This window comes from Streptomyces sp. KL116D (genome assembly GCF_030766975.1).
GTDB lineage: Bacteria > Actinomycetota > Actinomycetes > Streptomycetales > Streptomycetaceae > Streptomyces > Streptomyces longispororuber_A.
In genome coordinates this window covers 1-55,756 of record NZ_JASERH010000108.1, presented here as the reverse complement: position 1 = coordinate 55,756, position 55,756 = coordinate 1, and the positions used below count along the sequence as shown (strand labels likewise).

Here is a 55,756-nt window from a genome sequence, read left to right as displayed (position 1 = left end):
GACCTGGACCACCCAGTCCCAGGTGTCAGGGTCGTACTCGAAGATTGGGGCGACCACGTTGACCGCCGCGTTGTTCACCAGGATGTCGATCGACCCGAAGCGTTCGACCGCGGTGTCCACCGCTCGGTCGATGGCCGCGCGGTCCGCGACGTCCAGCGGGAGTCCGATCACCTGGGCCTGCGGATAGTCCTTGGCGATCGCGGCCGCGACCTCCTCGGTACGCCCGGGATGGCGGTCGGTGACCACCACCGTCGCGCCTCCGTCCGCGAGCCTTCGGCATACCGCCTGGCCGATGCCCTTGCCGGCGGCCGCGGTGACCAGGGCCACCTTGCCCGCGAACTCCACCTCGCCGGCCGCGCTCACTTTGCCTTGTCCTTGTTCGACGCGGCCTTCTTCTTGCTGCGGGCGATGAGCTGCGACACCAGCTCGATGTGCTCGGCGGAGGTCATGCTCTGGCGCTCCGCCAACAGCGAGGGCTCGAGGACGGTCGCCGCGGCCTGCTCCATGTGCAGGTTGACCAGCCTCTTGGTGTCCCGCACTGCCTGCACCGGCAGCTCAGCGAGCCGGTTCCCGAGCTCGCGGGCCTCGGCGAGCAGCTTGTCGGGCGCTACGACACGGTTCGCCAGGCCCAGCCGGACGGCGTCCTCCGGGTTCACCCGCGAACCGAAGAACAGCAGTTCCTTGGCCCGCTGCGGCCCGACCAGCAGCGGGAGCGCGAGCGCGCCCCCGTCCCCGGGGACCAGGCCGACGCCCAGATGCGGATCGGCGAAGTAGGCCTCCTCCGAGACGAGCACAAGGTCGCTCAGGAGCGCGAGGCTCGTCCCGAGGCCGACGGCCGGGCCGTTCACCGCCGCGATGACCGGGACGGGACAGCGCAGCATGCCGGTCACGATCCGGCGGGCCTCCAGCACGTTCTGCTCGCGGAAGCCGGCGTCCCGCTGGACGCGGGTCATCACCTCGAAGTTGCCACCGGCGCTGAAGGCGCGCCCGCGTCCGGTGACGATGACGGCCCGAGCCTCCTCGTCGTCCGCCAGCAGGTCCCAGAGCGCGGCGAGTCCGCTGTGCAGCAGATCGCTCATCGAGTTGAGCTGCTCGGGCCGATTGAGCTCGACGAGCCGGAGCGGTCCCTCGGCCGTCACCAGTAGGTCTGGGGCGAAGTCCTCGTATTTCATCAAGCTTCTCCGTTCGTCTGCTGCTCGTGCTGCTCCGCCATCCAGCGCTGATGGCGGGTGAAGTGGCTACGGTCCCGGGCGACCCAAATGCCGGAGGCCCGGGCGAGCGGGGCGCCGCCGGGCAGGAGGGCCAGCTCGCCTCGGAGGAACCAGCGGGACCCTTCCTGCTTGTCCAGCCACGCCCGCACCTCGAGGGGAGCCCCGACGCTCACCGGTTTGACGTAGCTCACGGTCAATTCGGCGGTGACCGTCGTCGTGCCGCGCAGCAGCGGGAGGTGGCCCAGGCACTCGTCGAGGACCGAAGCGGTCCAGCCGCCGTGCGCCACTCCCGGGCCGCCCTCTTGGTCGGCAGGGCAGACCACGCTGAAGACGGCTGAGCCGTCGTCCTCGAGCCGCTCGCTGAGCACACCCAGGCGGCAGGCGGAGGCAGGTGTACAGGTGCCGCAGAGGGCAACCCCGCAGGCGTTGCGCGGCGGCAGCAGGGACTCGTCCGGAGCTCCGTCGGAGGCCAAGGTGGTCTGGTCGCTGGGCATGGAGACTGCCCTCCTAGAGGTTGAACCAGTGTTCTGGAGACTTTTCGCATCGGGCGCCGAAGGATGGCCCGAGGAGCGGGCGGAGGGGCGCACGGCCAGGCGCGCCCCGTGTCTAGGCCGTGTCCGGGAACTGGTCCTCTTCGGCCCGCTTGCTGTCCTCGGCCTCCGGGTTGTCGGGGCGATAGCACGCGGCCAGTAGTGCGGCCGCGGCGGCGCAGCCCAGACCCGCTGCCGCGACGGCGCTGCGAGTTCCGCCCCGCGTCGACCGTCCAAGCAGGCGGTCGAGCGAGACCCGACCGTTGCCCAGTGCGGCCAGCGCGACGCTCGCGCCCGCCACGACCCCCGTGTACTCCCAGCCGCCCTTGAAGACGAAGAAGCCCTTGCCTCGGTGGTCGGTCCGCGCGGCGACCACCATCAGGCCGACCGCCGCCGCGGCCGGCAGCGGTCCCGCGACCCCGGCGGTAATGGCCGCCCCCGCGCCGATCTCGGTGGCCGCGGCCATCACTGCGTGCGTGCGCGCCGGGCGGAGGCCCAGCGCCTCGAACCAGCCGGTCGTGCCGTCCAGGCCCCCGGCCACCTTGTTGCGGCCGTGGGCGAACAGCATCGGGCCCAGGGTGCCGCGCAGCAGCAAGGCCGCAACGTCCTTGCCGTCCATGTCCTTCCTCATAGCCGTCGTCCCCCGTCCCCTCAGATCTGTCGGACGACGGGTCGGCCGGTCGGGGCCGCGCCGTACATCTGGGGAACGGCCGCCACCAGCTCGTCGGCGGTGAGGATGCCGCCGTCGCTGCTGCGGTGCTGTGCGGCGACGCTCCAGCTCGCCATCCGGTTGAGGGTGTTGCCGTCGACCCGCAACACCTGGCCGGTGACCCACGCGGCCGCATCGGAGGCGAGGTAGGCCACGACACCTGAGGCGTTCGCCGGGTCGCGTGGGTCGAACCCGTCGGCGCCGGTCTGTGATTCGCCCACGGGCAGGCCCTCGGTCATGCGGGTGGTTGCGATGGGGGAGATGGCATTGGCCGTCACCCCGTACTTGCGCATCTCCAGGGCGACGCACTGGGTGAGACCGGCGATCGCGGCCTTGGCCGAACCGTAGTTGGTCTGGCCGACGGTTCCGAAGAGACCGACGCCGGAGGTCGTGCTGATGACGCGGCCGGTGACCTTCTCGCCTCGCTTGTGCGCGGCACGCCAGTACGCGCAGGCGTGTCGGGTAAGGGCGAAGGTGCCCTTGAGGTGGACGGCGAGCACCGCGTCGAAGTCCGCCTCCTCCATCGAGAAGATCATGCGGTCGCGGACGATGCCCGCGTTGTTGACCACGATGTCCAGTCGACCGAACTCCCTTACGGTGTCGCCGACCAAGGCGGCCATGGCGTCCCAATCGCTCACCGAGGCGCCGTTGGCTACGGCGCGGCCGCCGGCCTTGGTGATCTCCGCGACGACCTGGTCGGCCGGTGAGTCACCGGTCGTCTCACCGTGGAGGCCACCGCCAAGGTCGTTGACCACCACTGCCGCACCGGCCTCCGCGAGGGCCAGGCAGTGTGCGCGCCCCAATCCACGACCACCGCCGGTGACGATGGCGACTTTCCCGTCCAATATGCCCATGGGTTTTCCTCCGCTTCCTTAAAAAAGCTTATTTATCTAACTGATACTAGCGTGTGCCGGTGGAGGGCGGAAGCTGCGGGGCTGATGAGGCGGGACGACGTCGTCCTCGGATCAGCAGGCCGGACCCGTGGAGGAGATCAGGTCGATCTCCGCGGCCGTGTAACCCAGTTCACCGAGGACCTCGGCGGTGTGCTCGCCCAGTCCGGGCAGCCGGCCGGGCTGCCCGCGCTCACCGTCCACCTGGTACTGACGGGCGACGATCGGGATCCGTGTCTCACCGTTTTCGGTCTGCGTCTCCGTGAGAATGCCCAACTCGCGTGCCTGCTCGTCGGTTACGACGGCGTCGATGGACTGGATGGGCGCGCACAGCACATCGGCCCGGTCGAAGCTGTCCACCCAGTGGGCGGACGGTCGACGCCGGGTGATCCCCTCCATCAGACGAATCAGCTCGCCCTGGTTTGCCACGCGCTCCGGCTGCGTCGCGAATTTCGGATCGTCAGCCAGCTCCGGAGCATCCAGGGCCGCAGCCGCCCTCCGCCACATGGCGTCGTTGACAGCCGAGACGACGACGTAGCCGTCCGCTGTGGGGAAGGCCTGGTTGGGCTGGGCGAATCTGTTCCGGGATCCCAGGCGCCCGACTGCCTCCCCGGTGGCGAGGTAGTCGGTCAAGTAATGGCCCATCATGCCCATCACCGACTCGTACAGCGAGGTACTGATCGTCGCGCCGGTCCCTGAGCGCTCCCGTCCCAGGAGCGCGCCGAGGATCCCTACGACCGCGTTGTACCCGGCGTTGAGATCCCCGACCGGCGCCACGCACCGCACCGGAGGGCGACCGGGCTCGCCGAGCATGCCCATCAGCCCGCCGTACGCCTGTGCGATCACGTCATTGCCTGGCCTGCGGGCGAGTGGCCCGGTCTCCCCGAAGCCGGAAATCCCGCAGTAGACCAGGCGCGGATTGCGGGCGCGCAGTGTGTCCGCGTCGATGCCGAGCTGCTCGACCACGCCCGGACGGAAGTTGTGGATGAAGACGTCCGCCGACTCGGCCAGGCGGACCAGCGCGTCCCGGGCTGGGATGTGCTTGAGGTTGAGCGCGATGCTCTTCTTGCCCGGGTTGAACGTCGCGAAGGCCGGACTGGTCGGCTCGCCGGCGATGTCCCCTCTGATCCAAGCCCGTGTCTCGTCGCCGCTGCCGGGCTGCTCGACCTTGATCACTTCGGCGCCGAGGTCCGCGAGTATGCGGGTGGCGAACGGGCCGGCGATCACGCGGCTCACGTCGACGACCCGAATTCCATCGAGCATGGCTGCTGCCTTTCTGCCGGTGGTCAGCGCTGTGCTCGCCCGCTGGTGCCGTGTGCCACGGCGACGAGCTTGTCGCGGACGTCGAATATCTCGGTCCGTACTGCGCAGACCCGCCGTCCGCGTCGCGAGAATTCCGAGCGCAGCAGCAGGCGACCCTCGCCCGAGGCGGGCCGGAGATAGGTCGTCGACAGCTGCAGTCGGCGCCGTCCCGGGTCCGGGCCGAGGAAGAGTTCCTGCGCCTCGCCGGCCAGGCCCATGAGTACACCGCCGTGGACGGTTCCGCGCCGGTTCAGCATGCCGGGGGAGACGTCCACGCACGCCGTTCCGTCGGCCTGCGCAACCGGCACGATCCTTGTCGCGTCGAACGGATGGACTGGCACGGAGACGACGCCAGGGTCATAGGCCGAGTCGGGTCTGTCGATGGCCAGCAGGCCGACGGCGTGGGCCACGAGATTGCCGAGGTCGTCACGGACCTCTGCCCGCCCGGTACCCGTCTCGCTTCCGAGTCCGAGCGAGCGTCCCCTGATCTCCAGATGACGCGCCGTGGGTGCCAGGGCGGCGACGTGATCCAGCCGGAGTTCGACGGTGACACCGCTCGGAGACTCGGACACCGGAGCGAACGCGGGAACGCCGACGGAGACGTCCGCCACGATCGCCGAGACGACCGGAGCGATCCTGCCGTCCGCCGACACGTACCCGGGCCTCAGAGGGAGCCGCAGATCGACCTGGCCGGGGAGCATGTCCACCACGTCGAGGCCGATACCGACCTCGACGGACGTATTCCTCAGGCGATGTGTCAGCGAGGACAACGCTTCGTCAGCGGTCAAGCTCTTCGATACCATAGCTTAAGTATATAGATAATTACGCTATATGGGGGGCGAGTGGTTGCGGTGTCAGCGTCCCTGTTCCCGCCATTCGGTCAGTACGTCCCTGGCTTCGGTCTCGTGTGGCTCGGGCGGCAGTTGAGCGGGCGTGCGCGAGAAGCGTGGCGCGGGTGCGGCCTGCGTGATGCCGTTGCGGGTAACCACAGTCGAACGCTCGGCGATGTGCGGGTGCTCCTGCACCTCGCTGAGTGTGAGTACCGGTGTGACACAGGCGTCGACGCCTGTGAAGACCTCGACCCATTCGTCGCGCGGCTTTGTCGCGAACGCGCCCGCGATCCGGGCCTTCACGATCGGCCATCCGCTCGAGTCGTACTGCCCCGGCAACCCCTCCTCCGAGATGCCGAGTCCGGCAAGCAGTGCGCGGTAGAACTGCGCCTCCACGGCGCCGACGGCGACATACTTGCCGTCCGAGCAGGTGTACGTGTCGTAGAACGGCGCGCCACCGTCCAGGAGGTTGCTCTCGCGTTCGTCCGTCCACATCTTGCAAGCCCGCATGAACCAGGTCATCTGCATCAGCAGCGAACTTCCGTCCACCATCGCCGCGTCGACCACCTGGCCCTCGCCCGAGCGGTCCGCTTCCCGCAGCGCGGCCAGGATGCCGATGACGACGAGCATCGACCCGCCGCCGAAGTCACCCACCAGATTGAGCGGGACGACTGGTTGCCCGCCGGCGCGACCGATGGTGTGCAGGGCGCCGGTGAGCGAGATGTAGTTGATGTCGTGCCCGGCGCGTGCGGCAAGCGGGCCGTCCTGGCCGTAGCCGGTCATCCGTGCGTACACGAGCCGGGCGTTGCGCGCGTGACATTCCTGCGGACCCACGCCCAGGCGCTCCGCGACGCCGGGGCGGAATCCTTCCAGGAGTACGTCCGCGTTCGAGATGAGGTGCAGTACGGTCGCACGCTCGTCGTCGTCCTTGAGGTCCGCGGTCACGATACGGCGTCCACGCAGGGCCGGATCCGTCACCTGCTCGCCCAGGGAAAGGCCTTCGGTGCGGCTCTCCACCCGTACGACATCCGCACCGAGATCGGCGAGCACCATGGCCGCGTGCGGGCCGGGGCCGATGCCCGCGAGCTCGACGACTCGTACGCCAGTGAGTGGCCCCTGGAGCTTTGTCGGGCTCATGGTCCGGTTCCTTTCGATGCGGAGGGGGGGCTTGGGCTCTCCAGCGGCTCGCGAGCCGCCGGTTCGGCGGCGTGTGCGCCTGCCCGAGGCCTTTCCAATCATGACAGCTACAGTATAATAAGTTAAATAAAACAAGTAGTGTCCGATCGTGCCGGTGCCGGACTTCGCCCGAGCGGCGATCCCCTTCGGTATCAGCCAGATCCAGTGCAATGCGTCGGCGTACAGCGTGAGTCTGCACGCCGACTGCCTCCTGAGCCCGGGAAAGGACGATGACGTCGATGAAGCGAGCGATCTTCGAGCCGGAGCACGAGCAGTTCCGGGAGACCGCGCGCACCTTCTTCGAGAAGGAGTGCGTGCCTCACGTCGATGAGTGGGAGAAGAAGGGCAACACCGGCAAGGAGGTGTGGCGCAAGGCCGGTCGGCAGGGTCTGCTGGGCTGGGAGGTGCCCGAGGAGTTCGGCGGGCAGGGAGTCCGCGACTTCCGGTTCAACACCATCCTGAACGAGGAGTATTGGCTCACCGGCTCGGTCGGTGTGGGCTTCGGCGTCCAAAACGACATCCTCGCGCCGTACTTCGTCGACCTCACCACCCATGAGCAGAAGCAGCGATGGTTGCCGGGCTTCGTGTCGGGCGAGCTCATTACGGCGATCGCGATGTCCGAGCCGGGAGCGGGCTCCGATGTCCGCAACATCCGCACCACGGCCAAGCGTGACGGTGACCACTACGTCATCAACGGCTCGAAGACCTTCATCTCCAACGGTCTGTTGTCTGACCTGGTCCTGGTGGCGTGCAAGACCGACCCGTCGGCCGGTCACAAGGGCATCAGCCTGATCGTCGTCGAGGAGGGCATGCCGGGGTTCACCAAGGGGCGCAAGCTGGACAAGATCGGCCAGCACTCGGCCGACACGTCGGAGCTGCATTTCGAGGACGTCCGTGTGCCGGTCGAGAACCTGGTGGGCGAGGAGAACAGGGGCTTCTACCACCTGATGCGGAACCTGCCCAAGGAGCGCCTGGGTATCGCCGTGCACGCGGTCGCAGGTTCGCGGCGCGCCTTCAACCTGACACTGGAGTACGCCCGCGAGCGCGAGGCGTTCGGGCAGCCGATCGGCAACTTCCAGGTCAACCGGCATGCGCTCGCCGAGATGCAGACCAAGATCGAGGTCATGCAGACGTACCTGGACCAGTGCATCGTCAAGGTGAACGCCGGTGAACTGACCTCGGAGGAGGCCGCCGGGGCGAAGTGGTGGACCACCGAGACGCAGTGGGAGATTCTGGACCGATGCCTCCAACTGCACGGCGGCTACGGCTACATGAACGAATACGAGATCGCCCGCATGTGGCGCGACGCCCGAGTGCAGAGGGTGTACGGCGGGACCAACGAGATCATGAAGGATCTCATCGGCCGTTCGATGGGATTCTAGGAGCGCTCTCATGTCTGAACTGCTTGCTGGAATCCGCGTTGTCGAGTCCGCGGCGCTGCTGAACGGCGACAGTCTCGGCGGGCATCTCGCCGACCTCGGCGCCGAGGTGATCAAGATCGAGTCGCCCGGCGCGGGTGACTACCTGCGTCACATGCTCGGTCAGGTCACGCCGGGCCGCAGCCCGGCGCACATGCAGGTCAACCGGGGTAAGCGCAGCGTCACCGTCAACCTGCGGTCGGAGGCCGGACGCGAAGTCTTCTGGAAGCTGGTCCGTTCCGCGGACGTCTTCGTCGACGGGTACGTCTCGGGGACGATGGACAAGCTAGGTGTGGGCTACGCAGAGCAGCAGAAGCAGAAGCCCGACATCGTCTATTGCCAGTACACCGGCTATGGCAGCGACGGCCCTTACGCACACATCCCCACCCACGGCCAGATGATGGATGCGTTGGCCGCCGCGTTCCCGCGCGAGCTCGGTGAGGACGGCTTCATGCGGCCGCAGCGCGTCGTGTCTTCGTTCGGCGGGATGAGTCAGGGCGGCGAGAGCACGGCGGCCGGCGCGATCCACGCCGCCTACCACGTGGCCGCCGCGCTCGTGCAGCGCGAGCGCACCGGTTTGGGCGCGTTCATCGACGTCGCCGGCACCGACGGTGTCATCGCGCAGGCCTGGACGTCGGCGGTCTATGCGCTAAACGACCACCGCATCGGGGCCCGAGAGCAGCTGCCGCCCATGGACGAGGGCGGCATGTCCGGCGCGCGCTATCAGTTCTACGAGACGGAGGACGGACAGGTCCTGCTGTTCTGCGCGATTGAGCCGAAGTTCTGGCGCAAGTTCTGCGTGGCGATCGACCGGCCCGACATGGCGGAGGGGAAGGCCGGTGAGGAGGCCATCGTCGACTACGGCACGGGCGAGGACGAGCTGCGGCACCAGTTGCAGGCAATCTTCCACAAGCGGTCGCTCGCCGACTGGATGGCGCTGGCGATCGAGCACAACGTGCCGATGGGCCCCGCCTACCGCTCGATCGTCGAGGCACAGAAGGATGTACACCTCGCGACCCGTGGTGTCATTCACACCCAGGAGTTCCCGGATGTCGGGGAGTTCACGTACGTCGGTGAGGCCGGGCGTGTAGCCGGGCAGCCGTACTCCGTGCGGCGGCCCGCGCCGGACCTGGGTCAGCATACTCGGGAGGTCCTGGCGGAGCTGGGGTACTCCGGTGCCGAAATCGACCAGCTGTCAGAAGGTGGCCACGTCTGACGGACCCTGCGGGGGATGGGGGAGCCGGGAAACTTCCCGGCTCCCCCACGCGTGTTTGCGGGCGCGGCGGGGCTCCCCTTCCAGTCGTTATCTCTATCCGTTCAAAAAGTTAGCTGTATACGTTGTTGACCGTGACAGAGGCTGTCATTAGTGTCGACGTGTGACAGTTGGCAAGCGCGAAGGAGGCGCGATGGCGGGGACAGCGGGGTCCGATGTGGAACTGGACCTTCAAGCACTTTCGGACTGGCTCGGCGACCGGTTGGGCCCGTCCGAGGAGATGTTGACCGCGCGTCGCATCGGCACGGACGTGGGTGTGGCCAACGCGTTGTTCGAGCTGCGCCGGGGCGAGCGCGCGTGGGTGCTGCGGCGCCCGCCGGCGGTGCTCAACGACAAGAGCGCCTCCAACATGGCGCGCGAATACCGGATCCTGCGCGCGCTGGAGGGCACCGACGTACCACATCCGCACGTGCACCTGCTGTGCGAAGACACCTCGGTGCTCGGCAGCCCGTTCCTGATCATGGACAAGGTCGACGGGTTCACGCCGGGTTTCGAGCTGCCGGAGCCGTTCGTGTCCGACCCAGCGCTGCGGCGCGGCCTCGCTGAGTCCTATGTGGACGGACTGGTCAGCCTCGCCGCGGTCGACTGGCGGGCTGGCGGCCTGGAGGGACTGGGTAGGCCGGACGGCTTCCTGGAGCGGCAGGTGTCGCGCTGGCTCGCGCAGCTGGACCGCTACCGGGTGCGTGACCTGCCCGAACTGGAATTCCTCATGGACTGGCTGGAGAAGAACCGGCCCGAGATGAGTCCCGCGGCGATCCTGCACGGGGACTACAGCCCGTTCAATGTGATGGTCGCGCCGGACGCGCCGGCACGGCTGGCCGCAATCGTCGACTGGGACACCGGGACGATCGGCGATCCGCTGCTCGACATCGGTCACCTGCTGGCGCGGTGGACCGACCCGGGCGAGGAGTCGATCATCGGGCTGCAGGCGGGCGGCAGTGAGCACTACCCGACACGCGCCGAGTTGGCCGCCCGGTACGCCGAGCGGTCCGGTCGCGACCTGTCGGCGCTGGCGTACTACGAGACGCTGGCACTGTTCAAGCTGGCGGTGATACTCGAAGGCCGGTACGCGCGTGACCACAAGGCCGGCGTGCCCGACGAAAATAGCCAGATGTTCGCGCTGGTACCACGGCTGACCCGCGGTGCGGCCGCCTTCGCCCGAGGCGAGCGGGTGTGAGCGGCGAGCTGAGCGGCAAGGTCGCGGTCGTCACAGGGGGCAGCCGCGGCATCGGTCTGGCGATCGCGGAGGGTTTCGCCGACGCGGGCGCCGATGTCGTCATTGCGAGCCGCAAACTCGCCAACTGCGAGGCGGTGGCTCAGAAGCTGTCGGCGAAGTACGGCGTCCGTGCGCTGCCGGTGGCTTATCACGCGGCGCGCTGGGAGGACAGCGACCGGCTCGGGGACACCGTGCTGAACGAGTTCGGCCGGTGTGACGTGCTGGTCAACAACGCAGGATGTGTCGCCCCGGCACGAGGGTGTCGGCACCATCGACGAGGCGTACTATCGACAAGGTCTCCGGTGAACCTCAAGGGACCGTCAGGCTCTCGATCCGGCTCGGGGAGCGCATCGGCAGAGGCGGGCAGCGGGTCGATCATCAACATCAGCACCATCGGCTCGCCGCGCCCCGGTGCCGACGAACCGGTCTATGCCTGCGCCAAGGCCGGGCCTCAACGCGCTCACCGTCGGCCTGTCGGGGAGCTCGCGCCTGCGGTACGGGTCAACGCGATCCTGCCCGGCGCCGTCGACACGACATCGCGGCCGCATGGCCGGCGGAAGTCCGTGCGCGTCCGCTGCTCGGCGCGCGATCCCGCTGGCTCCGCCCCGGCGTGCCCGGGGACTTCGTGGCCCGCGTTGTGGCTCGCGACCGAGGCGCGTCGTCGTTCGTGACGTGGAACCCTGATCCGCGTCGATGGCGGCGCGTACCGGCAGATGTCCTGAGGAGAAGACATATGTGGGACTTCAGCACTGAACCGGAGTTCGAGAAGCAACTTCAGTGGATGCGCTGAGTTCGTCGTCGAGGAAGTGGCGCCGCTCGACCTGCTGTGGTCGCACTACGACCACCGGGTTCCGCCAGCGTGGCTCGCAGGCAGGTGATCGACCCGCTGAAGCAGCGGGTAACAAGTGACCGCGGGCTGCGGGCTCGCCACCTGGGTCCCGAGCTCGGCGGCCGGGGCTTCGGCCAGGCTCAAGCTCAGTCTGATGAACGAGATCATCTCCCGTTCCAGTGGGGGCCGACGATCTTCGGGGTCCAGGGACCCGACACGGCAACGCCGAGGTGATCGCGCACTACGGCACGCCGGAGCAGCGCGCGCGCGGTACCCGCAGCCGCTGCTGGACGGCGAGTTGTTCTCCGCGTTCTCAATGACCGAACCGCAGGGTGGCGCCGCCGGATCCGCTCGCCTTCCAGTGCGCAGCTGTGCGCGACGCGACGACTGGGTCATCAACGGGGAGAAGTTCTTCACCTCGAACTCCGAGCACGCGGCCTTCTCATTGTGAGCGGCGTGACCGACTTCGACGCCGATCCGCACCACCGCATGTCGATGTTCCTCGTGCCGCGCGACACGCCGGGCATCGTCACGGCCCGCCGAACCCGCACATGGGTGAGCCCGAGGAAGCCATGGACCACGCGCTGGTCCGGTACGAGAACGTGCGCGTCCCGGCCGAGGGACCGCTCGGCGAACCGGGGCAGGGCTTCGAGATAGCGCAGACTCGCCTGTCGGCGGGCGTATCCACCACGCGATGCGGGCGGTCGGGCAGGCGAAGCACGCCTCGACATGGCGTGTGAGCGCGTGCCGAGCCGGACCACGCGCGCAGCGTTGCTCGCCGACCAGCAGCTGGTCCAGCTGGCGATCGCCGACTCCTACGCGCAGATCGAACAGTTCCAGCCTCTTCGTGCTGCGTACGGCCTGGCGCATCGACCAGGGCCACGGCTACAGCGGCGGATGTGCGCCGACATCGCGGTGGCGAAGGCGCTGTCCGCTCGCAGTCGCGCACGACGTCACTGAGCGCGCGATGCACCTGCACGGCGCGCTGGGTGTGTCGAACGAGATGCCGTTCGGCGGCATGCGGCAGCTCGCACCCGGCTACGGAATCTGGGACGGCCCGACGGAGTCCCACGTGACATCGGCGGCACGCTCATCCTGCGCTGATCACCAGCCCGCGCCGGGCGACCTGCCGACCGAGTGGCTTCCGGCACGGGTCGAGGCGGCGCGCGCCAAGCATGCGGACGCGCTCGCCGAGCAGGCCGCGGAGGGGAACTGAGGGAGGACGGGCACATGCTCGCAATGGTGCGCGCTGGGGAGTAGGGCCGCCCGAGACCTGGCGCTCACCGAGTCATGCCCGACCCGGTCGCCGGGGATGGCAGAGATCGTGGTCGACGTGCGTGCCGCGGCGGCCAACTTCCCGGACCTGCTGCTGATGCGCAACGCGTATCAGTACCGATGCCGCGCCGTTCGTGCCCGGCGGAGAGATCGCCGGCGTCGTCAGCGGCGTCGGCCCCGAGCGCACTATACGGTGGGGCAGCGGGTCTCGGGTGTTCTCAACGGCGGGAGGCTTCGCCGAGCGGGCTGATCCCCGCCGCCGCCGACGCGCGAGCTCCGGTCCCGGAGGCGATGGACTTCGCCGAAGCGGCCGCGGCCGGGGTCACCTACCGGCACCGCCTACCACTCGCTCCGCTCGGCTCGCGCGCGTGCGGCCGGGGAGCGGGTCGTCGTGCTCGGTGCGGCGGCGGATCGGTTCGGCGACGACGCGACGCGGCGCGGCTGCTCGGCGCGCGCACGATCGCGCCGTTGTCGCAGGAGAGCGCAAGCGGGAGTTCCGCAGGCCGCCGGGGGCGCAGATGCGGTCATCGACCACGGCGAGGAAGACCCGCGCGCCCGAATCAAGGAAATCACCGGCGGCGGCGCGACGTGGTCGTGGACCCGGTCGGTAGGGCCGCTCGCGGAGCTGCAGCAGCCGCGCGCGCCGCGGCCGGGGGCCGGTTCGTGACCATCGGGTTCGCCTCCGGTGAGATCCCGGCGATCCCGCTTTGGAACCTGGTGCTGCTCAGGGAGTCACTTCGTCGCAGGCGGCGGAGATGCGGACGTTCCCGGAGCGTGCTCGGAGGCCTACGCGGCGGGCCGGGACGAGCTGCGCGCGACCTGATGGCGAAGGGAGCCGCCAGGCCACACATCGGCGCCCGCTCGCGCTGCCTCTACGCCGCGGCGGCCCTTCGCTGCCTCGCGGACCGGGAGGCGTTGGGGAAAGTGCTGGTCGAAGTCACCGCGGAGAAAGGACAGTTCGATGAGGTGTGAAGGCGCGGTCGTCACCGTTACCGGGGCGGGTCAGGGACTTGCGCGAAATCGCCCGTTCGCGGTGCGAAGCGGCACGCGGGCGGCGCGTTGTGGCGTGGACCTGGTGGCGACCGTGCCGAGCGCCGGCTGCCGCCTGAACTGCGAGCGTGGCGGTCTCGGCGGACCGGCGACCGAGGCCGCGCGGTCGGCGGCCGAGAGGCCGCCGAGAAGGAGTACGGCAGACCGACATCTGGATCGCGAACGCGGGCATCGGCGCGAGAGCGACCCGCTCTCCGACGAGCAGATCTACGACGGAATGCGCGGCTGCACGTGATGTCGCAGTGTGGGCGGCGTCGGGCGCTGTTGCCGGGCTGGCTCGGACGCGGCAGCGGACACTTCGTGGCCGTGTCCTCGGCGAACGCGTTGACCAGTAACCCGGTCTCTGCTTGCCTATTCGGTGACCAAGCACGCCGAGCTTGCGGCCATCGAGTGGCTGGCGATGACCTACGGCCGCCGCGGTGTCGAGACGACGCGTCTTCTGTCCCAAGGGAATGCTGACCCCGATGCCGCTGGCCGCCGCGGACAACAATGAGTACGTCGGCAGTCGGCGCTGAAGGCGCGGTGACCCCGGAAGAGGCTGCGCGGTTGTGTCTCGACGCGGCGTCGAGTCCGGTGCCACACTGGCCCATACGTACCCGAGGTACTCGAACTGGCCCGCCTGCGGCTCGACCAGCACGAGGAGTTCTCCGCGGATTGCAGGACCCGCATGACCTGGTTCCGCACATCGGCGGACCGCCTGCGAAGTAACCGCGCATACGAGACCGCCGCCGCAAGGGATTGTTCTTGCGGCGGCGGTCCTCGTATGCGCGGCGCCCGCGTCGAAAGCTTGTGGTGCCTGAGTCGTGCAGGTCCAGCATGTCGATGGCGGCCGCTGACGTACGTGGAGGGGTTCTTCCTCCCTGAGAGGCGACCACCGGTTCCAGCCGATGAGGGCTGCTGCGGAGACCGCTGCCGCGAGTGACCGCCGCGCGTGCGTCGTCCCCGGGATGTGCAAGCGCCGGGACAGTTCGCGCGGGACCGCCTCGTCGAGGATCGCTCCGCCCATGTCCTCGGCCCGATGACGTCGCTTTTCGGCCGCCGCGAGACACCACCGCGATGTCGTGGATCCTGGACCTGTCGCGTGCCACATGGATGTCTGCTCGTACGCGGCGCGCAGCGCCGTGACGGGTCCTCGGACTCCGGGCGCGCTGAGCGCGCTCAGCAGTTCTGCCGCAGGGAATGGCGGTAGCGGCGAAGAACCCCGTCCTGGCGGGGAAATAGCGGAAGAAGCGTGCGCTGCGACATGCCTGCGGCTTCGGCGATGTGATCGACCGACACCTCGTCGTAGCCGTGCTCAAGGAAGAGTTCGATCGCCGCTCGTGCGATGCCGTCCTGGACGAGGAGCCGCCGCCGCGCTGCGCTGTCACTCGCGCCTGCAGTGACCTTGGCCTCGTCTGCGTCGCTGGTGGAGAGGTCGGGAGACATTCTCCCTAACATACCATGACAGTGGTGACAGGAGCTGACATGAGGAGAGCGAGTCTCCGCGGCCAGAGGGTTTCGGCGCGGAGACCCGGTTGCAGCTGCTGCGTCGGTCTGTCCCGTCAGTGGGCGACGACCTCGCCACCTGTAGCGGGCTGCCGGCCGCGGCGCATCGCCAACGTGAGAATCAGGCCGATGACGCCACCCGCGGCGCCGATGAGGAAGATCGTGGTGAAGGCGGAGTCCGCGTAGACCGGCCCATGGCCGACGGTGCCTACGACGTTGTGGGACAGCAGGCCGCCGATCGTCGCGGACATCACAGAGGTGCCGATGGCGTGCGTCGCGATCTGGAGTCCGCTGCTGACGCCGGTGTGGCTTGCGACGGCCTCCACCATCAGGCCCGGTTGCGCACTCGTAAAGGCCGAAGCCCAGGCCCGTCGCGCCGGTCCAGGCGGCGATCGCCACCAGGTCCGTCTGTGGAACAACGCGAGCAGTACGGTCGCGATGAGGAGCACGCAGCTGGCCGCCATGATGAAGGGTCCGCATCGGCACCCTGCGTGCCAGCGCGCGCGCCCAGGGACCTGAGACCATGCCGAACAGGCCGTAGGGGATCTGGACGAGTCCGACGGCCAGGGCGCCGAGACCGAAGGCGTAGTTGAACCCCGCCGACTTGGGTGTCTCCAGCATCTGCGGGAGAGAGAAGGCGAACGCGATCACCGGCATCAGGCCGAAGAAGCCCACCAGTAGTGTCATCCACACTGCGGGCTTGGCCAGCAGCTTCAGGTCGAGCATGGGCTCACGCTGACGGCGCTCAGTACGACGAACACGCCGAGCAGAACGATGCCGCCCACGATGCAGCTGACGGTCTTCCCGAGGCCCATCCCCAGGAGGCCGCCTCGGTGAGTCCGAGCAGCAGAGCACCGACCCCAGGCCCAGTGCGACACCGCTGGAGATGCCTAGGCGCTGCACGGTGCGGTTGCTCGTCTTCGGCAGTGTGAAGAAGACGATCGGCGCGGTGACGAGCGTATAGGCGACGAAGAACCAGAACAGGGCCCGGTAGCCGAAACCGTCGATGAGCGCGCCGGCGACGATGGGGCCTATGAGAGTGCCGCGAGGCGCGAAGCCTGTGCCCAGGGTGCCCAGCGCCATCGGGAGGTAGCGCGCGGGCAGCGCCTCCGGTATGCGCGGTAGGCGACGGGTACCAGCACCAGTGACCGAAGCTTCGAGCACACGGCCGAGGAGGAGCACTGTGGTGCTGGTGGTCAGTGCGCAGCAGCAGGCTGCCCACCAGGAACAGCACCGCGACCCCGAGGATGACGTATCGCGAACCGAAGCGATCTGCAAGCTTGCCGCCGATTGGCTGCACCATCGCACCGACCAGGCTGATGAGGGTGAGTACCCGAGGGCAGTGCGCTCGCGTCGAAGGTCCTGGCCATGTCGCTCAGGGCCGGCACGGTCATCTGCAGCACCATGGCGTTCAGTTCGACGAACAGCACCATCCCGACCATGAGCGGGAGGTAGTGCCGCAACGGCGGGATGTCTTCGGTCTTGGGGGCTTCAGCCGCAGTCCGCACGGGTGCGGGAGTGTTTTCCGAGGTGGACAAGAGAGGGCACCTCCGGATGCTCGAGGCGGATGCCGGGGCGCGGATCTCGTCCGCGGCCGGTGGAGCGATCGGGCTAACGACGGCTGTGACACTAATTTCCGGCCAGCCGCACACCTACGCGACAGCGCAGGAACGGTGTTCCCGATAGTCCGCGGTCGCTTCCCTCTGGGGTTTCAGCTACTTGAATTATCTACCCGATTTATCTATATGATGCGGGTGAGCTGACCACGTGGAAGGAAGTCGGAGATCTCGCATGGCTGGTCTGGTCCCCATTGTGCGCGTCCCCCACTGCAGTTTGCGCCGCGGCGCGATCACCGAGCCGCTGGGTGCACCGGCGGACAAGGGAACTCGTGCGGTGGCGGGTTACGACGAGGACTCGCCTACTTCCTCCGCGCGCTCGCTGCTTCTCGCCGCCGTACGCGGAGTAGTCCAATCGCGACGGCCGTGCGCGCAGCCCTCGACCTCCACGGGGTGCTCGTGGCCGCCCGCACGTTCGGTTGCCGCCCAAGCGGCCTCCCCAAACGACTCGTTGGGTTACCCGACGCTCCACTCCTGGAGCGGAATGCCGGACCGCGAGCCGCCGCGCAGACTCGACTTCGAGCACTCGTGCGCCGCGCCCCAGCGGCGCTCGCGATGGAAGTTCGGACTCGTTGCGTCCAGCTGCGCGAACTGCGGTCAGCGACACCTTCTATCCGAGCGGGTCTGCTCGATGTGCAGCGCGGCCGACTCCTGCCGACGGTCTGGACATGTTCGACTATGACTTCACCACATTCCCAGAGGTTGCTGCGTCGGCAGCGGACGCGTACGCCCCGGCGAGGCGTCACGGACCCGCGCGCCGAGCGGGCGATGGCAGGAGTGCACGACTACTTCATCCCCGACCGAATTGATGTTGATGGAGGACCTCGGGTTCTCCGAGCGGGACCAGGCGCGGAGAAACGTCCAGACGCGGGGGCTCGACCTCGCTGGTGAACCGCCTGTCAACCCGGACGGAGGTCTGAAGACGTTCGGCCACCGACCGGAGCGTCGAGCCTGCGGATGGTGTTCGAGGTCTGGCTGCAACCGCACGGTGAGGCACTGGAGGGCCGGCGCGTTGAGAGAGCCTCGCACAGGGCCGCAAGCGCGCTCTGACGCACAACCTCGGCGGCGGCCCCGGCGACTGTGTGTCGTTCGAGTCCGTCGTCGGCAAAGAACCCAGCGCCTGAGGGCGCGGAAGAAAGGAATGCACGTGGGAGAACTTGACGCACGCGTCGCCGTCATCACCGGGGCCGGTCGCGGCATCGGGCGTGAGCATGCGCTGCTGTTCGCGGCGGAGGGCGCAAAGGTCGTGGTCAACGACCTAGGTGGCGCCGCCGACGGCGCGGGCTCGGACAAGACCGCCGCGCAGGCCGTCGTCGACGAGATCAAGGCCGCCGGCGGCGAGGCCGTGGCCAACGGCGACGACGTGACCGACCCCGAGGGCGCAGCGCGACTCATCCAGACGGCCATCGACACCTTCGGTGAGCTGCACGTGCTCGTGAACAACGCCGGCATCCTGCGCGACAGGCTTGTGGTGGGCATGTCCGACTCGGACTTCGACGACGTGATCCGTGTGCACCTGCGCGGGCACTTCCTCACCCTGCGGGCGGCCGCGCAGTACTGGCGTGCCGCGCACAAGGAGGGCAAGACGCTGTCGCCCTCCGTCATCAACACTGCTTCTACTTCAGGTCTTTTCGGCAACCCTGGGCGGTCCAACTATGGCGCCGCCAAGTCCGGCATCGCGGCGATGACGATGATCGCGCAGATGGAGCTCGAGCGGTACGGGGTGCGCCTCAGCGCGATCTGCCCGAACGCACGCACGCGACTTACCGAGCAGTTCCTCGGCGAGGCCGGTGACGGGTTCGACCAGGACCACCCGGGCAACATCGCCCCGTTCGTGGGCTACCTCGCCACGGAGCAGTGCCCCATCGCGGGCCGGGTGTTCTACTGCCACGGCGGCGCGGTGCACCTGTTCCAGCCCTGGTCCCTCGTGGACAAGATTGAGACCGATCACCGCTGGACGATCACCGAGCTGAAGAAGGAAGCCCCCCGTCTCGGTGAGCGGGAGTTCGAGCTCGGTCGGCCTTGGTGAGTTGAGGAGAGACATGTCCGTGGAGCGTTTTCCGGTCGAGGCCGGACACATTCTGATGTTCCGTCGCGCGGTCGGCTACGCCGACGCAGAGGACGGGCGGACACCGCGAACGTCGAGTTCGCGCCGCCGACGTTCGTCCAGAGCTTCCGCGCAGTTCGAGCCGGGTCACCGGCTCCGCCCGACCAGCAAGTCCTGGTTCGGTTCCGGTGGTGGTCCCGGCGAGATGCCCGATGGCGGCGGACGGCTGCACGCCGAGCAGCACTACACCTATCACCGGCCGGTACGTGTGGGCGATGTGCTGTCCGCCGTGGAGCGGGACGGCGAGACCTGGGAGAAGAAGGGCCGCTCAGGAACGCTGAAGTTCGCTGAGATGATCACCGACTACCGCGACCAGTCGGGCGAGCTCGTCGTGACGGCGACGGCTGTCTCGGTTCTGCGCGTACCGCACGAGGAGAAGGCATGACGCTCACCGACATCACATTGAAGGCGGGGGAGACCCGCGAGGCGGTGCTGGTGGAGGACCTGACCCGCACGCGTCTCGTCCAGTATCGCCGGGGTCGTCGGGGACTACAACCCGCTGCACACCGACGAGCGCTTCGCCCGCGAAGTCGCCGGTTATCCAGGGTGTTCGCCCACGGGATGCTCACGATGGGTATGACCGGCCGGGCGCTCACCGACTGGGTCGGCGAGGAGCGCCTACTGTCGTACGGTGTCCGCTTCACCAGCCAGGTGTGGCCCGGTGACACACTTACGGCCGAGATCACGGTGACCGCCGTCGAGGACGGGGTGGCACACCTGTCGATCGTGACGAAGAACCAGGACGGCGCGACAGTGGTGTCCGGCACCGCGACCGCGAAGACCAGCTGAACGTCGTGTGATGGGACGGGCGGTGCGGCCGGGGACGTCGGCTCCACCGCCCCGGCACGTCGAAGTGCGGGTAGTGGACCGCGAAAGACTGCTCGGACCATTACCCGCACCAGTTGTGCGGCTCGTGGTGGTGCCCAGGCATTCGACCGGGGGCTGTCGCTAGTTCGCCCAGTGTCGTCGCGGTGCGGCGAGGACGAAGCCGTGCACCCGTTCCGCGAGGTCCTCCTCCTGATACGGCGGTGCGCCAGCGAGGCCGTCGTCGAGCAGGCCCCAGACCAGGTGACGGATCAGCATCGCGTCGGACTTGGGATCGCCCTGGCGGAAGACGCCTTCGCGCACGCCCTGGCGGAGGATCGCCACGATGTGCGTATCGGCGACACGGTGCAGCGCCCGGACACCTCTCCGGCAGTTCCTCGATCAGTTCACGGTCGAGAAAGAGTCGGGCGTGCTCCGCGCGGGCCGGGGAGTACATGGTGCCGAGGCTGAACCTCAGCAGGGCACGCAATTGCTCGATGGCGGGTTCGGTCGGATCGATCACGGCTTTGAGCCGCTGATCGACAGCCTTCATCTCGTTCTCGAAGAGGGCAAGCATCAGGTGCGACTTGCTGGGAAACAGCCGGTAGAAGCTGCTGGCCGAGGTGTAGGAGGCGGTCAGCACCTGACGGATCTTCAGGGAGCGGAAGTGTGAACGCCGCAGGACCGCCCACGCTGCAGAGAGGATCCGCAGGGCCTCCGGACCATGTCCGCCCGGCTGTGGGCTCTGTTCGGACCGGTGCGCGGGAGTCGACAGCTCCGTCATCGCGCCTCCGTCGTCGCCGTAGAGGAAAATCGTTATATGATTCTACTGCTTTGCCTGTCCTTGTATCAAGTGGCGGCGGTCAAGGCCAAAGCTCGATCTTCCGGCACATCCAATTACTGATCCATCAATGTGCGAGGAGTAAGCAGACGTTTCGCTACCAGAACTGACGGGGCGCGTCGCAGTGGTCACTGAGGTGGGGTCCAGAGGCTCGAGGCTGGCGATCGAGAACACCTTCGTCGAGTATGGCCCGCAGGTGATGCTCGCCGACCTGAACGCCGAGGCTGTCGAGTCCCAGGCGCGGTCTTGGCAGAGCGTCGCGTCGGTGCGACGTCACGGACGAGTATGCGGTCGACGCCCTGATCGTCGAGACGGAAGCGCTTTGGGTCGGTCGACATCATGGTCAACAGCGCCGGGATTGTACGGGACAGGACGATGCTGAGAGATGACTGCCGAGAGACTTCCGGACGGTCCTCGGTGTGCACGTCTTCGGCTCCTGACTGGTCACGCGCGCCGCCAGCACTGTGATGCATGGAGAGGTCCGCGGCTCGGCCATCACGATGTCATCGATCGCGGAAAAGGCCGGCGCCATCGAGCAGGACAACTACAGCGCCGCGAAGGGGCTGGCGGGCAACGGTGTGCGGGTCAGCGCCATCCAGCGCCCTATTCGCGGGGGCGTGACCCAGGCGATGTCAGCACAGGCGTGGGAGGCGACTACTGTGCGGATTCCGATGAAGTGGGCGGTGAGCCGTCAGGGGTCGGCTCTGTCGCGCTACTCCTGGCCAGCGACCTGTTCAGTTACGGCACCGGCTCCGTAGGGAAGTGGCCGGCGGATGTTACATGTGAAGTCCGCCTGTCGCGGGCGCCGTGACGGGCGAGCTCACTCCTGGTCCCGCGTCCGATGCCGACGGACTTCGGCTGTGTGGGCCGGTACGACAGCGGCTGTGCGAACGCGAGCGCCACTAGGTCGGTGAGTGTGGTCGACGGGTCGTCCTTGTCCCAGTAGCGCAGCGCGGCGCTGAAGCAGGAGATGGCGATGGAAGCGATCAAGGTGTGCGCCAGGGAGGGTCTCGCGCCCTCCTCGAAAGCGAGTTGTCGGGCGATGTCGCGTTCCCAGCGCAAGCGCATGCGCAGGCTCCGCGCCTCCAATGACCGGTTGGTCGTGACCAGGTGGGTCAGCGCGTGCGTACGCTCGTCCTGCAGTTCTGCGGCGAACTTTCCGACCCCCTCTGCGAGCGCCGCGACGCCGATCGACCGATCAGTGCGGCGCGCTACATGGTGCACCATCGCCTCGGCCGAGGAGTCCTCGTCGCCGAACAGGATGTCCTCCTTGCTCGGGAAGTGCCGAAACACCGTTGCGCTGGACAGGCCGGCAGCACGAGCGATCTGCTCGACCAGTCGTCGCCTCGTAGCCTTGCTCGATGAACAGCGTCAGCGCGGCAGTGGTGATGTCCTGTCGGGCGCGCAGGCGGTTCCGCTCGGAGCGTGGTCATCGACGTCCGCCATTCTGATAGAGGGCCGCAAATGGAGAGTACTTTAGCAATTGATGGCCGACCCTCCGTGAGCCGCCGCTCACGCTTGCAGCATGCGGTCCCGCAATTCGTGCTTGCGCATCTTGCCGGTCGGGGTGCGCGGCAGTTTGTCACTGAAGCGGATGTCGCGCGGCACCTTGTACCCGCCCAGTTTGGTACGGGCGAACGCGACGAGCTCCGCGGCCAGTTCAGGCCCCGCCGCGGCAGGATCCTCCGGCTGCACGATCGCGACCACGCGTTCGCGCATCTCCGGATCGGGCGGTCCGATCACACCGAGATCAGCGACTGAGGATGCATCAGCAGCGCGTCCTCGATCTCCGTGGATAGATGTTCACGCCGCCGGAGATGATCAGGTGGGTGCGGCGGTCGCTGAGGAACAGGTACCCGTCCTCGTCCAGGTAGCCGACGTCGCCGACTGATGCCCTGCCCCGGGCGTCGTGCACGGCGGCGGTCTTGCCCGGGTCGTCGTGGTAGGAGAAGCCGACGGCGCCCTCGAACCAGATCGTGCCGACTTCGCCCACCGGGAGCTCGGTCCCGTCGTCGTCGAGGATGTACGGCCGGCCCATCAGGGGCTTGCCCACCGACCCCGGTTTGCGAAGCCATTCCTCCGACATGATCGACGTGGCCCCGGCCCCCTCGGTGCTTGAGTAGAACTCGAGAACAACACCGGCCCCACCGCTCGATCATCGCCCGCTTCACCTCCACGGGACAGGCGCCGCGGAGTGGATCGCGTACCGCATGCTGGAGCGGTCGTATCGGTCGCGCAGCTCGGACGGCAGCTTGAGTAGACGCGCGAACATCGTCGGCACCCACTGACCGTGCGTCGCCGGTGCTGCTCGATGACGGCGAGCGCGAGCTCGGCGTCGAAGCGCTCCAGGATCGCCGCGGTGCCACCGTTGCGTTGTGTGCTCATCGACCAGGCCAGCGGCGCGGTGAGTGGTAGAGCGGGGCGGGGACAGGTACACGTCGCCCGGCTTGAAGCCCATCAGGTCGCGCAGCCACTGCCCCGGCCGGTCGGGCGCGCTGCCCAATGGCCCTTCCGGCAGGGCCGTTCGATGCCTTTCGGCCTCCCGGTGGTACCGGAGGAGTAGAGGAGGAAGTCGCCCTCGGACTGATCGGCTATGGGGTCTCCGGCAGATGTGCGACCTCGCTCTCGTAGCTTTCCCAGCCATCACGGGGCGTGCCGAGCATGAGCCGCCCGGCCGGCGCGAGTTCGGGATCTGCCAGCGCCTCGTCGGCTAGTTCCCCCAGAGTGTCCGACGCGACGACCAGGCTCGCTCCGCTGTTGCGGACGATGTACTCCGCGCCTCGGCGGGAGTGAGTGCACGTTCACTCCCACGTAGTAGAGCCCCGACCGCTGTGCGGCCCAGGCTAGTTCCAGGTACTCCGCGCGGTTCTCGGCGAGGATCGCGATACGGGAACCGCGCTCCAGTCCGCGTGCGCGGAACAGGTGTGCAGCCCGGTTCGACCGCGCCTCAAGTTCCGCGAAAGTGACCACCAATCCGGACGGCTCGATCACGATCGCAGCCTGATTGGCTTGGCGGCACTGAAGGGAGTTTCGGGCATGGTTGCTCTCCTGGCGGCGACTGTGGGGCGTCTGCGTGCGCCTAGAAACTCAATAATATAACTGTTAACGTGTCCAGTGGTTGAGCGTCCTGGGCGGCGCTTTTGGTCCACTGTGTACCCGGCGCGAGGTCGCGCGGCGAGACGAGAGAGAGCGCATTGTGGCTGCATCTTTGACCGACGAACTCCCGGTGACGGGTGACTTGAACGCCGCGGCGCTCGCCTCCGCCCGGCAGATCGACCCGGCGCAATGGGCGTCCGATGCACCGATCATGGGCCTGGTTCGTGAGGCCGGGTACGTCTGGGGGACCCTGCGCGCGCGCGACGGGACGATGTTCTCCCTCATGCGTCGCTTCACGCCGGGTGCCGATCTCGCCGCCGAGAGCAGTGGTGAGCGCCGCGGCCTCGGTGGTCGCCTCATTGTGATGTCCACGGTGGACGCCGAGGGTGTTTCGACCGGCGAACTGCGCGTGCGACGCGAGCCCAAGGACGCAGTCCCTAGCGACCTCGCGCGACGCGAGGCGCTTCCCGACGGCGTACGGTTCTCGGCGCCGAGCGGCGACGCCGAGGCGCGGCATGCGTCTTGAGTTGACCCCTGACACCTTCTCTTACACCGAGGAAGGCGTGCTCGACCTCGTCGAGGCCGCGCAACTGCCCGGCCCTGCAGTGGTACCTGCCCGGCCCCGAGGCGGCGTTGCTTTACCTCACCCAGACCTGGGAGGTCGAGGGCACCGTGCTGGGCAAGTCCGTGCGCGGCTTCATGTTCTGGGAGGAGGCGTACATGTACCCGGGCGGCCGGCTCTACGTCGAGAAGGACCCGTTGCACGATGCGCAGTACACGTCCTGGTACTCGTGGGCGACGCGGTGGGACGACGGCACCACCGAGGTCGGTCACTTCCTCCTCGGTGGTAAGTCGTTCGGTGTGGGCGTCGTCTCCTCCAGCAGCGGCGAGATCTCCTTTGCGGAACGTCACGGGCCGGATCGACCTCACGGAGGACGGTGCCTGGCGCACCGGTATCCACTACGACCTTGATGGCACGGCCTGGGAGTGCAAGCCCCATGAGCTGGGTCGCATGGGGCTCGGCCGCTGCCCAACCCTCAGCAGGAGAGGGATCATCCAGCGGGTGGGGAGACTCGAGTCCCGTGGTGCACATGGCCTGGGGTGAGACGGTGCCCGCCAGGGTGCGTCCCTGAACCGTAGGACAGAACGGCCCATCACCGGCGGCGAGCTGCGCGAGAACACGCGACGGGCTCGCCGCCGGTCTCGATGGTTTACATGAGGCCCATGCGCACACGGCCCGGACCCGAGAGGGCCCGGGCCGTGTGCGCATGGCAGAGTGAGACTCAACTCGCGAGCGAGGCGATGTTCCGCTCGCGCAGCGAGCGTGGCTTCGGCGAATGCGAGTACCTGGAGGTGGTAGGCGCGGGCCTGGTGGGTCAACGACAGGTTGTGCCCGGACCCTTCACCAGGATGACTTCCGAGTCGCCCACGCCCTCCAGCGCCGCGCGGAGCCGCGTCGAGGACGGTTTGAGCCGACTCCATCGTGGTCTCGAACTCCGGTACGGCGACCTGGACCGGCACGGTCATCTCGCTGAGTAGCTTCCGTGCGGTGGGCGGGGCGGTCGCGCGTCCTCGAACTCCGCGGACGGGACCGGGCCAAACTACGGTCTTCAGCTCGCCAAGAAGCGTCTGCGGCCAGGTGCCGGCCGGGCCGGCCGGTTGCCGGGGTCGGGCGCGGACCCGGCGGGCGCCGCACCACTGTGCTGGTCGTGTCCATGAGAAGCATCCCGGCCGACTGGTCGTCGGTGTAGGCCAGCGAGTACTCCGCCGAGCGCCAGTGCCACCAACTCGTTGCCGTCCCGGGTCTCGTCGAACAGCTTGGCCAGGTGCAGCGCCGTGACCGCGCCGAGCGAGTGGCCGACCAGGACGACCGGCAGCGGCTCGGACCCACGGAGCTGGGTGATCGCCTGCCGCAGCAGATTCGCTTGCTTCGGTACGTCAAGGCCGGGCGAGGCGTCGCCGCTCGACGCCCCGTATCCGCCGGTCCAGTGCCACGGCTTGCCATCCGAGGGCCGCCGCGATCCCGAGGAGCGACCCCGAGGGGTCCACCGGCGAGTGGAAGTACGCGGCGCGGGAGCCGCCACCGTGCAGTGCGAAGACCAGCCCGCGGGGACTCCCTGCGGGCTCGGCCGCGAGGCCGGACAGCTCAATGCCCGCCACATTCATCACCAGCGGCTGCACGCCGTCCACAAGTTGTGTCACCGCGATCCATCCCGAGTGTAGAAGTTCTACTCGTCCGACGAGCGACGTTCCGCTGTGGGAGAAGTAATCCACCGTGTCGGACGCGTGAGTAATCCGTCAGAACAGCTATATCATTCTTTTGTTTGGATGACACGGTTTTCGATCTTGCATTCGCGGCTGATCGACATCGGATGTGGTGCGGGACCGGGCTGAAGACCAGTGGGCGTGCTCAGATTCGGATTCCAAGGCTCTCCAGATCGGTGAGGTATTTCTTGATGAGCTCCGGCCCGATGTGAGGGATGTCTCCGTCCCACCCGAGGTCCGTATCCTGTACCGCCGCGCGGAACCGCTCAGCAGGGACCATGGCGCCCCCGGTCGCTTCGGCCGGAGCTGCCGTAAGCGTGCAGCAGGGGCAGGAGCGAGTGCCGCCTGCGGTACTCGGGCAGTGCCTGCAGAGCCTTGCAGGGAAGCGCTCCAGCCAGTCGTGGTAGTCGTCGACCCGGGTGATCGGCCTGCCCGACTCTGTGAGCCAGTCGACGAAGGTGTCGAGCGAGATCCCGTCGTCATGCGGGTTGACCACGTTGAATGTGTGGTGACCGGACGTGAACTGCTCACCGAGGCCTGTCACGGCTGCTGCGGTGAAGTCGACCGGCAATCCGTCGTAGTGGGCGCGGCTGGATGCCGCCGCGATAGAAGGAGCGCGGGGCGATGCCGGTGGCGACGAGGCTGAACAGCAGGCGGGTGAAGATGTCGGGCACGTTGAGCTGCCCGCCATAGCCGCTGTGCGCCAGGATCATGTCCGACCGGAATACGGACACGGGCAGACCATGCTTCTCGTGGGCCTCCCGGAGCAGAACCTCGCCGGCCCATTTGCTGTTCGCGTAACCGTTGGCGTAATCGCCGTTCAAGTCGCGGACGGGGCTGGTCTCCCGGATATCGCGGTCCTCATCGGCCGTGGCGGCTTGGTGTGCCACGACGGCGACGGTCGAAAGGAAGACGAAGCGCTTCATACGGGTCGTCAGCGCGAGCCGGATCAGCTCGGCGGTGCCCGACGACGTTGGGCCCGAACAGCTGCTGGTAGGGAGCACGTGGTTCACAAGTGCACCCGGGTGCACGATGAGGTCCACGTCCGCAGCGAGACGGTGCCACACCGCGTCGGCCAGGCCGAGCCCGGACTCGCCGAGGTCGCCCGGGATGACGTCGAGGTACTGCGTGGCGAGTTCACGGAATCGCCGGGACAGCGCGGGATCCCCGCTGTCGAAGGCCGCGTCGAGCCTGGCGCGGGCCGCGTCCTCGTCGGCGCCGCGCACCGGCAGACCACGGTCCCGCGGCCCCGTGCCGCCATCCGCTCCAGCCAGTCCAAACAGGGAACCTACCCAGGTAGCCGTTCGCGCCGGTGATCAGCACCGTGCGCACGTCCGTGCTCTGGTTCCGGAAGCTTGTCGGTCGCGGTGAGCACCTCGGGGGCAGGAACGCGTCCAGGGTCAGCTCGGCTGCGCGCACCCGCCCGGAACCGGGGAGTGCACGTCGGCGAAGCCCGCAGATTGAGCCCTGTGACCAGCGCACGCTCGATGGTGTCGGCCGCTCGCCAAGATCGTTGGCGGGACTGATGACGTCGTGCTCACCGCTACCTCGACCTCGAAGATCTCTTCGAGCAGGCGAGCGAAGGACAGCGCGGACGGCGAGAGTCGCCGCCGAGGTCGATGGAGCCGATCATTGGAGTCGAGGCCGGATCGGTAGCGAACCGAGCGTCGCGCGCGCGCACGCGCAGCACCGGGTCGCGTGCGGGCTCGTCGCGGCCTGCTCGAAGCGCAGAAATTTGCTGCAGCTCGTTCCTACCTGCTGCTCGGCGAGCTCTTCTCGTAGAGCTGTTCAAGGCGGTCGCGCGGTAGTGCTCGGTCACGCGCGGGCGGAGCAGCTTGCACGGGATGTCGGACAGCAGGCCGTTCTCCATGGTGAACGGTTCCGTCTCGACGATGAAGTCGCGTATGGGATCTCGTACGGCTGCAGCTGTGACTCGCGCGCGACTGTGCGCAGGGACTCATACAGTGCCGTGCGCAGGCGTGCTGTGTCGCCGCCACGCCTTGCGCGGAGACGTGTCGGTGGGACGACGACTGCCAGCGGATAGGCGCGTGCGCTGTTTCCATAAACGAAGATCTGGCGGATCAGCGGGCTCGTCGCGTAGGCGGACTCCAGCCGGAGATCGTGACGAACTCGCCCTGGGACAGCTAGAGGACGTTCGTCCGGCGGTCGATGTAGACCAGCTCGTCGTCCCCACCTGCGCCATGATGTCGCCGGTCCGGTAGAAGCCGTCCTCGTCGAAGACCGACGCCGTCAGCTCGGGCCGCTTGTAGTAGCTGCTTGAAGATCGTCTCGGTGTCGAGCAGCAGTTCGCCGCGGGGGTGCGGGTGTCGAGTTGGCTGAAGTAGCCGAGTTCCGGAACGTCTGCGAGCCGGTACGCCCGTACGAGGTGGGCGGCGCACGCGGCGGTTGGACAGGACGCCTCCGCCGGCTTCCGTCATTCCGTAACCGTGGTGGAGCGGACGCCGAGGCACTCCTCGGCGAACGCGACCATCTCCGGGGACACGGGGCCGAACCGGTACCGGCCGCCTCACCCGGCCGCCGAGCGCCTTCTCGCGCAGCTCGTTCTTGACCTCCGCCTCGATGCGGGCCCGGTCGCTCGCCGAGAGTGCGCGGCGGTCCACTTCGGCGGAGTAGCGCTGGAACAGCATGTCCAGGACGCGTGGCACGGCCACAGTGCGGTCGGCCTTGCCTCCGCGATGTCGTCGAACAGCGTGGACAGGTCACTGCGGAGACAGAAGCAGCTCAGTGCCGCCCGCGGCGAGGTAGCCATGAGGACGATTCGCCCGGCGAGGTGACTCTGCGGGAGGTAGCTGACACACTACGGGCCCGCTGCCGGAGCTTCGGTACTGCCTTGCGCCACAGGGTGGCGACCAGGAGGTCGGTGTGCATCGCGCCCTTGGCGAGCCGTGCTGCCGAGGTGCGCAGGCCAGGAGGCACAGGCGATCGGGGTCATCGGCGACCGGAGGCGTCGGCGGCAGCGCGGCCCCGCGTTCGAGCACAGCGGACAGCAGATCATCTCGATCGTGCAGGCCGACTCGCGCAGACGGTTCGCGGCGGCGTCGAAGACCGATGCGCTGGTCCCCGTTGGCCGGGTCGTAGTCGAAGACGAGCAGCCTGCGCGACGTCGGCATTGTCCATGACGCATTCGACGGCGGTGCCGAGCTGTTCGAGACTCGTCGCCAGTACGCGGGGACTGGTGCTCGGCGACGACGGGCGCCAGCTGCGAGGCGGCGGCGCTGTGCTGCAGCGGCACGACGACCGCACCCAGTCTGGCGCACGCCAGGTCGACGGTAACGTAATCAGCGCTGGTGAACCCGAGGGTGCACACCAGCTCGCCGGGCCGGACCTTGGTACGGGAGTGGTGATACAAGTCCGCCGCGAGCGCGCCGGCCCGCACAGAGCGTGCAAGTGGTAGCTGGTGGTGTCGAAGCGGGGTGCGGTCCGGGCACGCGTACCGCGAGCGCCGGACGGTCCGCATAAGACGTCATGACCTGGTCCAGGACGTTGGACAGGGACTTTCCGGGCTGTCTCAGCGATGCGCTGACCGCCTCGATCGGCTCCAGCTCGCCGAAAGCCGCACCCACCGTGCCACCTGCGTCCGGTCGGAATTCCTGACGGTTGACCACGTCTGTCCTCCAGGAGAGTCGCGTTACACCGACGCTCAATACAACAATAGGTTAGATCTTTGCGTGAGGTGAACCACTCTCCGTAGGGTGGAGCGTCGTTCCCTGTAGCGGCTGTGAGATACGCCGAACGCCGCCGAGCACAACAACGTGAAGTCCGCCGGGCATGGTTCGCGCCCGGCGGACTTCTGCACTGCGGTGGACTGGCGTCAGTCCACCCTGGGCTGGTAGAGCACCGCGCTGATGCCACAGTCGACCGGCAGCGCGACGCCGGTGATGGCCGCGGCGTCGACGGAGGCGAGAAACGCGACAGCGGAGGCGATGTCCGACGGGTCGGCGATCTTCGGCAGCGGGATCTCGCAGCTGGCGTAACGCTCCAGCGCTCGCCTCTCACCCTCGAGGCAGTGCTCGAACGCGGGGGTGCGCACCGACGGGATCACCGTGTTGACGTGCGGATCGACCAAGCGGGCCGCTCCTCGACCGCGGCCTCGCGCGTCAGCTGGATGATCACGCGGACTCTGCTGATGCCGTAGTACGGCACTGTGCCGGGGTGCTTGCCCAGGCCCGCGGCCGAACCGGTGTTGACGATCGCGCCGCCGCGGTCCTTCATGACTCTTCAGCGCCGCACCGCAAGTGGACAAATCTTCGCGGAACACCGACCCGAGGCTGGAGCTCGACGCCGCGGGCCCAGTCCTCGTCGTCGACGTCGAGGAAGCTGCCGCGCTCGCCGCAGAGGCCCACATTGTTGTGGACGACGTCCAGCCGACCGTGCCGCTCGGCTGTCTTGGTGAACAGCTCGTCGACGAGCCGGGCTCGACGACGCTGCCCGGCGCGGCCTCTCGCCTTGCCGCCCGCATCGACGATCGCCTGCGCGGTGCTCTGCGCGGCCTCTCCTCACGCAGGTCGTTGGCGACCACGAAGGCGCCCTCGGACGCGAGACGCATGGCCGACGCGCGGCCGATGCCGACGCCCGCGCCCGTTACGACTACTACGTTGTTGACGAACCGGGTCATCCGATCCGCACCTCCTTGCTTGTTCGGGCCACGGCTGATCCACCAATGGATCACGCCCGAGGCGGTCAGTCGCGCAACAGTGGAGAGCGAGGTCCTCGGCCACGAGTCCGCACCTGGCGCATGACCATCTCTTCCGGCATGCAAGGGACGCGCCCAGAAGTATCACGGTGGACACCGCGTCGATGAACTCCACTTCACCTTGGCAGCGGCCTCTTCCGGCTGGTGCCAGCAGGAGGCTGTGAAGCTGGTGGTGATTCGATGCTCTGATCTTCTCTGGGATCGACGGGCGGCGGGACCGGCTGGTCCGTTCCTCTCCACCATGTGCACCTGCGGATATGCGAGTCGTTCTGGAACCGCACGTGTCTCGCGCACGGCGGGCCGGTCCCGTTCCGACCGTCCGTGGCCCACACGTAGAGGGCACCGGCCATCCGGGCGGAAGCTCGGGTCGTGGCCTGCCGGCGATGAGACCTTCGCGTAGGCTCCACCAGTTGGGGTTCGCCGAGAGCAGGCCCTCGCCGAGCACACACCTGCGCGGTGCGCACCTTGGGACCCTGGTAGCCCATCCAGATCGGAAGCCTGTCCTGGGCGGGCGGAGGAAGCACCTTGCCCGACTCCCAGTGCGCGCGGATGTCCCGGGCCCTGGAGTCCGTCACGCCGTAGCGGCCCGCGATCGAGGCGCCGTAGAGATCGAACTCCGGCGGTCGGTAGCCCGTGCCGAGGCCGAGGTCGAGGCGTCCTCCGCTCACCAGATCGACGATTGCCGCTTCCTCGGCGATCTGCGCCGCCGGTCGCAGCGGTGCCACCAGCACGGCCGTGCCGATGCGGGCCCGCCGCGCGCGCGCCGCCACCGCCGACGCAAACGTCAGCGGCTGCGGGAGGTACCCTGCCGTCGAACAGGTGGTGCTCGGAGAACCAAGGGAATCGATGCCCAGCCGGTCCGCCTCTTCACGGCTTCCAGCGTGAACGAGTAGAGCCGCTTCCAATCCGCGCGCCAGCCCGGGTTGCGCAGGTCGAAGTACAACCCGACGTCCATGTCTCTCCCTAGTCGTCTTTCCGGGCCCGCTGCTCAGGACAGCGGACTGGCAGTGACGGCGCCCGCGTCGGCGTCGGCCCAAAACCTTTCCCAGGTGCCTTCGGGCGCGGGCAGGCTCGGCTTCTGGCCGTTCTCGTCCCAGCTGTCGAAGTTCACCATCTGCGGGCGCTCCAGGTGGTCGGCGGCGTACCGAGTACCGCTCCTTGCGCGCCTCAGAAGCCATTTGCCGTCGACCTTGCGGTAGAGCGTCCTCGTAGCGGATCGCCATCACGATCCACCGGTCGCCGACCTCGTGCTCGGCCCGGCAGTAGACCTTCCCGGTCGCCGTGGTCGGTCCGTCCTCGCCTACGTCGGGGCCGAGTTCGATCTGGTGTCCGCAGATCAGGTGGATCGAGCGGTAGAACCAGGCGACCATCGGGCCGATGTACGTGCGCAGGGCTGCTCGTCCCCGGCCCCGGCGACCTGCGGAGACGTCCGGACGAACAGGTTCGCCCAGGCCTCCATGTCGCGGGAGTCGACCGCGATCGCGTACCGGATCGGGATCTGGCCGATCTCCTGCCGCGCCTCGATGCGGAGCAAGACGTGCGGCGTCCATTCTCAGCCACCGCCCGTCAGCATCAGGGTGTCCCCGGTGAGGTGAGGCGAGGTCGTCGCTGACCAGGGCTACGACGGCGCGGCCGATGTCCAGCTCGGATCGCCCACCCGGCGCAGCGCCAGCACGGCTCTGCATGCGCTCGAAGCGCTCGGGTGCTGGTTCGCGAATTCCTGGCTGGGTGGGGAGGAGAGCGTTGGGAACGACCACGTTGACCCGGATGTTGTACCGGCCCCACTCGCGGGCGGCCACGCGCGACGGTCGCGGATGGCCTCCTTTGACATCGCATAGGCGCCGAAGGACGCGTTGCCCTCGATCGCTGTGGTGGAACCAAAGTTGACGATCGCTCCGCCGTTCTGCGCAGGTGCGGAAGCGCGGCTTGCATGCCGTACAGACGTGCCCATCGTCTCCACGCGCCAGCTCTTCTCGACCTCTTCGTCGGTGAGGTCGGCCAGCAGCTTCTGCGCCCCGACCGCAGCATTGTTCACGATCGCGTCGAGTCCGCCGAAGGCCTCCGCGGTGGCGGCCACCGCGGCGTCGACCTGCGCCCGGTCCGCTACATCACACAGCAGTGGAATGGCCTTGCCGCCCAGGTCGGCGATCTCGCTGGCCACGGCCTCGCGCTGGCCAACGTGCGCCCGGCCAGGCCCACCGCCGCACCTTCCTTGGCTAGAGCCAAGGCGGTGCCCGGCCGATGCCTGCCCGGCCCCGGTGACCAGGACTACTTTTCCCTCAAGTCGTTCGCCCATACCGCTCCTAGTCGAGTCGGCGCGGCCGCCGGGGGTGGGCGTCCGCGAAAACAAGCTATAGATATCATTGATCCAACTAATTTGCTATCCGTGTCAAGTGAAAGTCGGCGGAATGCTTCCCGGGCGGCGCAGTACGGCCGTCCGGGAAGCAATGCGCCAGCCCGCAGGTGCGCCGTAGCACGTCGCGGTACGTGACGCTGCCGACGCGTCCTCGCCGCCCCATCCCGAGGCCCTTGGAGACGGCGTGGACGGCTCCGACGGTGTCCTGGGTGACCACCACGTCGATGGTGTGGTGGGCGAGTGGGTGTCCGTGGTGTTCACAGGGCGACGATCTCTTCAGTGCCGTGGTGCACGCGCTCGCCGAGGTCCGAGACGTCGTACACGGCGTCGTCGGTGAAGATCTCGTGCGCCCGGCTGAAGCGACGTTCGTCGATGAGGTGTCTCGTACAGCCCGAGCAGCTCAGTGGATCGCCATGCGGTCCTCGACCGTGATTCTGTTCTGCGCGCTCGTCATAGCAGCCCCTCCTTGTGCATCCAGGCGACTGTGCCCTCGACGTCCTGCTGTAGCAGCAGCGTGATCCCGAGCGCCTTGTTGATCGCCGCGGGATCGGGCGGGCGCAGGAAGTTCTGCTCGGCGAACACCTTCATCGCCCCCAGATTGGTCGCCGCGCCGGTGGGAAACCAGGGTCAGTTCGGCGTGGAGTTCGCGTACTCGGTGAGCTCCCCGTGCAGCGTGCGGTGCGCGTACACCCGCCGCACGCTCTCGTGGTACATCGCCAACTTGCTCCGTAGACACCACGAAAGCCCGCGTCTGGCCGGCCCCGACCGAAGTGCGCTCGATGACTGTGACGAAGGTGTGAGACTGGCGAACTGGTCGGCGCGGTCGTGGCGCCCCCTGAGAGCGCTGTGTGTCCAGGACGTGTATCGAGCCCTGGTGGTTGACCGACTCGAAGTTCGCCTCGCCCGCAGTGGACCAGGGGCCTCCGGGTGTGGCGGCGGAGTGAACGGCCGCGTAGACGTCCTCGAACGGCTCGGTGAGCGAGTCCGGATCAGCGATGTCGCCGGGAGCGGCTTCCCGCCGAGCGCGTCGGTGTCCGCCTGTGCGCGGACCAGGCCCCGGCGGCCCGCTGCCGCCTGCTTGCGCACCGCCGAGCCCAGTGGCCCGCTCGTGCCGGTGACAGGAGGGTGTCCCTTGGGGGTGCTCATGCCTGCGTGTTTCTTGTCCGCGCCGGCACGGCGGCCTTCCAGTCGTAGTTGACTTCCGCCGCCTAGGGTCATTCAGTTGAATAATTGTACGTGAGTAAATGTCGGCTGTAGTGGTCCGGGCGTAACGGTTGCCGGCGTCCGGGCGCTTGTGCGGCCGTTGGGGGTGAGATATTGTCCCGGCGTGGCATAAAAATAAGCACAGTACGGAGAGAGGGTGGTGTGTCACGTGATGGCACAAGCAAAATCGGTGCTGCTGCGGGTGGCGGACGTGGTGCGGGAGACCGAGGACGCGGTGTCGATCGTGTTCGAGGGGCACCCGGAACTGCCCGCGCACCGGCCAGGCCAGTACCTCACCCTTCGGGTGCCCAGCGAGCTGACCGGGTCGGTCGCGAGGTGCTACTCGCTCGCCAGTTCCGCCGATCGCCACGAGCCGACCCGTGTGATCGTCAGGCGCACCGCGAGCGGCTATGCGTCGAACTGGCTGTGCGACAACATCGCCGCCGGTGCCGAGATCGAGGTGCCGCCTCCGGCTGGGGTGTTCACGCCCGCCTCGCTGGACCAGGACCTCCTGCTACTCGCCGGAGGGAGCGGCATCACGCCGGTGCTGGCGATCGCCAAGTCCGTGCTCAGTACTGGCACGGGGTCGATCGAGCTGTTCTACGCGAACCGGGACGCGGAGTCCGTCATCGCCGCTGCGGAACTGCGCGACCTGGCGGCCAGAGTTCCCGGACAGCTCTCGGTGCGGCACTGGCTGGAGCCGCTCCACGGCCCGCCGCAGGCCGAGGAGTTGGTGCGGCTCGCGGAGGCGGCGACGGGCCGGCACGCGTTCGTCTGCGGCCCCGGCCCCTTCATGGAGGCGGTCGGTCGGCCTGGACGGCGGCCGGAGGCGGGAGCGCAAGGAGATCCACATCGAGGTCTTCACCTCGCTGTCCGGGGACCCGTTCGCTGAGCCCGCACCCGTGGCCGTGGCGCCCGTCAAAATCGGCGACGCCGTGCCGACTGAGGTCGAGATCAGAAGGCGAGGTGCATAAGGGTCGACTGGCCGAAGGGTCACTCTCGTCGACCACCTGCTGTCCTCGGGATCGAGGTGCCCTACATGTGCCGGGACGGCGACTGCGGCACGTGTATCGCCAACTGTCCCTCCGGCACTGTCAAGATGGAGGGGAACAACCTGCTCGAGGAGGAGGACGTCGCGAATGGCGACGTACGTGACCTGTCAGCTCATGTGTGTCGGGGACGAGCCGGTCAAGGTCTGTGTACTGAAGCTGCAAGAATGAACCGGGAGTGAGATGGGCGACGCCGAGCGGACGTCGGAACCGCAGCCGCGTGACAGTGCCGGTGGGCGCGGGAAGGTGCGGGCAGGCCGAGGGATCCCTCGGTGGACGAACGAGTGCTTCAGGCTGCCCGGGACGAGTTGGCGGAACGGGTCGCCGCCTTCAGCATGCGCGGTGTCGCCCAGCGGGCCGGGGTCTCCCGGCCCAGCCTGCTTCTGCGCTGGCATGACGCGGACACGTTGATCGTCGACGCGCTCGACAGTCTGGAACTGCCGGAACTGCCGAGTCTCCCGGGCGTCCTCGAACAGGACCTCTTCGTGGTGGCCGACATGATCGCCGAGCAGTTGGGCTCCTCCGTGTACGACCTGCAGATGAGGATCTTCACGGACGCGCGCGACCACCCGTACTGGTGGAGCGCTTCCAGAACCGGTGATCTGGCCGACTGCGGCGCGCATCGACCAGGTGCTGCAGGCGGCTGTCGAGCGCGGTGAGTTCGCCGACTGACGTCGATCGTGCCCTGCTGGCGGACGCTCTGGTGGGGATTCTGCTGGTCCGCACGTCCGCGTCGGCCGGTCGGCGTCCGCCGGACCCTGCGGCGCGCCGCACGCTCGTTCGGAAGATTCTCCGGTATGTGACGGGCTGAGAGAGAGTGCGGGCCGCTGCCTTCCCGTGGCCGGGGCTTTCGCGAGTGAGGCCCGGGTGCCGGTGAGGCATCCGGGCCACGATCGTGTGCGTCCGCCCATAGAGATCGGTCCTGGCTGTTCGCTAGGGGCCAGGACCGATCGCCATCGTCGTCTCAGGCGATGTCTGCGGCTTCTTTCGGCGCATCGGCGATCGCGGCGGCCGGCCTATTCTTCCCGGTCGGTCGCGTGGGCTGCCATCCGCCGGAGCCGGTGTTCTGTCCCACGTGGTTTCCGTGATGCCCCGGTCGCGGAGAACGTACTTCGAGATCTTGTTCGTGAGGCGTCATCGGGAGTTCGTCGACGACCTGCACGTACCTCGGAACGAAGAAGTAGGGCGCGTTCGCGTCCATGAACTATGCAGAACTCGAGCGGCTCCACCTCCTGCTCGGCTCACGGAGCAGCACGGCATCATCAACTCCTCCTCAGGACTGCACGTCCGGGGTGGGACGCCGACCGCCGCCGCGTTTTGGACCCCGGGAACTGTCGCGCGATGTGCTCGACCTCAAACGTGGACGTGTTGCGGCCCTTGTGTCGCAGCAGAGTCGCTTCTTGCGGTCGACGAAGAAGATTTCGCCGTCGGCGTCCCGGCGGCCGAGGTCGCCGAGTGGTGCCACATGTTCCGGAAGGTCTCGAGGCTCTTGTGCGGCTCGTTGTAGTAACCGTTGAAGACTGCGAAGGGGACGCGGGGGCGGACGCAGATCTCTCCGACCTCATCGACCTCGGTCTCCTGGTCGTCGAGCGTTGAGAATTTTGGTCTCACGGTCGTCGTTGGTGGTGTATCCGCTCGACCCGGACTTCAGGGGCATGCCGGAGGTGCTAGACCGTGGCGCCCGCGATCTCCGACTGGCCGAAGCCGCCGCCGATGATCTCGACGCCGAAGCGCTCCATGAAGGCGCATCATCGTCGGCACGATCGGAGCATGACCATGGTGCGCAACGGATTGTCCGCGTCGTCCTCCTTCGGCGGCTCGTTGAACAGGTAGACGTGCATGGCACCCAGCGTCATGGTGTGGTTAGCGCCGCAGTGCCGGAGCCTGTTCCAGAACTCGCTGACCGAGAAGCGCTTGTCCAGGCAGGCGGTCGTGCCGGTCAGTAGCGCGGGGTACACGCACATGCTCCAGCCGCCGGAGTTGTACATCGGCATCGGATAGTAGAACTTCGTCGCCTTCGCGCACGCCGCCTCGGTACACCTCGTTGTGACGCTGCGCCCAGAGCATCCACACCGCGTGCGATTGCATGACCCCTTTGACGGACCGGTGGTGCCGGACGTCCAGAGGATCGAGTTGGTGTCGCCGTGGTGCCGGTCGATCGTGCCGCGGAAGGGCTCGTAGCTGGTGAACGACTCGAGTTCGTGCATCGTGGCTCCGGGCAGGCCTTCGTCGGCGGGGCCGCCGTTGACCACGACGTGCTCGAACGGTAGATCCTTGAGAGCCAAGATCTCGGCAACAGCACCTCTGTCCACGACCAGGACCTTGGACTTCACCGCGAGCAGCAGCTCGCGCAGCCACTCGCCGCGGTACTCGGTCGACAGGTGACCAAACGCCCCCCGCGCGGTTGATGCCGAACGCGGTGGCGCCCAGGGTGGCGGAAGAGTCCATGAACACGGCGACCGAGTCGTCTTTGCCGACACCGAGATCCCTGAACGCGGAGGCCTGGCGGCCGGCGATGTCGTCGACCTGTGAGTAGGTCAGACGCGTATCGCTTTCGTCGACCAGGAACTCTCGGTCGCCGCCCCTGTCCGCCCAGAGTCGCAGGACGTCGTCCGGAATGCGGTGTGCGGGATTCCCCAGGGATCGAGCTTCATTGCAGCTCCCTAGCAAGCGGACTGGCTCCGAGCGGGCTTCGCTGTCGGAGCCGTTGGTGGGTGGACGAGGGCTCCGTGGGGCTGGCCGGTCCTTCGCCGCGTCTGTAGCTGTGGGCCTTGCGGTTGACGTAGTCGGCCGGATGTCCCAAGGCGATCGCTGGTGCGATTCGCGTCACCGATCGGTCGGCGTCGGTTCACTCCTCGTCCGAGCATGCTTAAGCATCGGACAATGAACCGAATCATATAGCGGATAGAGGGACAAGTGTCTGTGCGAGAGTTCGGAGCTGGGGCCCGCAGTGATCGTTGTCTCAGGGGTGGGCACACACGACGACGCCCCCGCACCGGTAACCGGTGCGGGGGCGTCGTCGTGGACTTCTGCTCCCGTTTGTCAGGGGCTCCGTGCGTCGTCAGGCGGGAGTAGCACGCTCTCCTCGGACTCGCCGACGACCTTCTTGACGCGCTCGCCCTGTGCCTGCTCAATGGCCTTCTGGTCCTCGCTCGGGTGGTCGAGCGGGTAGAAGCGCTTCGACCAGGAGCGAAGCTGGCGGTAGCCCTTGCTCTCCATTGAGGCGAGCGCGGGCGGGTCGAGGTAGATCTGGTTCTGCCAGATCTGCAAGTCCCGCTCCACCTGACGGTTCGCCATGCCCATGCGCTTCACGAGCTTCTCGGGCACGACGGGACCGTCAGAGGGGTCGCGCTTGGGCAGCCATACCGTGGACCGCAGGGTGGCATGGGTGGCGTCAACCGGCGTCACGCAGACCCAGGTGCGCATGGTGTCGGCGCCCCAGAACAGCGCCGAACCGATGCCGAGTCCGATCGAGCGCGAGCGGACCCCGCCCTTGATCGCGCCGTTCGGGGTAAGTGCCGTCGGGGCCTTACCTTCGCCGAAGGTCATCTCGACCTCGGTGACGGAGTCGTACGCACGGAATTCCTGGCGGACGAGCTTCGGCAGGCTGCCCGCCTTGTGGACGTACTGGAAGTGGGCGAAGTCGACGCCGTTCTCCATGACCCACTGTGGGTGCAGGTTGATCTCGGAGCGGAGCATCGTGCCTTCGGGTACGCGCGGTAGTAATCGTCCGCGGTGCTGTTCTCGTCGTACATCCCACCGAAGATGTCCGGGATGTCGAACAGTGGATCGCGGCCGAGTGCGTCGTTCCAGATGAAGATGCACTCGTTCTGTTCCCGGACGTGCCGGACCTGGATCACGGCGGACCTTGTTGGGCCGGTCGGCCTGGTACGGGATGAGCTTGTTGCGGCCGTCGGCATCCCAGCGCCAGCCGTGGAACGGGCACTGGATGCAGTTGTCCTCCGTGACGGTGCCGCCGTGTCGAGGTGCGCGCCGAGTGCTGACAGAAGGCGTTCTGGACATGGACCACGCCGTCGTTGTCGCGCCAGGCGATCATTTCCTCACGTCGAAGTAGTGCATGGGCTCACTTCGCCCACGGCGACTCTCGGCGGACCAGGCGACCTGGAACCAACCGGTGATGTCTGTGGTGGGCATGGGGGACTGGTTCGGGACCGGCTTCATCTGATCTCTCCATCGAAATCTGCGGGTGCTCCCGTACGGGTGGTGCGCGCCCGGCGGGGTGGGATCGCATAGAGGTGGGACCTTACCGCATCTAAATGGACCACCATGGTCTAGTATTTGTCGAGGGCTTGCATGGTTGACAGTTGTCGGCGTCGGGGAAACCGCCTTGGCGATGGCAGGTCGGTGGACCCGGCCGGTGGCTCGCGCAGCGGCGTTCGCGCGACGTCAGAACTTCTCGGTCTCGACGCTGAGTCGCTCTCGCCGGCGCCGGCAAGGCGGTCTCACCGGGCGATTACCGTGCCCGCGGCTCGCCTCCAGGCGAACCACACACACATCGGTGCCTCGCGGCGTGATCGCCGACGCGTCGCCAGCGGCCTTCGACCTGCGGGTTGGGAAGTTTGCCGAGGCCGACCATTCGGCCGCGGGGCTCGTACGACCTCCCACTCCTCGCCGAAGGCGGAGTACGCCGAGATGTGTTCCTGCCAGTAGCCGTTCTCGCCGAAGTCGACCTGCCGCTGACGTCGCTGGTGAAGCGGACGTTGCCGTCCTTGTCGGTGAGGATGGCGAAGCCGAAGTGGTCGCTGCCGAGAGTGAAGTGCGGCCGGCGTCGAGCGAGCCGTCCTTGTAGACGGTGGCCCAGGTGTACCAGACGAGTTCGAGCTCTCTCCTGGACCAAGGCGTAAACTCTTGGTCTTGTAGACCTCGCCGCCTTCGAGCATGTAGATGGGGTCGAAACCGACTTCTCAGGCCACGTACCTGCTTGCCGAGGACCGTGCTCTTCCAAGCGAGGAAGATGCTGGCGACGCAGTGCAGCTACGCCGGCGTCGCGCATGTCCCGGCAGATACCAGTGCACGCCGGGCTCGAAGGAGCGTGCCGTGGACATCCATGACGCCCTTTTCGAACCAACCGCACTCGCGCGGGGTCCAGGTGACGTGGACAGGGGTTCGCGGTCGCGTTCGGGTCGCTGCGCCAGTGGACGCGGCCGTCCTCTTCGAGTGTCTTGGTAGAAACGCATCGTCGAACCGATCCGCGCCCCGCTCGTCGCAGGTGCATGCCAGTCTTCGGGCCTGCGGTGGTGAGCAGGAACAGTCGGCGGCGGGTGTCGGGCCCATCGGTGGGCAGTCCTGCGGGGATGCGACGCATGCGCGAGCAGATCTCGCCGTCTCGTCGCGGAAGCCGCCCCACAGCGCTACAGCTGCTCCGGCGGCACGCCGAAGCAGGAGCGGCCGGACACCCGCGTCCTCAGCGTCGGTTGGAAGGCGCTGACCGTGGCCTGCCACCCGAAGTCCCTCTGCGCGGGGCGGCGTTCTGTTTGCATGGCTCATTCGCGCTCCTCTTCTCGTCGGCGGCGTCGATTGCCGACGCGCTCCGCGATATCCCCTTCCCTAGGCATATCATTTAACTGATTGCTGTACGTCATGGGAGCCCCGGTGGGCGGCATCCCTGGCCGCTTCTCCGGTGTCCGCGAGGCGAGTTGAGCACATGTTGGTGTGCGAGCGGGCGTTGCTGTCGGTCCAGCTGTATGGCACTCTGAAAGCATCCTTCAAGATGAGAGACTCTCTGATTATTTCTGCCGCTACGATTCCGAGAGCGGCATGGAAGGGCCTGCGAGAAGGACCTCGGACTATGGCGCTGATCGAGAACTCGATCGGGGAACTGCCCTACAAGCTGCTGGACTCTCGACCAGCACTCGTCGAGAGCTGCGGACGACTGCTTCACCAGGTTCATGCGCCCAGGGATCGCCTCGACACCGCGGTGCGGCCGATCATGGCGGCGGACGGGAAACGCAAGATCCTCCTGGCGAACGACCGGATCGTCACCGCGCTGGAGAACGACCTCGACCAGGCGTATGTGCCCGGCTCGCTGGTCGAGACGCCGCGCGCGCGTGCCTCCGGGGAGCGACCCCGAGCGGTTCTATGAGCCGATCCAGAAGGAGTACCGGGACAAGAATGCGAGGCTCATTCAGCTCACCGAGCAGCAGATCGAAAAGTCGATCATGTACCCCGGAGGTTGGGGTCTGTTTGCCTGGGCGTACCTGCGCGGTGACGTGCTCTCACGACAACCTGACCTCGTTCAACCGCTGGATCGACGAGGACTGGGGCTTCAACACCCAGGACCGCATCCATGCACCGGCCCTGCTGTCGCTGGACACCCTGACCGCGCCGTGAGCGAGCCCGACCGCGTGCTGGCTGCAGGTGCCGGTTCATCATGCTGCCGCCCGGGCCGGTCAACGGCCGATCGCCAGGCGACCCGTACTTCGACCCGTTCTGGGCGCGGGTCAACGAGGCGCGTGCGGTGGTCGCCTTCCACATCACCGAGTACCACTACCAGGAGAACGTGGCCTCGCACTGGGGCTGGGGTCTGGTGCCGCCGTTCCAGTTCTCGGCGTGGCAGTGGCAGAACACCTATGGTGAGCGCCCGATCACCGACACGTTGTCGGCGCTAATCTTCGACAACCTGTTTGGTCGCTACCCGAACATCCGCGTGCTGGTCGGTGAGTACGGTGCCGAGTGGGTGCCGCACTTCATCCGTCACATGGACAAGAGTCGCGGCATGGCGCGCAACGGGCAGTGGCTGGGCGGTCAGCTGGCGGAGCGTCCGAGCACGATCTTTAAGAAGCACGTGACGCGTGGTCCCCTACCCGGAGGACGACACCGTCGACCCCGTCTCGCGGCTCAGCGTGGACTGCTTGGTGATGGGGTCGATTGGCCGCATGCCGAAGGCCTGCGCGAGCCGGCGGACTTCTACGCCAAGGTTGAAGGACTTGGGAAGAGACGCGCAAGAAGTTTCTCGTGACAACGGCTTGGAGCTGTCCGGCGCTGCCTGACCAGTGGCTCGGGTACCGGCACGCATGCCACGGGACCGGCGTTGTGCACCTCTCACGCGTGGCGCACCGCTGGCCGAGAGCATGCAAGCCGGCCGACCAGGGCGGGCACGAGAACTGAAGCCCACTGCCAGCGAGAGTTCGGAACCTGAACGCTGGTCCGAGGACGCGAAACTGTCCTCCGCAGGCCGTGAGGCGCAGGCATGTAGACGCGACGCGCACGAGCGCCGCGATCGTCCCTACGGCAACGGGCGAGTTCTAGAATCCCTTCAGATTCTCTGCCCCACTGCTCACCGGATCTCTCAAGGCCCGGTGAGCAGTGGCCGGCTCTCAGCTGGAGTCGCTTCCTGCCGCCGTGATGATCGCTGCTCGTTCGGGACAACCGGCTTCGGCGGTCCGGGCTTCGGCTTCGAGTTCCGTGCTGACGGTGCCGACCACAGCGGTGGCGTGGCCGTCGTCGTCATTCAGGTCAAACAATTCCGGAGCTGTCATCGCGCACAGTGCGTGCCCCTGGCAGCGGCTCGTGTCCACGTGCACCTGCATGTCGTCCACCTCTGCAGGCCGGCGTCGAATCGGCCGACCGCGGGCCGGGCGTGAACGAGATGGGCATGGTCTCCCAGCCGTTGACGATGCCGATCGTGTCGTACCCAGCTTGGCGTTCTCTTCGTCGACGACGTAGTCCGGCATCGGGTGAGCACCTCCCGCAGCACGATGTCGAACTCGATCCTCGCGATGTGGGAGCCGATGCATCGGTGCACGCCCAGGCCGAACGCGACGTGCCGATTCGAGACCGGTCCAGTACCACGGCGTCCGGCTAGAACGCGGCAGGGGTCCCGGTTGGCGGCGGCAAACGCGACATGAACACCCGATCTCCCGGATGCATGGGCACACCCTGCGATGTCCGACGCTACGGTGGTCGTACGGGCAAGGCCCTGGGTAGGTGTGAAATACCGGAGGAACTCCTCCCGGGCCTGCGGTATGCGCGACAGGTCCGCACGCAGCCAGTCGCGCTTCTCCGGATTCCTGCCCAGCCAGTGGATGGCATTGCCCATCAGTGAGGTGGTGGTGTCCACACCCCCCGACAGCAGCAGAAGCAGCATGCTGCGGATCTCGTCGTCGTCGAGCGGTGCGCCGTTCACCACCGCCTGAGTCAGCCAAGTGATCAGATCGTCTCTCGGCTCGGCACGCCGCTCCGCGACAGTGCCCATGACCTTGGCCAGCATCGTCTGCATCTGTTCGACGACGCGCTCGAAGTCCGGTGTCCCGGGCGGTTCGTAGACGATCGCATGCAATGGTTCGGCGTACGGGCGCCAGTCCTCGGTGGGCAGGCCGACCATCGCGCAGGTCAGGATTGCTGGTACCGGATTGGCGATGTCGAGAATGAAGTCACCGCGTCCGCTCGCTATGAACCCGTCGATGCATTCGGTGACGACCCGCTGGACGAACGGGCCCCATGCCCTGGAGGCCTTGGGAGAGAAGAACGGGTCGATCAGCTTGCGGTACGGCCTGTTCTCCGGCGGGTCGTACTCGATCGGGACGCTCTCCTCGGGGGAGGGCGGGATCACGATCCCGGCGGGACAACCGGGTTCGGTGACGCCGGGGATCTGCCGGCGGCTGGAGAACGTCCCGTCGTCGCCGAGTACGCGACGGACCTCGTCGTAGGTGGTGACGGCGTAGTACCCGCCCCACGCCTCGGTCCGGGTGACCGGGCAGGCCTCACGCATCCGGGTAGTGAGGTCAGGCCAGGTGTCCGCGTAGAGAGGCGAGTGGTGGTCGAACGGGGCGTCGGGCACTGTTCCGGCCGGTTCGTTGGACATCGCGCCTCCTTGACTGTTCAGGGCTTGCTGGTGTTCCCGGCGTCGACCGGGAGTGAGACGCCGGTGATGTACCGGGCTTCGTCCGAGGCCAGGAAGAGGACGGTGCCCGAGATTTCGCTTACCCGCAGGACCGGAACGGGGCTGTACTCAGTGCCCGGGGCGCTGTCGAGGTCGGGCAGCATGTTCATGGCATTGAGCGGGAAGGTCCGGCTCTGGGCGAAGAGTTCCGGGGTGTCGGTGCTCGATCCCATACCCGGGCTGGCGACCCCGGTCGGGTGCACCGTGTTGACACGGATCCGGTACTCGGCCAGTTCGTTGGAGAACGCGCGCATCAACCCGACGACTCCGGTCTTGGCCGCGGCGTAGTGCGCGTAGTGCGTCTGCCCTCGCAGCCCGGCGGCCGACGACGTGATGACGATCGACCCGCCGTGCGGATTGCGCTTGAGGAGGGGGGCCGTGACCTGGATGGTGTTCCACACACCACGGAGGTTGGTGTCGATGATCAGGTCGTACACGTCGTCGCTGATGTCCAGCGATGACTCGTGAAAGGTGATGACACCAGCGTTGGCCACCACGATGTCGAGGCGGCCCAACTCCTCAACGCCGCGGTTGACGGCGGCCTGGAGAGCCGAACGGTCACGAACATCAGCCTGAACCGCCACGCACTTGCGTCCAGCCTTCTGCACCAGTTCCCGGGTCTCCTGAAGGTCGTCAAGAGTGGCGGCCTGGTAGCGCACCCTTTCGGGGTAGGGCGTGGCGAGGTCGGTGGCGATGATGTCCGCGCCCTCCTCGGCGAAACGTAGGGCGTGCGACCGCCCCTGCCCCTTGCCCGCACCGGTGACGAAGACGACTTTTTCGCTGAACCTCTGCATTTTTTGCTCCCTTTAGAGTGCTATCCAGACGTTCTTCGGCCGCATGAATTCCCTGATGCCGTGACGGCCGCCAATACGGCCGTATCCGCTTGACTTCACACCGCCGAAAGGAACGGAGGCGGGAATGCCGAAGCCGCCGTTGACCCAGATGTCGCCGACCTCCAGCGATGCCGCCAGGCGGTGACACCGGCCCAGGTCGCGGGTGTGGATGTAGCCGGCCAACCCGTAAGCGGTCTCATTGGCGAGACGCACGGCGTCATCTTCGCTGTCGAACGGGATGAGGGACTGGACTGGTCCGAAGATCTCCTCCTGTGCGAGCGAGGACTGGGGATCGACGTCGGCGAAGACGGTCGGAGCGATGAAGTAGCCGTCCTCAAGACCATTGCCCAGACGCGAGCCGCCTGCCACAAGGCGGCCATGCTTCTGTGTGACCGCGGTGTCGATAACGCCGAGGATGCGCTCGCAGGCCAGCTCGCTGATCACCGGTCCCATCGTCGTACGCGCATCCATGGGGTCGCCTATGGTGATGCTGCCGACGGCTTCGGTGAGGCCGGCTTGGAAGTCGTCGTAGAGACCCCGCTGAACCAGGGTCCGTGTTCCGTTGATGCATCCTTGTCCGGAGAGGTTCACGCTGATACCGGCCAAGGCGCTCTGGATGGCGGTGTCGATGTCCGCGTCGTCGAACACGATCACAGCCGATTTCCCGCCCAGCTCGAACCCCAGCGGTACCAGTCGCTCGCTCGCCGCCGAGGCGATCCGGCGGGCCACGGCAGCGCTCCCGGTGAAGTGGATCTTGTCCACGCCGGGATTGCGCACGAGGGCCTCCCCGGCCTCGGGGCCACCCGGCAGCACGGACACGACCCCTGGGGGAATACCCGCCTCGTCGAACAGCTCGGCCATCGCCAGCGCGCTGAACGGGGCAAGTTCCGGAGGCTTGACGACAACACAGTTGCCCGCCGCCAACGCAGGCGCCAGTACCTGCCCGAGTGCGGTGATGGGTCCGTTCCACGGAATGATCACTCCGATCACGCCGTAGGGTTCCTCGAGGCTGTAGTCCAGCGCCGGTATCGGCCACGTCTCGTGGACCTCGCCGCCCCCCTTGTCCGCCCACCCCGCGTTGTAGGCGAAGAGATCGGCCGCCATGCCGCCCTGTGCCAATGCGACCGTCAACGGAGTTCCATTGTCGATCACATTGATCCGGCTGAGTCGGTCTGTGTGCTCGGTAATCAGACGGGACACCGCGGCCAAGGCGTCCCTTCGCCGGTCCGCCGGGGTGGCACGCCAGCCTGGCAGCGCCGCGCGCGCCGCACGCACCGCCTGTTCAATCTCGGCTGCACCGGCCAGTGGCACGGTGGCCGTCGGGCGGCCGGTCGCGGCGTAGGTGTGCTGATAGTCGCCTCCCTCAGTGCCGTTGACACGTGTGTCGCCGATGCGCAGAACCGGCTCCGGGAGCAGTTCGAGTGGTGGTTCGCTGATGGTGTTGCTCATCGAAAAGTCACCTGCTGACTCGAGTCTCGTGGGCATTCGGACAGCTACTGGGCGGTGCCGTCTTTGTGTCACTTGTGAGTCCTGCTGTCGAGCTCTACCCCTTCGGCGCCCCGTCGACTGAGGTCTGCACTGTCCTGTCGACGGACATGGCGGACCCCGCGAGTGCGCCCTCATTTCGACCAAGGTTATATAGTCAAATGATTCGTCTTGGTAGTGCAGTTACCTGTTATACGAGGTTTCCCGTGCATAGTTGCCGCCTTCATGTGCCGTCACCGGCCGCGCCAGCGGGGTGCGCGCTTCTGTGTGAAGGCAAGGGAACCCTCCCTGGCGTCCTCGGAGGAGAGGATCCGGCCCGATGCGGCGAGCATCCGCTGCCAGGTCTCCTCGGCGGGCCAGGTCGAGGCCTCGGTGAGGATGTGCTTCGTGGCGTGGACGGCCAGCGGGGCGTTGGCGGCGATGTCCCGTGCCAGTCGTAAGGCGCCTTCCAGCGCATGACCCTCTTTGGTGAGCCGGTTTACCAGGCCGTACATGTGGGCTCGTTGAGCATCCAGACGGGCGCCCGTGAGGGCCAGTTCGATGGCTACGCTGCGGGGGATCGTCTGGGGCAGGCGCAGTAGCCCGCCGGCTGCCGCGATCAGGCCGCGCTTGACTTCGGGAATGCCGAACTCGGCGTTCTGTGCCGCCACGACCATGTCGCAGGCCAGCATGATTTCGCAGCCGCCTGCCAGTGCGTATCCCTCGACGGCGGCGATCAGCGGCTTCTGTGACGGAGACCGCGTCAGCCCTTCCAGCTTTTGGTCCTTGCTGAAGGGCTGGCCTTCGGTGGCGAAGGCCTTGAGGTCCATTCCCGAGCAGAAGGTGCCGCCCGCCCCGGTGATGATGCCGACCCGCTGGTCCTCCCTGCGGTCCACCTCCTTGAGGGCAGTTGTCATTCCCTCCAGCACCGCGCTGTTGATTGCGTTGCGGACCTCGGGGCGGTTGAGGGTGATGACGGTGATCCCTTCGTCGCGGAAGTCGACGAGCACTGCATCGGCCATCTGGGGCTCCTGACGTTCGACGGCTCGGGAATGGACGGGCGGGGGCGGTCAGGGGTGCGGGCGCCATCCGAATGTGACGTTAAAGCTTAATGGTATAACTGAATCAACGGTAGGGAACCGCTACTGTCGATGAGGGGATGGAGGCCGGGCGTGGTCCACCGAGATTACGAGACGCTGCTTGTCGGGCTGGAGGAGCGCGTCCTCACGGTCACGCTCAACCGCCCCGAGAAGCTCAATGCCTTTAACCTCCAGGTCATGCAGGACCTGCTGGATGTCTTCGACTACGCCGACGCGGAGGACGAGATCCGGGTCGTGGTGGTGACCGGCGCGGGTCGGGGCTTCTGTGCCGGCGCGGACGTCACCAGGGGCGGGAAGGCCTTCGACCACGGCAAGTCCGGTGCCGCGCACCGGGATTCCGGAGGCAGGGTAGCCCTGCGGGTGTACGCGTGCACCAAGCCCGTCATCGCCGCGGTCAACGGTGCCGCAGTGGGCGTCGGTGCCAGCATGACGCTGCCCATGGACATCAGGCTCGCCTCGGAGGAGGCCAAGTTCGGTTATGTCTTTGCCCGTCGCGGCATCGTTCCCGAGTCCGCGGCGAGTTGGTTCTTGCCGCGTGCGGTGGGGATGCAGTACGCGATGGAGTGGGTGGCGACCGGGCGCCTCATCGGCCCAGAAGAGGCCCTGGCCTCGGGTCTTGTCAGGTCGGTGCATCCGCCTGATGAACTGCTTCCGGCCGCGTACGCGATCGCCCGGGAGATCGCCGACAACACCTCCGCCGTCTCTGTCGCGCTCTCCCGGCAGATGATGTGGCGGATGCTGGGGGAGGGGCACCCGATGGAGGCTCACCGGTTGGACTCCCGGATCATGGGGCAGATCGGTGGCGGCCCGGACCCGGTCGAGGGGGTGGCATCCTTCCTTGAGAAGCGCCCGCCGCGGTTCCCGGGTCGGGTGTCCGGTGACATGCCCGCGGTGTATCCGTGGTGGGGGAACGAGGAGTTCCGCCCGCTCGGGGAGTGACCCGGAACCGGTAGCCTTCAACGAGCCCTGTTGGCTTGCAACTTGATCAGACTCGCGAGCCCGCACTCTAGATAGATAAATTATATGCCTGTATCGTCTGTCCGTGGCGCTCTGTACGGACGCGAGACGTCGGGATGAGTCTCGCCCTCCGCGAAGGGCGCAGCTGGTTTCACCGCGAAGTCGAGAGCCCCGGTTCCTAGCGTCGCCCGCGCGAGCAGGAGGCGCCGAAAGTGACGCCGTGCTCCTCCAGCGGTCGAGGGCCTCATGTCGAGGAGGACATCGAGCATGACAGGGCAGAGATTCCCTTGGAAAACGGGCACTGCGACCGACCGGCTGGAGCCTTGAGTGCGCCGATAGGCGCCGGACGGACGGAGCGGGCGACGGCCACCTGGTCCGCTCTCGTCGCGGCTGCCTGCAACCACTCCCGCCCCGCTGTCCGGTTCGGGGACCTCGAATGGAGCGGACACGAACTTCTGGACCGGGCCGGAGGTGCCGCTGCCTGGCTCGAATCCCTCGGCCACACCCCAGGCCTGGCGCTGCCGGCGCTCGTCGCCAGTTCCGCCGACGCTCTGGCCCTGGTGATCGGCGGTGCGGGCTCCGGGCATCCCATCGCGCCTCTCGGTGTACGGATGACCCCCAAGGAGCTCGCGGCCGTTGTGGTCGCGACCTGCTCGCCGGTACTGGTGGCCCAGTCCGAGTTCGCCGAACTCGCCCGGGATGTGGCGGAACTCGCCGGGTGCAGGACAGCCGTGGTGCCGCCCCTGACCCCGCGGTCCTGGTTCCCCCGGTCTGAGCCGGATGACATCGCCATAGTCCTCCATACCTCCGGCACCACAGGTCTGCCGAAGCCCGTTCCCATGTGTCAGTGGCGTTTGGCGGCGCGGGCCAGGGTGAACGGCGCGCTGTGCGCTTTGGACCCCGAGAGCTTCTACGGAGGCAGCGCGCCCTTTCACCACATCGCGGGACTGGGCAACATGTCGGTAGCGCTTGCCGCCGGTGCGCTGATCACAGGGGTGCCGAGCTTCACTGTCGACGGCTGGCGCCTGCTGCGTGAGTGGGGGATCACTCACACGAGCATGGTCCCTGCGATGTTGGAGATGCTTCTCGCCTCGGGCGAGGCCCACCAGGAGAGCCTGCGTGTGCTCCAGTACGGAGGTGCTCCCATCCGCGCTGCCACTCTGAGTCGGATCTACCAGGCGATGCCCGGAGTGCGCATGCTCAATATGTTCGGCCAGACCGAGGGATCACCGGTCAGCGTCCTCACGCCGGAGGAGCACCAGGAGGCCGTAGCAGGCCGGCCGGAACTGCTCGGGTCTGTGGGACGGGCTGCCCCGGGAGTCGAGCTGCAGATCCGCGAGCCCGGGCCCGACGGGGCAGGCGAGGTGCACGCCCGCGGCGACCATCTCTTCGCTGTCGACGACGACGGATGGCTGGCCACGGGTGATCTGGGACGCATCGCCTCTGACGGCTACCTGTATCTCCTCGGCCGCAAGCACGACATGATCATCCGTGGCGGGGAGAACGTTCATCCGTTGGAGGTGGAGACCGTCATCATCTCCCATCCGGACGTCGCCGACGCGGCCGTCGTCGGTGTCCCGGACGCCCGGCTCGGTCAAACGGTGGTCGCCTTCATCGTTCCAGCGCGCCCCGGTACCGTTCCCGATTCCGACAAGCTGCGTACCTACGTGCGTGAGCAGCTGTCCGGCTTCAAGGTCCCCGTTCGTTGGCACACGGTTGACTCCCTGCCGAGGAACCCGAACGGCAAGTTGCTGCGTCGCAGCCTTGGGGAGGACAGCTGAGTTGCCGGTCGGGCCGAAGCCGATGATGGCGGGGGCGACGGATCGGTCCCTCCCGATCGAGGAATCGAAGTACCGCAGGCGCGTGCGACGAGACTGGTGCAGCGCACCGCCCCTAATGAACGGTGCGACGGTGCTCTGCTTAGTCGATCAGCTCCAGCACGGTCTTGGCACCTGCTGAGTTGACGACGTCGTCCGCGCTGGTCAGGTGTCGGTGCCACAGCTTCTCGGCCTCGTCGGCCTTACCTGCTTCGATGAGCTTCACAAGGCGCAGGTGTGCTCGGTGGCCCTTGAGTGCCTGGGCCTTGTGCTCCTCGGAACCCGCGGAGGCCTCGACGTGGGAGGCGTTGGCGCGGTCAACGATGTACCGCAGGATGCCGCACAGCAGGATGAGGGTCTGGTTGCCGGTGAGTTCGACGAGCAAGGCGTGGAATTCGTCCTGTGCATCCACGAGGGCCAGAGGATCGTCCAGCACAGCCTTCTCTGCCTCAGCGGCGTCACGCAGACGCTTGACCGCTGTGGCGCTCGGCTTGGCGGCGAGTTGACGTACGCACGCAGGTTCGATCATGGCGGCGGCGCGGTACAAGTCACCGAGAGTGGCGCCGCGGTATTCCAGGATGAGTCCTGCATAGCGGGCTGCTACGTCCGCCTCCGGTTCGGTCACCCGGGCGCCGCCGTGTGCACCGCGGCGCACGCTGATGAGCGACTCGGACTCCAGCACGCGGAAGGCTTCGCGGAGCGTGGGCCGCGAGATGCCGAATTCCTCCATCAAGCGCGACTCCGACGGAAGCGCGTCGCCCGGTGCAAGCTCGCCGCGGACGATCTGGCGGCGCAGATTGCCCGCGACCAGTTCGGCTGTCTTCGGGACGCGTACCTGCCGTCCCACGCGCGCCCGTGCAGGTGTGGACTCGGAGGTCACTGGTACTGCTGCGCGTGCCGACTCGGCCACTGCGAGACTCCTCTGCTGGAAATCGCCAAATGATTAGCCATAACGCATGGATCATAACAGGTCAAGGGGGCGGCGTCAGTCGCGATGTGAAGCTCCAGAGGCGGGTCGCCATCGAGGTCATTCATTCAGCGGGTGGAGGGGCCTCGCGAAAGTCCTGTGCGTCCGGCTGTTGACGGCGCTGATCCGCGCTCACTACCTTATTGAGGTAGATAATTGATCTTAGCTTGCTGTTTAGAGAAGTGGGGCGCGCGGTGGGTTGTCCCCAGCAGTGCAGAGTCAAGCGCGAAAGGACCGTTCGTGACGCAGCCGGCTGAAGTCGCCAGCTTCCGGGAGATGGTGCGCAGCCAGGCTCGACGTCATATCGAGCCGTTGGTGGCGGCCGTCGACCAGGAGCAGAGCTTCTCCCGCGAGTTGTGGCAGCGCCTGCGGGATCTGGAGATCTTTGCGCTCCCCTTCCCCAAGGAATGGGGCGGTGCGGAGGCAACCTTTTCCGCCTTCATCGCTGCGATCGAAGAGCTCGGTCGTGCAGGAGCCATCGCCGCCCTCTATCCGGGAACAACGATCCAGGTCGCCGACACCCTGCTCCGTCTCGGTACCCCGCAGGTGCAGAAAACGTGGCTGCCCGGGCTGGTCTCCGGCGAGGCCATCGCTTCCTGGGCTTTCACTGAACCTCAGACCGGATCGGACCCACGTCAACTGGTGACACGTGCGGAGCCCGACGGAAGCGACTGGATCCTCCACGGTAGTAAGCAGTTCATCTCGTATGCGGGCGTCTGCTCCGCAGCCCTCGTCTTCGCCCGTACGCCTGGCGATCGTCTGGGAGCTTTCCTGGTCGAGGCCGGAACTCCGGGTTGGTCGGTGGGGGCCCCCGCGAAGGTGCTCGGGCTGGGCGGCAGCGAGCCATGCCCAGTGTTCCTGGACGGTGTGCGTGTTCCGGGTGAGAACGTCGTCGGGGCTCCGCACAATGGATTTGAGGTCATGCTCGCCGGCGAGGCGCGGGGCAAGATTCGGGCTGCCGCGATCTGCGTAGGCATAGCCCAGCGTGCGCTCGACGAAGCAGCCTCCTACGCACTCGAGCGCACGCACCGGGGTGTATCCATCGGCCGGAAGTTCTCCGCGATCCAGGGTCACTTGGCGGATATGCAGTCAAATGTACTGGCGGCCCGGGCCCTGGTGCAGACGGCGGCTCTGCTGATCGACGAGGGTAAATCGGTGACGACGGAAGCGGCGGCCGCCCGGCTGGTGGCGGGGAGAACTGCCCACGAGGCGGCGAGTTCCGCCCTCCAGGTGTGCGGCGCATACGGATGGACCCGGGACATGGTGGTCGAACGCCTCTTCAGAGAGAGCAAGTTCTTCGAAGTGACTCAGGGGTCAGCAGAGGTCCAGCAAGCCATCGTCGGGCGCGAGGTACTGAACCGGGTCGCTGGTTGAACGGACGACTTCTCGCCGCTGTGTGAGGCCGAGCTGCTGAGTGCAATACGCCGAACTCGTCCGGCCCTGCGTCGGATTCTCCTTAGGAGGTTCACTTGAGCGACAAGCGACTTGACGGCAAGTGTGCGCTGGTCACCGGTGCGGGTCAGGGCGTGGGGCGCGGAATTGCCCTCGCTCTTGCTCGGGAAGGCGCATCGGTTACCCTCGCCGGCCGGACCGAGAGCAAGCTGGTGAAGGTGGCGGACGAAGTGTCCGCTCTCGGGGCGCGCGCGGTCGTGGTCACGGGCGATGTCGGGGTGCGAGCCGACATCGAGCGGATGGTTGCCCATTGCGTAGAAGGTCTCGATGGGCTGGACATTCTGGTCAACAACGCCCAGTCCTCCTTTGATGCGCCGTTGATCGACACGACGGACGACGACATCGAAGAGGTCATTCGAACGGGCCCCGTGGCCGCCTTCCGCGCGATGGTCGCTGCCTTACCGCACCTCCGACTTCAGGGAGGGAGTGTCGTGAACCTGGGGTCCAGCTTCGCGATCGACGGCACCCCCGGCTTCGGGGCCTATGCCATGGCCAAGGAGGCCATACGCGGCCTGACTCGTGTGGCATCTCAGGAATGGGGTCCGTTCGGAATCCGGGTCAACACCATCTGTCCCTCGGCGGACAGTCCCGCCGCTGAAGAATTCCTGCACAGCCTGGAAGACCCCGAGCAGTTCCTCGGGCAGTTCCCCCTGGGGCGCATTGGCCGGACGGAAGAAGACATAGGGCGATCCGTCGCCGCCCTGGTCAGTGATGACCTTTCCTACCTCACCGGTGCCACACTGATGCTGGACGGAGGGCGCACGCTAATCGCTTGAGGCGGTGGCCATTTTGAGGCCGAGCCACGCCCGATGCGTAAGGGGTGAGTCCGACCCTTAGACTGGACGGCGATGACCAGTGCCCGTAGAAGTCCACGTTCCGACGGTCGCCGTAACCGCGACGCTCTGCTGGAGGCGGCACGCCGAGTGTTCGCCGAGCGTGGATTCGACGCCCCGATGGAACTCATCGCCCGCGAAGCCGGTGTCGGGCGCGGCACACAACATCGGCACTTCCCTACGCGGGAGAGCCTCGTCGAGGCGATCTTCGATGACCGCATGGACGCGATCGCCGAAGTGGTCGCGACCGCACCGGACCCGGATGACGCGTACCGTCTGCTGCTGCACGAGGTAGTACGCGCACGAGTCGCTGACCGGGCCTTCGTTGAACTCTTCGACTACCACGAGTTCTCGCCCGAAGGGGTCCGCCAAGAACTCGCCGAGCGGTTCCTGGCGATCGTCGGCCCTGCCCTGCGGCGTGCGCAGGATGCAGGCAATGTCCGGGCGGATCTGCGCCCGGACGACACGATGCTCCTCATCGACATGCTGTGCGCGGCGGTACGGGAACCAGGCCCGGTGCGGCCGGCTGACCGTGCCGAGCGTGCTGCCACCCTTGTGATGGAGGCGATCGCGGCCAAGCCGCACCGTCTCGCACTGGACTCCATTTCGCCGGTGTCCCCGGCGGATTAGACGTCCTCTCGTCATGCCATGCGGTGATGACATGCGGCCGCGTCCGTGACCGCATCACCCCGAGGGGTGCACCACTGCACGGAGTGAGGTTCCAGACCTCTGGAGCGTTGTAGTGCGGGGCAGCGGCCGAGATCCCAGCGTGTCCATGAACGGCACCCCCCGTCAGGAGTGCGGAGCTTCCGCGTGGAAACCTGACGCGGTCCTGCAGGTCGAGGTTGAAGGCATCAAGAGCCGATGTCGCGACACAGTTGATGCCTGGTTGGTTCCGCGGTCAGGACCGCTGGGGGATCTGCTGTGTGTTGCGTTGATGCGTGATCTCCTCCGGCTGGGGGAGATACGATGAACTCAATCAGGTTCTGAACCGCCTCGCTCTGGTGGGCGCAGTGGTCCGGGAGGCCGTCGTTCTCAGCTTTCAGCTGCGCGACTTGGTCGCCCTGGGCGAGGGTAGGAAGGCGCTCGCTCCATGCGCGGTGCGCTGCGGGGCATGGGGTTCAGCTCCAGAGGGCGGCGCTACAGGCGGTATGCCGACCAGTGTCCTCCCATACCCCGGAGCGCCAGAAGGTACCCCGTACGTGGCTATACGTCTGTTACGCGCAGGCCTGCGTGCGCCTTGTAGCGGCGGTTCACCGAGATGAGGTTCGCGACCAGGGACTCGACCTGGTGGGCGTTGCGGAGCCGGCCCGAGAAGATGCCGCGCATTCCCGCGATGCGCCCGGCGAGCGCCTGCACGATCTCCGCGTCGGCGCGCTCCTCGCCGAGAACCATGACGTCGGTGTCGATCTCGTCGACCTCCGGGTCGGAGAGTAGGACGGCCGACAGGTGGTGGAAGGCGGCCGTGACCCGGGAGTCCGGGAGCAGCGCCGCGGCCTGTTCCGCCGCGCTGCCCTCTTCCGGCTTCAGGGCGTAGGCGCCCTTCTTGTCGAAGCCGAGCGGGTTGACGCAGTCGACGACGAGCTTGCCGGCGAGGTCCTCGCGGAGGGCTTCGAGGGTGGCGCCGTGGCCGTCCCACGGCACGGCGACGATCACGATGTCGCTGCGGCGGGCGCACTCGGCGTTGTCGGCGCCCTCGATGCCCAGGCCGAGTTCATCGGCCGCCGCCTGCGCGCGCTCGGCGGCACGGGAGCCGAGGATCACCTTCTGGCCCGCGCGGGCGAAGCGGTAGGCGAGGCCCTTGCCCTGCGGTCCCGTACCGCCGAGGACGCCGACGACGAGTCCGGAGACATCGGGCAGGTCCCAGGGGTCCTTGGCCGGAGCATTGTGGCTGCCTTGGCTGCTATCGGTAGAGGTCATGCAGCGACCCTACTCAAGGGGATGAGCCTCGCGTGAGGCACCCCCCGAAAACGACGAATTATTTAGCTATTTTGGGTGCCGTGCGGTGCCACTGACGCTGCATGAGCAACACCGCTGCGTGGCTGCGGCAAGGACTGTCGGAAGGGGAGGGCCGCCAATGGTGCAGCTACGTACAGGGTCTCGCCGATCACGGACTCGACCCTGCTGGCGACCTCTTGGCCTCAGGATCTGTCTGCTGAATCAGTTGAATCAGCTGCTGAGTGCTA

At 67.3% G+C, this 55,756-nt stretch carries 57 protein-coding genes and 4 pseudogenes (1 of these 61 cut by a window edge); 23 read left to right on the top strand and 38 right to left on the bottom strand.

The annotated features are described in order from the left end of the window. The 8 genes from RBJ77_RS41815 to RBJ77_RS41780 all read right to left on the bottom strand — a co-directional run. A protein-coding gene (locus RBJ77_RS41815; RefSeq protein WP_372349758.1) for an SDR family NAD(P)-dependent oxidoreductase crosses the window boundary here: on the bottom strand, window positions 1-363 show its start. The gene continues 414 nt to the left of window position 1, outside the view; the window shows 363 of its 777 coding nt (coding positions 1-363); the start codon lies at window positions 361-363; the stop codon falls past the left edge of the window. Continuing rightward, window positions 360-1,172 carry an enoyl-CoA hydratase/isomerase family protein gene (locus RBJ77_RS41810; RefSeq protein ID WP_372349757.1) on the bottom strand — a complete coding sequence of 271 codons (813 nt, stop codon included), beginning with the start codon at window positions 1,170-1,172 and terminating at the stop codon, window positions 360-362. The genes RBJ77_RS41815 and RBJ77_RS41810 overlap by 4 nt, the downstream gene beginning before the upstream one ends. Next, a complete protein-coding gene (locus RBJ77_RS41805; RefSeq protein ID WP_372349756.1) occupies window positions 1,172-1,705 on the bottom strand; it encodes a PaaI family thioesterase in 534 nt (177 codons plus the stop codon). The genes RBJ77_RS41810 and RBJ77_RS41805 overlap by 1 nt, the downstream gene beginning before the upstream one ends. Before the next feature lie 112 nt (window positions 1,706-1,817). Beyond that, window positions 1,818-2,360: a DoxX family protein gene (locus RBJ77_RS41800; protein WP_372349755.1), complete on the bottom strand. Its 543-nt coding sequence runs from the start codon at window positions 2,358-2,360 to the stop codon at window positions 1,818-1,820. A 32-nt stretch (window positions 2,361-2,392) separates the two neighbouring features. Further along, window positions 2,393-3,304: an SDR family NAD(P)-dependent oxidoreductase gene (locus RBJ77_RS41795; RefSeq protein WP_372349754.1), complete on the bottom strand. Its 912-nt coding sequence runs from the start codon at window positions 3,302-3,304 to the stop codon at window positions 2,393-2,395. 111 nt (window positions 3,305-3,415) lie between these two features. Then, the gene (locus RBJ77_RS41790) at window positions 3,416-4,603 is read right to left on the bottom strand and encodes a CaiB/BaiF CoA transferase family protein (RefSeq protein ID WP_372349753.1); all 1,188 of its coding nucleotides are present in this window, start codon (window positions 4,601-4,603) and stop codon (window positions 3,416-3,418) included. A gap of 23 nt (window positions 4,604-4,626) precedes the next feature. Then, window positions 4,627-5,430 carry a PaaI family thioesterase gene (locus tag RBJ77_RS41785; protein ID WP_372349752.1) on the bottom strand — a complete coding sequence of 268 codons (804 nt, stop codon included), beginning with the start codon at window positions 5,428-5,430 and terminating at the stop codon, window positions 4,627-4,629. 66 nt (window positions 5,431-5,496) lie between these two features. After that, a complete protein-coding gene (locus tag RBJ77_RS41780) occupies window positions 5,497-6,609 on the bottom strand; it encodes a CaiB/BaiF CoA transferase family protein (protein ID WP_372349845.1) in 1,113 nt (370 codons plus the stop codon). 278 nt (window positions 6,610-6,887) lie between these two features. Here RBJ77_RS41780 and RBJ77_RS41775 point away from each other — a divergent pair, with 278 nt between their 5' ends. The 6 genes from RBJ77_RS41775 to RBJ77_RS41750 all read left to right on the top strand — a co-directional run bounded on the left by RBJ77_RS41775 (window position 6,888) and on the right by RBJ77_RS41750 (window position 13,631). Next, window positions 6,888-8,030: an acyl-CoA dehydrogenase family protein gene (locus tag RBJ77_RS41775; protein ID WP_372349751.1), complete on the top strand. Its 1,143-nt coding sequence runs from the start codon at window positions 6,888-6,890 to the stop codon at window positions 8,028-8,030. A gap of 10 nt (window positions 8,031-8,040) precedes the next feature. Next, on the top strand, window positions 8,041-9,282 hold the full coding sequence (locus RBJ77_RS41770; RefSeq protein ID WP_372349750.1) for a CaiB/BaiF CoA transferase family protein: 1,242 nt from the start codon (window positions 8,041-8,043) through the stop codon (window positions 9,280-9,282). Window positions 9,283-9,472: 190 nt separating this feature from the next. Next, a complete protein-coding gene (locus tag RBJ77_RS41765; RefSeq protein WP_372349749.1) occupies window positions 9,473-10,516 on the top strand; it encodes a phosphotransferase family protein in 1,044 nt (347 codons plus the stop codon). Then, entirely contained in the window at window positions 10,513-11,226 is a 714-nt protein-coding gene (locus RBJ77_RS41760) for an SDR family NAD(P)-dependent oxidoreductase (RefSeq protein ID WP_372349748.1), read from the top strand. The genes RBJ77_RS41765 and RBJ77_RS41760 overlap by 4 nt, the downstream gene beginning before the upstream one ends. 852 nt (window positions 11,227-12,078) lie before the next feature. Beyond that, a complete protein-coding gene (locus tag RBJ77_RS41755) occupies window positions 12,079-12,600 on the top strand; it encodes an acyl-CoA dehydrogenase family protein (RefSeq protein WP_372349747.1) in 522 nt (173 codons plus the stop codon). A 74-nt stretch (window positions 12,601-12,674) separates the two neighbouring features. Continuing rightward, window positions 12,675-13,631: a zinc-binding dehydrogenase gene (locus tag RBJ77_RS41750; RefSeq protein WP_372349746.1), complete on the top strand. Its 957-nt coding sequence runs from the start codon at window positions 12,675-12,677 to the stop codon at window positions 13,629-13,631. Between the two features lie 1,236 nt (window positions 13,632-14,867). Here the strand turns inward: RBJ77_RS41750 and RBJ77_RS41745 are convergent. The 3 genes and pseudogenes from RBJ77_RS41745 to RBJ77_RS41735 form a co-directional block, all read right to left on the bottom strand. Then, window positions 14,868-15,134 (bottom strand): helix-turn-helix domain-containing protein, encoded by a 267-nt coding sequence (locus tag RBJ77_RS41745; RefSeq protein ID WP_372349844.1) that lies wholly within the window; start codon window positions 15,132-15,134, stop codon window positions 14,868-14,870. A 116-nt stretch (window positions 15,135-15,250) separates the two neighbouring features. Beyond that, a complete protein-coding gene (locus tag RBJ77_RS41740) occupies window positions 15,251-15,523 on the bottom strand; it encodes a hypothetical protein (RefSeq protein WP_372349853.1) in 273 nt (90 codons plus the stop codon). 157 nt (window positions 15,524-15,680) lie between these two features. Then, a pseudogene (locus RBJ77_RS41735) lies at window positions 15,681-16,502 on the bottom strand (MFS transporter); the annotation flags it as partial. Window positions 16,503-17,951: 1,449 nt separating this feature from the next. Here RBJ77_RS41735 and RBJ77_RS41730 point away from each other — a divergent pair. From RBJ77_RS41730 to RBJ77_RS41720, 3 genes are read left to right on the top strand one after another with little or no spacing between them, the layout of a single operon-like run. Continuing rightward, on the top strand, window positions 17,952-18,839 hold the full coding sequence (locus RBJ77_RS41730; protein WP_372349745.1) for an SDR family oxidoreductase: 888 nt from the start codon (window positions 17,952-17,954) through the stop codon (window positions 18,837-18,839). Between the two features lie 13 nt (window positions 18,840-18,852). Then, complete coding sequence (locus RBJ77_RS41725) at window positions 18,853-19,302, top strand: MaoC family dehydratase N-terminal domain-containing protein (protein WP_372349744.1); 450 nt, start codon at window positions 18,853-18,855, stop codon at window positions 19,300-19,302. After that, the gene (locus tag RBJ77_RS41720; RefSeq protein ID WP_372349743.1) at window positions 19,299-19,706 is read left to right on the top strand and encodes a MaoC family dehydratase; all 408 of its coding nucleotides are present in this window, start codon (window positions 19,299-19,301) and stop codon (window positions 19,704-19,706) included. Before RBJ77_RS41725 ends, RBJ77_RS41720 begins: the two co-directional genes overlap by 4 nt. A gap of 159 nt (window positions 19,707-19,865) precedes the next feature. On the opposite strand, the gene RBJ77_RS41715 is transcribed toward RBJ77_RS41720, so the two are convergent. Further along, window positions 19,866-20,066 (bottom strand): hypothetical protein, encoded by a 201-nt coding sequence (locus tag RBJ77_RS41715; RefSeq protein ID WP_372347929.1) that lies wholly within the window; start codon window positions 20,064-20,066, stop codon window positions 19,866-19,868. Between the two features lies 1 nt (window position 20,067). On the opposite strand from RBJ77_RS41715, the gene RBJ77_RS41710 reads away from it, so the two are divergent. After that, on the top strand, window positions 20,068-20,394 hold the full coding sequence (locus RBJ77_RS41710; protein ID WP_372349742.1) for a hypothetical protein: 327 nt from the start codon (window positions 20,068-20,070) through the stop codon (window positions 20,392-20,394). A gap of 906 nt (window positions 20,395-21,300) precedes the next feature. Here the strand turns inward: RBJ77_RS41710 and RBJ77_RS41705 are convergent. The 4 genes and pseudogenes from RBJ77_RS41705 to RBJ77_RS41690 all read right to left on the bottom strand — a co-directional run. After that, window positions 21,301-21,888, bottom strand: a complete 588-nt coding sequence (locus RBJ77_RS41705; protein WP_372349843.1) for a TetR/AcrR family transcriptional regulator — start codon at window positions 21,886-21,888, stop codon at window positions 21,301-21,303. A gap of 186 nt (window positions 21,889-22,074) precedes the next feature. Further along, window positions 22,075-22,359 (bottom strand): hypothetical protein, encoded by a 285-nt coding sequence (locus RBJ77_RS41700; protein WP_372349842.1) that lies wholly within the window; start codon window positions 22,357-22,359, stop codon window positions 22,075-22,077. Next, the gene (locus RBJ77_RS41695) at window positions 22,331-22,648 is read right to left on the bottom strand and encodes a hypothetical protein (protein WP_372349741.1); all 318 of its coding nucleotides are present in this window, start codon (window positions 22,646-22,648) and stop codon (window positions 22,331-22,333) included. The genes RBJ77_RS41700 and RBJ77_RS41695 overlap by 29 nt, the downstream gene beginning before the upstream one ends. Window positions 22,649-23,205: 557 nt before the next feature. Continuing rightward, window positions 23,206-23,562: pseudogene (locus tag RBJ77_RS41690) on the bottom strand (AMP-binding protein); the annotation flags it as partial. A gap of 208 nt (window positions 23,563-23,770) precedes the next feature. Between RBJ77_RS41690 and RBJ77_RS41685 the strand changes: the two are divergent. Then, window positions 23,771-24,184 carry a hypothetical protein gene (locus RBJ77_RS41685; RefSeq protein WP_372349740.1) on the top strand — a complete coding sequence of 138 codons (414 nt, stop codon included), beginning with the start codon at window positions 23,771-23,773 and terminating at the stop codon, window positions 24,182-24,184. A gap of 107 nt (window positions 24,185-24,291) precedes the next feature. Beyond that, a complete protein-coding gene (locus RBJ77_RS41680) occupies window positions 24,292-24,630 on the top strand; it encodes a hypothetical protein (RefSeq protein WP_372349739.1) in 339 nt (112 codons plus the stop codon). A gap of 966 nt (window positions 24,631-25,596) precedes the next feature. On the opposite strand, the gene RBJ77_RS41675 is transcribed toward RBJ77_RS41680, so the two are convergent. The 13 genes and pseudogenes from RBJ77_RS41675 to RBJ77_RS41615 all read right to left on the bottom strand — a co-directional run bounded on the left by RBJ77_RS41675 (window position 25,597) and on the right by RBJ77_RS41615 (window position 33,581). Further along, on the bottom strand, window positions 25,597-25,860 hold the full coding sequence (locus RBJ77_RS41675; RefSeq protein ID WP_372349738.1) for a hypothetical protein: 264 nt from the start codon (window positions 25,858-25,860) through the stop codon (window positions 25,597-25,599). 208 nt (window positions 25,861-26,068) lie between these two features. Then, entirely contained in the window at window positions 26,069-26,467 is a 399-nt protein-coding gene (locus RBJ77_RS41670) for a hypothetical protein (RefSeq protein ID WP_372349737.1), read from the bottom strand. After that, window positions 26,451-27,149: an SDR family oxidoreductase gene (locus RBJ77_RS41665; protein ID WP_372349736.1), complete on the bottom strand. Its 699-nt coding sequence runs from the start codon at window positions 27,147-27,149 to the stop codon at window positions 26,451-26,453. Before RBJ77_RS41665 ends, RBJ77_RS41670 begins: the two co-directional genes overlap by 17 nt. 918 nt (window positions 27,150-28,067) lie before the next feature. Beyond that, window positions 28,068-28,589 carry a hypothetical protein gene (locus RBJ77_RS41660; RefSeq protein ID WP_372349735.1) on the bottom strand — a complete coding sequence of 174 codons (522 nt, stop codon included), beginning with the start codon at window positions 28,587-28,589 and terminating at the stop codon, window positions 28,068-28,070. Window positions 28,590-29,755: 1,166 nt separating this feature from the next. Further along, a complete protein-coding gene (locus RBJ77_RS41655; RefSeq protein ID WP_372349841.1) occupies window positions 29,756-30,010 on the bottom strand; it encodes an SDR family oxidoreductase in 255 nt (84 codons plus the stop codon). Further along, window positions 29,983-30,156 (bottom strand): hypothetical protein, encoded by a 174-nt coding sequence (locus tag RBJ77_RS41650; protein WP_372349852.1) that lies wholly within the window; start codon window positions 30,154-30,156, stop codon window positions 29,983-29,985. Before RBJ77_RS41650 ends, RBJ77_RS41655 begins: the two co-directional genes overlap by 28 nt. Then, complete coding sequence (locus RBJ77_RS41645) at window positions 30,153-30,410, bottom strand: SDR family oxidoreductase (RefSeq protein WP_372349840.1); 258 nt, start codon at window positions 30,408-30,410, stop codon at window positions 30,153-30,155. Before RBJ77_RS41645 ends, RBJ77_RS41650 begins: the two co-directional genes overlap by 4 nt. Before the next feature lie 77 nt (window positions 30,411-30,487). Continuing rightward, window positions 30,488-30,559, bottom strand: a pseudogene (locus RBJ77_RS41640) (hypothetical protein); the annotation flags it as partial. A 194-nt stretch (window positions 30,560-30,753) separates the two neighbouring features. Continuing rightward, on the bottom strand, window positions 30,754-31,542 hold the full coding sequence (locus tag RBJ77_RS41635) for an LLM class flavin-dependent oxidoreductase (protein WP_372349734.1): 789 nt from the start codon (window positions 31,540-31,542) through the stop codon (window positions 30,754-30,756). Between the two features lie 83 nt (window positions 31,543-31,625). Then, the gene (locus tag RBJ77_RS41630; RefSeq protein ID WP_372349733.1) at window positions 31,626-31,751 is read right to left on the bottom strand and encodes a hypothetical protein; all 126 of its coding nucleotides are present in this window, start codon (window positions 31,749-31,751) and stop codon (window positions 31,626-31,628) included. A gap of 222 nt (window positions 31,752-31,973) precedes the next feature. Then, a complete protein-coding gene (locus RBJ77_RS41625) occupies window positions 31,974-32,171 on the bottom strand; it encodes a hypothetical protein (protein ID WP_372349732.1) in 198 nt (65 codons plus the stop codon). A gap of 84 nt (window positions 32,172-32,255) precedes the next feature. Beyond that, entirely contained in the window at window positions 32,256-32,933 is a 678-nt protein-coding gene (locus tag RBJ77_RS41620) for an SDR family NAD(P)-dependent oxidoreductase (protein WP_372349731.1), read from the bottom strand. 510 nt (window positions 32,934-33,443) lie between these two features. Beyond that, entirely contained in the window at window positions 33,444-33,581 is a 138-nt protein-coding gene (locus tag RBJ77_RS41615) for a hypothetical protein (RefSeq protein WP_372349730.1), read from the bottom strand. A gap of 787 nt (window positions 33,582-34,368) precedes the next feature. Between RBJ77_RS41615 and RBJ77_RS41610 the strand changes: the two genes are divergently transcribed. The 3 genes from RBJ77_RS41610 (at window position 34,369) to RBJ77_RS41600 (ending at window position 35,904) form a co-directional block, all read left to right on the top strand. Then, window positions 34,369-35,088, top strand: coding sequence for an FAD-binding oxidoreductase (locus tag RBJ77_RS41610; protein WP_372349729.1), 720 nt, complete (start codon window positions 34,369-34,371; stop codon window positions 35,086-35,088). 138 nt (window positions 35,089-35,226) lie between these two features. After that, window positions 35,227-35,427: a 2Fe-2S iron-sulfur cluster-binding protein gene (locus RBJ77_RS41605; protein WP_372349728.1), complete on the top strand. Its 201-nt coding sequence runs from the start codon at window positions 35,227-35,229 to the stop codon at window positions 35,425-35,427. A 90-nt stretch (window positions 35,428-35,517) separates the two neighbouring features. After that, a complete protein-coding gene (locus tag RBJ77_RS41600) occupies window positions 35,518-35,904 on the top strand; it encodes a TetR/AcrR family transcriptional regulator (protein ID WP_372349727.1) in 387 nt (128 codons plus the stop codon). Window positions 35,905-36,993: 1,089 nt separating this feature from the next. Here the strand turns inward: RBJ77_RS41600 and RBJ77_RS41595 are convergent. Both RBJ77_RS41595 and RBJ77_RS41590 read right to left on the bottom strand, forming a co-directional pair. Then, a pseudogene (locus tag RBJ77_RS41595) lies at window positions 36,994-37,915 on the bottom strand (AMP-binding protein). Between the two features lie 372 nt (window positions 37,916-38,287). Continuing rightward, window positions 38,288-39,268, bottom strand: a complete 981-nt coding sequence (locus RBJ77_RS41590) for a Rieske 2Fe-2S domain-containing protein (protein ID WP_372349726.1) — start codon at window positions 39,266-39,268, stop codon at window positions 38,288-38,290. Between the two features lie 1,786 nt (window positions 39,269-41,054). Here RBJ77_RS41590 and RBJ77_RS41585 point away from each other — a divergent pair. The 3 genes from RBJ77_RS41585 to RBJ77_RS41575 all read left to right on the top strand — a co-directional run bounded on the left by RBJ77_RS41585 (window position 41,055) and on the right by RBJ77_RS41575 (window position 42,224). Beyond that, window positions 41,055-41,348, top strand: a complete 294-nt coding sequence (locus tag RBJ77_RS41585) for a hypothetical protein (RefSeq protein ID WP_372349725.1) — start codon at window positions 41,055-41,057, stop codon at window positions 41,346-41,348. A 122-nt stretch (window positions 41,349-41,470) separates the two neighbouring features. Then, entirely contained in the window at window positions 41,471-41,596 is a 126-nt protein-coding gene (locus RBJ77_RS41580; protein WP_372349724.1) for a hypothetical protein, read from the top strand. 40 nt (window positions 41,597-41,636) lie between these two features. Further along, on the top strand, window positions 41,637-42,224 hold the full coding sequence (locus RBJ77_RS41575; RefSeq protein WP_372349723.1) for an amidohydrolase family protein: 588 nt from the start codon (window positions 41,637-41,639) through the stop codon (window positions 42,222-42,224). 358 nt (window positions 42,225-42,582) lie between these two features. Here the strand turns inward: RBJ77_RS41575 and RBJ77_RS41570 are convergent, their stop codons facing one another. The 5 genes from RBJ77_RS41570 to RBJ77_RS41550 all read right to left on the bottom strand — a co-directional run bounded on the left by RBJ77_RS41570 (window position 42,583) and on the right by RBJ77_RS41550 (window position 47,466). After that, window positions 42,583-42,744 carry a ferredoxin gene (locus tag RBJ77_RS41570; protein ID WP_372349722.1) on the bottom strand — a complete coding sequence of 54 codons (162 nt, stop codon included), beginning with the start codon at window positions 42,742-42,744 and terminating at the stop codon, window positions 42,583-42,585. Next, window positions 42,741-44,045, bottom strand: coding sequence for a cytochrome P450 (locus tag RBJ77_RS41565; protein WP_372349721.1), 1,305 nt, complete (start codon window positions 44,043-44,045; stop codon window positions 42,741-42,743). The genes RBJ77_RS41570 and RBJ77_RS41565 overlap by 4 nt, the downstream gene beginning before the upstream one ends. 41 nt (window positions 44,046-44,086) lie before the next feature. Continuing rightward, entirely contained in the window at window positions 44,087-44,941 is an 855-nt protein-coding gene (locus tag RBJ77_RS41560; protein WP_372349720.1) for a mycofactocin-coupled SDR family oxidoreductase, read from the bottom strand. A gap of 12 nt (window positions 44,942-44,953) precedes the next feature. Continuing rightward, a complete protein-coding gene (locus RBJ77_RS41555; RefSeq protein WP_372349719.1) occupies window positions 44,954-46,429 on the bottom strand; it encodes an aldehyde dehydrogenase in 1,476 nt (491 codons plus the stop codon). 269 nt (window positions 46,430-46,698) lie between these two features. After that, complete coding sequence (locus RBJ77_RS41550; protein WP_372349718.1) at window positions 46,699-47,466, bottom strand: crotonase/enoyl-CoA hydratase family protein; 768 nt, start codon at window positions 47,464-47,466, stop codon at window positions 46,699-46,701. Between the two features lie 150 nt (window positions 47,467-47,616). Between RBJ77_RS41550 and RBJ77_RS41545 the strand changes: the two genes are divergently transcribed. Together RBJ77_RS41545 and RBJ77_RS41540 are read left to right on the top strand one after the other, a co-directional pair. Further along, window positions 47,617-48,483 (top strand): crotonase/enoyl-CoA hydratase family protein, encoded by an 867-nt coding sequence (locus tag RBJ77_RS41545; protein ID WP_372349717.1) that lies wholly within the window; start codon window positions 47,617-47,619, stop codon window positions 48,481-48,483. Between the two features lie 341 nt (window positions 48,484-48,824). Next, window positions 48,825-50,282, top strand: a complete 1,458-nt coding sequence (locus RBJ77_RS41540) for a class I adenylate-forming enzyme family protein (RefSeq protein ID WP_372349716.1) — start codon at window positions 48,825-48,827, stop codon at window positions 50,280-50,282. A gap of 139 nt (window positions 50,283-50,421) precedes the next feature. Here RBJ77_RS41540 and RBJ77_RS41535 read toward each other — a convergent pair whose 3' ends face one another. Beyond that, the gene (locus RBJ77_RS41535) at window positions 50,422-51,198 is read right to left on the bottom strand and encodes a FadR/GntR family transcriptional regulator (RefSeq protein WP_372349715.1); all 777 of its coding nucleotides are present in this window, start codon (window positions 51,196-51,198) and stop codon (window positions 50,422-50,424) included. A gap of 327 nt (window positions 51,199-51,525) precedes the next feature. Here RBJ77_RS41535 and RBJ77_RS41530 point away from each other — a divergent pair, with 327 nt between their 5' ends. The 3 genes from RBJ77_RS41530 (at window position 51,526) to RBJ77_RS41520 (ending at window position 54,200) form a co-directional block, all read left to right on the top strand. After that, window positions 51,526-52,659, top strand: a complete 1,134-nt coding sequence (locus RBJ77_RS41530; RefSeq protein ID WP_372349714.1) for an acyl-CoA dehydrogenase family protein — start codon at window positions 51,526-51,528, stop codon at window positions 52,657-52,659. Window positions 52,660-52,754: 95 nt separating this feature from the next. After that, window positions 52,755-53,513, top strand: a complete 759-nt coding sequence (locus RBJ77_RS41525; protein WP_372349713.1) for an SDR family NAD(P)-dependent oxidoreductase — start codon at window positions 52,755-52,757, stop codon at window positions 53,511-53,513. Window positions 53,514-53,585: 72 nt separating this feature from the next. Continuing rightward, a complete protein-coding gene (locus tag RBJ77_RS41520; RefSeq protein WP_372349712.1) occupies window positions 53,586-54,200 on the top strand; it encodes a TetR/AcrR family transcriptional regulator in 615 nt (204 codons plus the stop codon). A gap of 576 nt (window positions 54,201-54,776) precedes the next feature. Here RBJ77_RS41520 and npdG read toward each other — a convergent pair. Further along, on the bottom strand, window positions 54,777-55,490 hold the full coding sequence (gene npdG, locus RBJ77_RS41515; RefSeq protein WP_372349711.1) for an NADPH-dependent F420 reductase: 714 nt from the start codon (window positions 55,488-55,490) through the stop codon (window positions 54,777-54,779). Window positions 55,491-55,756: the final 266 nt, after the last annotated feature.

Coding starts and splice junctions, on each gene's coding strand:
- RBJ77_RS41765 (WP_372349749.1), top strand. CDS start 9,473: ATGGCGGGGACAGCGGGGTCCGATGTGGAACTGGACCTTCAAGCACTT.
- npdG (WP_372349711.1), bottom strand. CDS start 55,490: ATGACCTCTACCGATAGCAGCCAAGGCAGCCACAATGCTCCGGCCAAG.
- RBJ77_RS41720 (WP_372349743.1), top strand. CDS start 19,299: ATGACGCTCACCGACATCACATTGAAGGCGGGGGAGACCCGCGAGGCG.
- RBJ77_RS41650 (WP_372349852.1), bottom strand. CDS start 30,156: ATGAAGGACCGCGGCGGCGCGATCGTCAACACCGGTTCGGCCGCGGGC.
- RBJ77_RS41730 (WP_372349745.1), top strand. CDS start 17,952: ATGCACGTGGGAGAACTTGACGCACGCGTCGCCGTCATCACCGGGGCC.
- RBJ77_RS41780 (WP_372349845.1), bottom strand. CDS start 6,609: ATGAGCCCGACAAAGCTCCAGGGGCCACTCACTGGCGTACGAGTCGTC.
- RBJ77_RS41520 (WP_372349712.1), top strand. CDS start 53,586: ATGACCAGTGCCCGTAGAAGTCCACGTTCCGACGGTCGCCGTAACCGC.
- RBJ77_RS41810 (WP_372349757.1), bottom strand. CDS start 1,172: ATGAAATACGAGGACTTCGCCCCAGACCTACTGGTGACGGCCGAGGGA.
- RBJ77_RS41745 (WP_372349844.1), bottom strand. CDS start 15,134: ATGTCTCCCGACCTCTCCACCAGCGACGCAGACGAGGCCAAGGTCACT.
- RBJ77_RS41740 (WP_372349853.1), bottom strand. CDS start 15,523: ATGGTGGAGGCCGTCGCAAGCCACACCGGCGTCAGCAGCGGACTCCAG.
- RBJ77_RS41615 (WP_372349730.1), bottom strand. CDS start 33,581: ATGAAGGTGTTCGCCGAGCAGAACTTCCTGCGCCCGCCCGATCCCGCG.
- RBJ77_RS41570 (WP_372349722.1), bottom strand. CDS start 42,744: ATGACAGCTCCGGAATTGTTTGACCTGAATGACGACGACGGCCACGCC.
- RBJ77_RS41560 (WP_372349720.1), bottom strand. CDS start 44,941: ATGCAGAGGTTCAGCGAAAAAGTCGTCTTCGTCACCGGTGCGGGCAAG.
- RBJ77_RS41755 (WP_372349747.1), top strand. CDS start 12,079: ATGCGGGCGGTCGGGCAGGCGAAGCACGCCTCGACATGGCGTGTGAGC.
- RBJ77_RS41770 (WP_372349750.1), top strand. CDS start 8,041: ATGTCTGAACTGCTTGCTGGAATCCGCGTTGTCGAGTCCGCGGCGCTG.
- RBJ77_RS41555 (WP_372349719.1), bottom strand. CDS start 46,429: ATGAGCAACACCATCAGCGAACCACCACTCGAACTGCTCCCGGAGCCG.
- RBJ77_RS41575 (WP_372349723.1), top strand. CDS start 41,637: ATGCTGCCGCCCGGGCCGGTCAACGGCCGATCGCCAGGCGACCCGTAC.
- RBJ77_RS41805 (WP_372349756.1), bottom strand. CDS start 1,705: ATGCCCAGCGACCAGACCACCTTGGCCTCCGACGGAGCTCCGGACGAG.
- RBJ77_RS41610 (WP_372349729.1), top strand. CDS start 34,369: ATGGCACAAGCAAAATCGGTGCTGCTGCGGGTGGCGGACGTGGTGCGG.
- RBJ77_RS41800 (WP_372349755.1), bottom strand. CDS start 2,360: ATGGACGGCAAGGACGTTGCGGCCTTGCTGCTGCGCGGCACCCTGGGC.
- RBJ77_RS41710 (WP_372349742.1), top strand. CDS start 20,068: ATGTGCGTATCGGCGACACGGTGCAGCGCCCGGACACCTCTCCGGCAG.
- RBJ77_RS41750 (WP_372349746.1), top strand. CDS start 12,675: ATGCCCGACCCGGTCGCCGGGGATGGCAGAGATCGTGGTCGACGTGCG.
- RBJ77_RS41775 (WP_372349751.1), top strand. CDS start 6,888: ATGAAGCGAGCGATCTTCGAGCCGGAGCACGAGCAGTTCCGGGAGACC.
- RBJ77_RS41790 (WP_372349753.1), bottom strand. CDS start 4,603: ATGCTCGATGGAATTCGGGTCGTCGACGTGAGCCGCGTGATCGCCGGC.
- RBJ77_RS41590 (WP_372349726.1), bottom strand. CDS start 39,268: ATGTCCAGAACGCCTTCTGTCAGCACTCGGCGCGCACCTCGACACGGC.
- RBJ77_RS41585 (WP_372349725.1), top strand. CDS start 41,055: ATGGCGCTGATCGAGAACTCGATCGGGGAACTGCCCTACAAGCTGCTG.
- RBJ77_RS41620 (WP_372349731.1), bottom strand. CDS start 32,933: ATGGGCGAACGACTTGAGGGAAAAGTAGTCCTGGTCACCGGGGCCGGG.
- RBJ77_RS41550 (WP_372349718.1), bottom strand. CDS start 47,466: ATGGCCGATGCAGTGCTCGTCGACTTCCGCGACGAAGGGATCACCGTC.
- RBJ77_RS41795 (WP_372349754.1), bottom strand. CDS start 3,304: ATGGGCATATTGGACGGGAAAGTCGCCATCGTCACCGGCGGTGGTCGT.
- RBJ77_RS41695 (WP_372349741.1), bottom strand. CDS start 22,648: ATGTCGGAGGAATGGCTTCGCAAACCGGGGTCGGTGGGCAAGCCCCTG.
- RBJ77_RS41630 (WP_372349733.1), bottom strand. CDS start 31,751: ATGGTGAACTTCGACAGCTGGGACGAGAACGGCCAGAAGCCGAGCCTG.
- RBJ77_RS41725 (WP_372349744.1), top strand. CDS start 18,853: ATGTCCGTGGAGCGTTTTCCGGTCGAGGCCGGACACATTCTGATGTTC.